Below are 54,408 nucleotides of genomic sequence, written 5' to 3' on the forward strand. Positions count from 1 at the left end.
CTACCGCCAGCTCGAGCCGACCCCCGACAGACTTGACGAACCATAGGAGCGTCCCTCCTGGGTCCGACCCGCGTTCACCTGCCCGGGATGAGGCGGCGGGACGTCCCGCACGACGAGCATCGGGGCCGTCGGCGGCCGATCGGGCCGCCCCGGGAGCGAGGAGACGGCGGTGTCGGGACGCTTCGAGATCCGGGTCAGCGGGCGGCTGTCGGACCGGGCACGGGCCGCGTTCGCGGACATGGCCGTCGTCGAGGTGCCCGCGGAGACCGTCCTGTCGGGCTGGTCCGACGACGCCGACGAGGTGCACGGGATCCTCGACCGGATCCAGGAGCTGGGGCTCGAGCTGGTGTCGTTGCGGCAGGTCCGGGAGCCGGGCGACGCGTGACGCGCCGCCCGGCCCCGGGGGCCACGCCGTCGTTCAGGCCTTGAGCGGCTCCTGCTCGTCCACGTCGGTGAACACCTCGCGCAGCGCCGCCTCCTGGTCGCTGGAGAGGTTGGTGTGCAGCAGCTCGGCGTGGCTGCCGCGGAACGCCTCGGACACCTTGTCCGTCACCGCGTTCGCGGTCAGCGCGAACAGCGCCGAGCTCCCCGGCGTCACCTTCGAGCGCACCTCGTCGATGAACTCGTCGTCGATCCCGACGTCGGACATCGAGCCGGCCAGCGCACCGGTCGCCGCGCCGATCGCCATGCCGAGCAGCGGGACGAAGAAGATCAACCCGAACAGCAGGCCCCAGAAGCTGCCGCCGAGGGCGCCGCCGCCCGCGAGGTTGTGCAGCTGGCGGGTCTTCGGCCGCTTGCGGTCGGCGGGCCACGTGACCACGGCCGCGTCCAGGACCTGGATCAGCTCCTGCTTCTGGAGCTGCTCGAGCGTTGCGAGGGCCTGGTCCGCGCCCTCGGGGGTCGGGAACTTCCATGCCGTCAGGGTCGCCATCGGTCATCCTCCTCGGTGCCACGGACCGCCCTCCGGCACCGGGGCGATCGGCGCACCCGGCGCGGAGGGCTCGTCCCGACACTCGCCGAGGCCCTCGTCGGCGACCTCATCCGCGCGGGGTGACGCGGCCGGCGGAGGGGCCGGGCGGGCGGGTGGGCGGCTCATGGCGACGAAGTGGCCCACGAGCGCGCCGCCCAGCATCACGACGCCGAAGGCCACGAACCACGACAGGAGCACGAAGACGATCCCCAGCGGCCCGTACTGCCGGTAGTGCGACGTGATCGCCGGCGACAGCACGACGGTCGCGGCGAGCCGGAGCCCCACGAGCCCGAGGCCGATGAACACCGCCCCCGGCAGCAGGCGCACCCACGGCACACGTCCGGCCAGCAGGAGGTACTGCGTCCACCACGCCCACGCCACGGTGAGCGGCGTGCCCACGACGAGGAGCGTGACGAGCCACGCGCCTCCGTACAGGACGGGGTCCACGAGGGCGGCGGTGGCGATGATCGCCAGGAAGCCCAGCAGCCAGACCAGGGGGCGCCACAGCGCGCGGACACTCCCGCGGGGCAGGTCCCACACGAGCTCGTACCCCCGCTGGAGCGCCAACGGCCAGCGCACGGTGAGCACCACCGTCAGGACCAGCCCGATGCCGGTCGTGGCCCCGGAGACGGTCGTCGTGGTGGGGAAGAGCTGCTGCAGGTCGTGGGCGGCCTGCGGGGTCAGCCCGAGCCGGCGGACGAACCCGGACACCGGGGAGTCCGGCCCACCGAGCGGCATCACCGCGGCGAGCGTGACCAGCGCCGGGACCACGAGCATGAGCGCGAGGGCGGCCAGGAGCAGCGCCTGCTTGGTGAGCTGCACGTCCACGATCCGCCGCGTCAGCCGCCCGGCCGACGACGCCTCGTAGCGCGTGCGCGTGTCCCGCAGCCGGTCGCGCCACGGCGGCGGTACCCCGGACGCGGGGCCCGGCCCCGTCGGCGTGGTCATCGCCGTCCGACGCTAGGGAGCGGACGGTGGCCGGTGCTCACCCCGCGCGGGTGAGCCACGGCGCCGCGCGGGTTCCTACCGTCCTCGGCCATGTCGACCTCCATCGAGGCGCCCGACGCCGCGGCCCGCGCCGGGATGCCCCGCGCGCTGATGCTGCTGGTCGGGGCGGCCGCCATCGTGATCGTCGTCGCCGGCCTGCAGGTCGGCGCCTGGTTGATCGCCCCGATCCTGCTGGCGCTGGTGGTGGTGATCGCGGTCAGCCCGATCCAGGGGTGGATGCGCCGGCGCGGGCTGCCCGGGTGGTCGACGGTGCTCGCCCTGTTCCTGGTGATCTTCGGGGTCATCCTCGGGCTGGTGTGGGTGCTGCTGGCCTCGGTCGGGCAGCTCATCGCCCTGGTGCCGCAGTACTCCGGCCGCATCAGCCAGATCACGTCCTCGCTGTCGGCGACGCTGACCCGGCTCGGCTTCGACCCGGCCCAGGCCCGGGCGACCGCGTCGTCGGCCGACACGAGCCAGATCCTGGGCGCCATCGGGGGCGTGCTCTCCGGGCTGAGCGGCGCCGTCACCAGCGTGGTGTTCATCCTGGCCCTGCTGCTGTTCCTCATCGCGGAGGCGAGCGGGGCCTCGCGTCGCCTGGACGCCATCGGCGCCGATCGTCCGCACATGGTCTCCGCGCTCCAGGGCTTCGCGGGGGGCACGCGCCGCTACCTCGTCGTCACCGCGATCTTCGGGCTGATCGTCGCGGTCCTCGACACGGTGGCGCTCGCGATCATGGGCATCCCGCTGGTGGTGCTCTGGGGGCTGCTGTCGTTCATCACGAACTTCATCCCCAACATCGGCTTCATCATCGGCGTCATCCCCCCGGCGTTCGTCGCGCTGCTCGTGGGCGGCTGGCAGCTCGCGCTCGCGGTGGTGGTCGTCTACATCATTCTCAACGCGGTCGTGCAGTCGCTGATCCAACCGCACTTCACCGGCGACGCCGTCGGGCTCTCCACGACCATCACGTTCGTGGCGCTGCTGTTCTGGGCCTGGATCCTCGGCCCGCTCGGGGCCCTGCTGGCCATCCCGGCCACGCTGCTGATCAAGGCGATCCTCGTCGACTGCGACCCGAGCGCGCGCTGGGTCGAAGCGCTGATCGGCGCGAACAGCCCGCCCGGCAAGGAGGCCAAGGACAGCAAGCGGGGCAGGCACGCGGAGGATGCGGACGCCGACCGTGCCTCCACCGACGGCCCCGACACCCCCGATGCCCCCGACACGCCGGGCGACGTGCCGGCGGCCCCGACGCCGCCCCGGGCCACGCCGGTGACCTGAGCCGGGTCCGGGAGGGCACACTGCTCTCGTGACCGATCCCGACCGGACCACCGGCGACGACCGCGACGCCGGCGACGACCTCGCGTTCGAGCAGCTCGACGAGGCCGAGTCCCTCGACGACCCCGACCTCGCCGACCCCCTCGACGAGGGCGTCTCCCCCAACGAGCAGCCGTGGGGCACCGACGCCTGGGGCACCACGCCCGAGGAGGAGCGCGACGGCGAGCCGCTGGCGGGGCGCCTGCGCCGCGAGGACCCCGAGCGCACCGACCGCGACCGGGGCGACGACATCGGCGACGCGAGCGACACCGACGGCGAGCCGTGGGACGACGAGGTCGGCGAGGACCGCTCCGGGCGGCTGCTCCTGCGCGAGGACGGCGAGGACTTCTTCGCCGACGACGTCGGCGTCGACGGCGCCGGGGCGAGCGCCGAGGAGGCAGCCATCCACCTGGTCGACGACGACCGCTGACGCCGCGGCTCCGGTGACAGGTCCGGTGACAGGTCCGGCGACCGCCCCCGCGGCGTCCCCGTCCGCGCGCGAGGTCGCGCTCTCCGTCGCCCGGTCGGTGCTGGCCGTGGTGCTGCTGGTGCTCGTCTACCTCGCGCTGCCGCTGCAGACCGCCGACGGCGACGGCGCGTGGCTGCTGTTCGTCGTGGGGCTCCCGGCACTCGTCGCCGTGGTCGTCTGGCAGCTGCGCGCGATCGTCGAGGCGCGCCACCCCGCGCTGCGCGCCCTCGAGGCGTTCGCCGTGGCGATCCCCCTGTACCTCCTGCTGTTCGCCGCGGTCTACGTGCTGCTCTCGGCGGCGTCCCCCGCCACGTTCACCACACCCCTCACCCGCGTCGACGCGCTGTACTTCACGATGACGGTGTTCGCGACCGTCGGCTTCGGCGACATCACCCCGCTCAGCCAGACCGGCCGGGTGCTGGTGACGCTGCAGATGGTGGGCAACCTGCTCGTCCTGGGCCTGCTCGTGCGCTCGTTCCTCGAGGCGGTGCGGCGCGGGCAGCGCCGGCGTCAGGAGCCCTGAGCCCCGGCGAGCTCGGAGAGCGCCACGGCGGCGAGCCCGCGGCGCGCGGTGCGCGCGAGCAGCCCGTCGACGGTGCCGGCGACGCCAGTGCGCTGCGGGCCCTCGTGCAGGACGACGACGACGCCGCGGCGCACGACCGGGTCGAGCCACCGCGCCGTGGTGGCCGTCCCGGCCCCGGCGCCGCTGACGGCCACCGCGGTGCCCAGGACGCAGCGCAGGCCCTCCTCCTCGGCGATCGCGAGGTGGCGGTGCGTCGGCCACCCGGAGCCGGGCCGGAACCACCGCACCGGGCCGTGGGCGGTGAGCACCCGCTGGGTGGCGCGCAGGTTCTCCCGGAACGACGCGGGCGCCAGCCGCCACGTCGGCTCGTCGCGCCAGGTGTGGTTGCCGATCTCGTGACCCTCGGCGGCGATGCGCGCCACGAGGTCGGGGTACGTCGTGGCGCGCTCGCCGAGCAGGAAGAACGTCGCGTGCGCCCCGTGCCGGGCCAGGACGTCGAGCAGTGCGGGCGTCGTCGCCGGGTGGGGGCCGTCGTCGAGGCTCAGCACGAACCGCGGCTCCCGGGTCGGGACGGTGAAGACCACCCGGCCCCGCAGGACGGGGGCGATCGCCGCGAGGAGGGGGGTCAGCACCGACCTGAGTCTGCCCCGTCTGGCCCGTCTGCCGGTCAGGTGTCGTGACGCGCGCCGGCCCGCGTGCGTGCGGGGTCGACCTCGCGCTGCGGGTAGCGCCGCAGGTACTCCCCCTCGAGCTCGCGGGTGCGGCGGTCGTGGGCCGCGAGGGCGTCGTCGCTGCCGTGGCGGAAGGTGACGTGGCGGGTCTCGTGGAGGTGCTCCAGCTCGGTGAGCAGGGACTCCTCGTCGAGCTCCCGGGGGTCCCGCCCCGGCGCGCTGCCGTTGTCTGCGGTCATGGGCCCGGGCGTACCCGGCGGCACCGCCCCGCACCCGTGCGAGCCCGCCCCTGAACGGGCACCCCGCCCGTCATGGGTCACCCCGAGGCCGCCATCGACGTCCCCGTCGCCCCCGACTCCGTGTGGGCTGTCCTGGAGGACGGCTGGCTCTACCCGCTGTGGGTCGTCGGCGCCAGCCACATGCGCGACGTGGACGACGCGTGGCCCGCGGTCGGGTCGCGCCTGCACCACAGTGTGGGGCCGTGGCCGCTGCAGGTCAGCGACTCCACGGAGGTGCTCGACGTCGAGCCCGGCCGGATGCTGACGCTGCGGGCGCGGGCGTGGCCGTTCGGCACGGCCAAGGTGGTCATCACGCTCGAGACGACACCGTCGGGATGTCGCGTCCGGCTGGCGGAGGAGGTCGAGCACGGCCTCGGCTGGTTCGTGCCGGAGCTGGTCCAGGCGCCGTTCGTCGAGGCCCGGAACTCCGAGGCCCTGAGCCGGCTGGCCGACATCGCGACCGAGCGGGGCTGACGGGGGCGGCTGCTAGCTTCGCGGCCATGGCCGACGTGCACGACGTCCGCCGGCTCGCGCTCGGTCTGGACGGCGTCGAGGAGCGCGACTGCGACGGCTTCGACTTCCGCGTGGGCGGCCGGGGCTTCGTCTGGTCCTACCCCGACCGCAGCGGCGGCCGCCGGGTCCTGCGCACCGACGTCGCCGTGCTCTTCGTCGGCGACGAGGCCGAGCGCCAGGCCCTGCTGCGCGGCGAGCCCGACCTGTTCTTCTCGACGCCGTCCTACGAGGGCCTCCCCCTCGTGCTGCTGCGCCTGGAGGCCGTCGACGTCGCGCGCCTGGACGAGCTGATCACCGACGCCTGGCGGATGCGCACGGAGCAGGACGCCTGAGGCCTCATTCGCCGGTGAACGTGGCCTTCCCGTGGCCCTGCTCGACGAACGACGCCATCGCTCCCTGGAGGTCGGCGGTGGCGAACAGGGCGCCCGCGGCCTGCGGCGTCACCTCGTGCGCGGCCTCGAGCCCGCCCTCGGCGAGGTGGCGCAGGATCTCCTTGGTGGCCGCGTGCGCCCGGGTCGGGCCGGCGGCGAGCTGCGCCGCGAGCTCGCGGGCCGCGGCGTCGAACCCGTCCTCGGGGATCAGCCGGTCGACGACGCCCCAGCGCTCGAGCTCGTCGGCGCCGAAGCGGCCCGCGGTCATGACGAGCAGCCGCGCCCGCCCCGCCCCGGCGCGCTCGGCGAGGCGCTGGGTGCCACCCATCGCCGGGGTCAGGCCGACCGTGGCCTCGATCAGCCCGAACGAGGCCCGCGGCGTGGCGACGATGAGGTCGCACGCGAGCGCCACCTCGAACGCCCAGGTCAGCGTCAGCCCGTGCGCGGCGAAGACCGTCGGGAACGGCAGGTGGTGGATCCGCCGGCCGAGGTCGACGAGCTCGGCGAAGTACGCGGTGCCGGCCGCGGCGTCGCCGGCCTGCGCCATGGGGTGGAAGACCTGCTTGACGTCGACGCCGCCGCTGACGACCTTGCCCTCCGCGCGCACCAGCGCCCCACGGGGCCGGGCGCCCTCCAGCTCGGCGACGGCCGCGCGCAGCGCCTCGTGCAGCGCCTCGTCGTAGAGGTTGAGCGGCGGGTGGTCGATGGTCACCACGGCCAGGCCGGCGTCGTCCACGTCGACGGTCACGGGGGACGGTGTCACGGGAGTCGCGGTCATGACCGAGAACCTGCCCTACACCGGGCGCCCGAGCAGCGCGAGGAGCACGTCGCGGGGCTCCGCGCTGCGCGGCGTCACCGGCGGGGACCACAGCCCGGCCCCGGTGAGCATGATCGGGTCGCTCTGGACGTAGGCGAGCGCGCGGTCGACACCGACCGGGTCGAGCTCCTCGTCCTGCCCGGCGCCGCGCGCGAGGTCCCACTCGTGGACGGTGAGGTCGAGCAGCATCTGCTCGGCGTACTCCTCGACCGGGATCCACCCGAACGACGTGTGCACCAGGGCGGCGTGCGTGTCGGTCGCCGGCCACGCCGGCCGGGAGCGGGCGAGGGCGCGCTCCCAGGCGCCGCGCGGGTCGCCCTGGAGCAGGTCGCCCTCGTAGCGGTCGCCGACCACGTCCATCGTGGTGCCCACCAGGACGTGCGGCGCCCAGAGGTGCTCGAGGCAGAGGTGCGCGACGAGGTCGCCGACGCTCCACTCGGTGCACGGGGTCGGGGCGGCCCAGGTGGCGGCGTCCACGGCGCGGACCCGGGCGGTGACGCGGTCCACGGCGCCGGGGACCAGTGCGCGGGCGTCGGCGGTGTCGGTCACGGACGCCGACCCTGCTCCACGCCGACGGCCACGTCGAGCCCGCGGCGTCAGCCCCGGGGGGACGCGACGACCACGCTGACGGGTGCCGCGGTCGCGATCGTCCGCTCGAGACGCAGCCCGGCCCGGTCGAGGAGGGTCGCGTACTCCCGTTCCGTGCGCTCCCGGCCCCCGACCAGCGCGAGCATCATGATGTCCAGCAGCTTGCCGACGTGCGGTTCGTCCCCCTCGGGCAGCACCACCTCGAGGACGAGCAGCCGCCCGGCCGGGTCCATGGCCGCGCGCACGGTCCGCAGGATCGCGACGGCGTCGTCGTCCTCCCAGTCGTGCAGCACGCTGGAGAGGACGTAGCAGTCGGCGCCGGCGGGGACCGCGGTGAAGAAGTCCCCACCGACCGCCTCCGCGCGGTGCCCGACGACGTCGGCGGCGCCCGCGACCACCTCCGGCCGGTCGAACACGACGGCCTCGACGGCCGGGTAGCGCTCCGCGACCGCCGCGACCAGGTGCCCCTGACCCCCGCCGACGTCGACCAGGCGCCGGACCCCGGCGAGGTCGTACACCGCCAGCACCGCGGCGCCGATCTGGCGGGCGCGGTCGCCCATGGCGCGGTCGAACGCCGCGGCGCGGCGCGGGTGGGCGGCGAGGTACGACCACCAGTCGGTGCCGTGGTGGGTGGCGAACGACGGCTTCCCGGTGCGCAGGGTGCCGCCCAGCCCGGCCACGGTGTGCAGGTACTCCCCCGACCCCCAATTGCGGGCGTGGTCGCGCATCGAGCCCGGCACCTCGGAGCGCAGCGTCGCGGCCAGGTCGGTGAGCGCGAAGGTCCGCGGGGCCACCTCGCTGAACACGCCGCCCGCGGCCAGCGCGCGCAGGACCCGGTAGAGCACGTCCGGGTCCGCGTCGCTCGCGGCAGCCAGCTCGGCGACGTGCCGCGGACCGTCGGCGCACCCGTCGGCGATGCCGAACTCGGCGACGAGGGCGACGAGGCGACCGATCAGGGAGCCGTAGAGCAGGCTCATCATGCGCATCGAGGCCGGTTCGGTCGTCGCCTCCGCCACCGGTTCCGCCGTCATCACCGGATGGTGGCGCCACAGCGGTGGCGAGGACGAGCGCGGCGGGGGCCGCGAGAACGTCACGATTCGGCGAGCGACCTCGGCGGACGGCGCACGGGGTGCTGGGACGCGGGGACCAGCTCGTTCGTCGGCAGGTGCACGGTCAGGCGCACCGTGGTCCCGTCGCGGGGGTCGCTGTGGACCTGGACGAGGTCGCAGAGCTGGTGGGCGAGCCGCAGGCCGTAGCCGCGGCCCTCGGCGGGGCCGACGCGGTGGCGTCCCACCAGCGGGTCGGCGATCCAGCCGCTGTCCTGAACCTCGCAGACCACCGCGGCCGGCTCCGCCCCCTCCCAGCCGGGCGCGCCCGCGTGCCGGGTCCACAGCGCGAGGAGCCCGGGACGGCCGGTGTGCACGACGGTGTTCACCGCCACCTCGTAGGCCGCCAGCGCGAGGTCGGCCGCGCGGTCCTCGTCGAGGCCGGCCCGCAGGGCGTGCTCGGCGACGGCGGTCCGCACCGCCCACGGCCCGGTGGGCGCGCTGAACACTAGCGTCTCGCCGAGCTCGGTCGGCTCGGCCAGCGGCCCGGCGACGCCCTGGGCGAACTCGGTGGGGTCGACGTAGCGCCCGCTCGCGGCGGTGTGCCCGTGCTCGACGAGGACGGGGTGCGTCCGCTCCGCGTCGGCGATGACGGCCGGGGCGAGCGCGGTGGTGTCGTACGGGCAGAGCACCGTCACCGGGCGGTCCGCGAGCGCGACGTTGATGAGGGCCTCGTGCTGGACCGCGGCGGCGTACTCCTGCGGGGTGCGCCCGGCCCAGATCGGCTCGCCGATGATGCGCACGCGCCCCTGGGCGGCGTGCTCGTCGGCGAACGCCCGCAGGACCCCGGCGATGATGCGGCCGGGGTTGCGGCCGGCCTGCGTCATGTCGTGCAGGACGACCCGCGACGCGAGCGGTCCCAGCGCGTCGCGCACGAGGGCGAGGCGGCTCGGCGGCGCCGCCATCATCACCGGCTCGTCGCACTCGAGACCCTCGCGCAGGAACGGGACCGTGCCCGCGACGTAGGCCTCGTCGTCGGCGTAGAACAGCGCCGGGTGCACGAGCGTGTCGCCGCCGCCGTCGTGCGACGGGGCGTGTGCGTGTCCGGCATCCACTGCGGCGACTCCGTGTGTCGGCGTCCTGGCGGCGCCATCATGCCTGGTCCGGGGGCTGAGCACCGCCCTCACCCGCGGGTTCTCACCGCCCGCGGGTGAGGTGCGCAACGGGCTGGTGCGCTCGCCCGATGACCTTCCCCCGGCTGCCGCGTCAGCGGCGTCCCTTGCTCTGCCAGTAGCCCGGGCCGGGGGTGTCGATGGTGTGGCGCCGGCTCTTCGCGTTCCACGACCAGCGCCCGGCGCCCAGCCCCCAGCTCACGCCGTCCGGGCCGGCGTGCAGGCGCAGCGGCCCGAACCGGAACGTGCGACGCATGTGGTGTCGCGGATGGACGTGGGGCAGCAGACGGAATCCCATGGGGAGCCTCCTTCGTCGTCTCGACAACGAATGCCCCGGGTGTCCGGGTTCCCGAACGGGGCCATCCGGACGAACCGGACGCACTCCCTCAGCGCGGGCCGAGCAGCGGCGCGACGTCGAACCGGCCCGGGACCAGCGCGAACTGCGTCATGAGGTCGGCGACCCGCTGGAGGCGCGTCGCGTCGAGCGACTGCGGGTAGGAGCCGAGGTTGATCAGCGAGGCGGTGGCGCGGTCGATCCGTACGTAGGTCGGCAGCACCTGCTCGACGTTGCCCCGGTCGACCGCCGCCTGCTGGCCACGCGCCATCGCGCGCTGGAACGCCGCGACCGTCCGGGGGTTCCGGTCCGCGAACGCCTCCGTCGTGCCGTAGCCGCCCAGCGGGATGTCGGCGGTCGGCCCGGAGGCGGTGTCGAGGAGCGGCACCGCGCCCAGGTTGCGACCCGCCGCTGTGATGAACGGCTCGACCATCGCCGCCGCGTCGACCCGGCCGGTGGCGAGCGCCGTCGCCATGTCGGGGAACGGCACCTCGACGAACTGCACGGTGTTCGGATCCACCCCGTTCGTCTGCAGCGCCGAGCGCGCATTCAGTTCGACGATGTTGCGGAACGTGTTCACCGCGACCCGCCGTCCCGCGAGATCACGGGGAGAACGCACCGTGCCGTCGGGGCGGGTGACGAGCGCGAAGGTGTTCGGTCCGGCCTGGTAGCCGTCCGAGATCAGACGGAATCGGCCCGCCCCCTGCTGCTGCGCGAGGAAGAACGAGACGTAGTTCCCGAAGGTGACGTCGAGGCCGCCCCCGACGATCTCCGGGATCGACGCCGCCCCGCCCTGCGCGACCACCGGCTCGACGATCAGACCCTCGTCGCGGAAGAATCCCCGCTCCTGGGCCAGGTAGAACGACGCCGTGTCGACGATCGTCAACACCCCGACCCGCAACGTCGCCCGTTCCGGCGCCCCGGCAGACTCCTGATCACCCGGCCCCGCTCCCCCGCACGCGGACAGGGCGAGCACGCACAGAATCGTCAGCAATCGGACGGCGATCGGGCGGGCGCGGCCGCTCCGAGAATTGTTGCTCCGCATGCGCACAATGACCCCCATTCGGGCGGCAACGCACTCGGTCAGTTCGACGCGCGGTCATGCATCCGTGTGAGGAACCGTCGCGATCGGGTGTCATGCCGGCCACGGGGAAGCTACCGTGGCGGGCGCCATCGTCACAGGTGGTCGTCGGACCGAATGCGATTCCGGCGAGCGCGGCGGCTCCGGAGAACTCGAGCGCGCGCCGTGGGGATGTGCCTGGCGATGGGGGGTCGTCCGTGGCCGAGCGCAACGTGTCCGCGACGGGGACCCGCCGGTCCGCCCGGTGGGCTCCGGTGCGCTGGCGCGTCCGCACGAAGGTCGTCGCCGTGGTGGCGGTGCCGATCGTGCTGGCCCTGGTCCTGGCCGGACTGACCATCCGGACCCAGCTCGCGCAGCGGAGTGCGCTGGAGCAGGTCGCGACGGGCACGCGGTTGAGCGCCACGGTCGCGGGTCTCGTCGATCGGCTCCAGGTCGAGCGGACCGCCACGGCCGCCTACGTCGCGGCCGGCCGCGGGCCGGACCGGTCACTCCTCGACACCGTCGCGGAGGACGTCGACCGCGCGGTGGCGGACCTGCGTGCCGAGGGCGACGCGGTGGCCGACCTCGACGCCGGCGTGCGGGACCGCTACGCCGGGGCGCTCACGCGTCTCGACGCCCTGCCTGCCCTGAGGACGACGGCGGTCGCGACCCGCTACCCCGCGACGAGCGTCGTCGTCGGCTACACGGGCATCGTCGAGCCGATGCTCGCCCTCTCCCGTGACATCGCCGGCGCGGTGGGCGAGCCCTCGGTCGTGCGCCCCGCCACCAGCCTGGCCGCGCTCGGCCGGGCCAAGGAGCAGGCCGAGGTCCAGCACGCGCTGCTGCTCGTCGGGGCGACGACCGGGGCCCTGCCCGTCGGCGCCGGTGACGCCCTGCGCGGGGCGATCGCCGAACAGGAGGCCGCGACCGCCGAGTTCGAGGCGGGCGCGACCCCGGCGCAGGTCCAGCTGTTCGACGACACCGTCGCCGGGCCGGAGATCGACCAGCGGGTCCGCATCCTGCAGACCGCGCTGATCCGCGACGCCGACCGACAGGCGCTCGCGGTCGACCCGGTCGCCTGGGACCGCGCGGCGGGGACCACCCGGGAGGCGCTGCGCACCCTGGAGAACGTGCTGTTCGGCGAGCTCCGGGCCACGGCCGACGAGCTCGTCTCGCAGGCCGGCACCACGGCCGCCGTGGTGATCGTCCTGGTGGTCCTCGCCGTGCTCGCCGCGGTCGCGCTGGCCGTGCTCGTCGCCCGATCACTGATCACCCCGCTGCAGCGCCTGCGCTCGTCCGCGCTCGACGTCGCCGACAGACGGCTCCCCGACGCGGTCCGTGTCCTCGACGACGAGGGGGTGCGCGAGGGGGGCACGCCGGAGGACACCGTCGAGCCGGTGCCGATCGACACCGAGGAGGAGGTCGGCGAGGTCGCCCGCGCGTTCGACCGCGTGCACCGCGAGGCCGTGCGGCTCGCCGGGGAGCAGGCTCGGCTGCGGACCAACCTCAACGCCCTGTTCGTCAACCTCTCCCGCCGCTCCCAGGGCCTCGTCGAGCGCCAGATCCTGCTCATCGACACGCTGGAGAACCGGGAGGAGGACCCCGACGTCCTCGCCGACCTCTTCGCGCTCGATCACCTCGCCACCCGCATGCGCCGCAACGGCGAGAACCTGCTCGTGCTCGGCGGCGCGACGCCGTCACGGGGGACCGCCGAACCGCTGCTGCTGGTCGACGTGATCCGGGCCGCGGTCGGCGAGGTCGAGCAGTACCAGCGCATCGAGGTGGGCAAGGTGCCCGGCCTGCGCGTCCGGGGGGCTCCGGCCGACGACCTCGCGCACCTGCTCGCCGAGCTGCTCGACAACGCCACGGCCTTCTCCCCGCCCGACCGACCGGTCACCGTCAGCGCCTCCCGCGCGCCCGACGGTGGCGCGATCGTCGAGGTGGCCGATCAGGGCCTCGGCCTGGACAGCGAGGATCTCGCCGACGCGAACGCCCGCCTCGAGCAGCCCGTGCTCCTCGACGCCTCCGTGCCGCGGCAGATGGGCCTGTTCGTGGTCGGCGCGCTGGCCCGCCGCCACGGGATCACCGCCCGCCTGCTGCCCGGCGACGGCACCACCGCGAGCGTCCACGTCCCCGCGGCGCTGCTCGTCGCCCCCGAGCCGGCCGAGCAGACCGAGCCCCCCGAGCCCGCCGGCCCGGCGCTCGCCGGCCGTGCCCCCGCCCCCGACGCCCCCGACGCCCCCGACGCCCCCGACGCCCCGGACGCCCCGGACGCCCGGGACGACCCGGACACCCCGGACGACCCGCTGACCGAGGACGTCCCCCTCCCGCCCGCCGCGAGCAGCGACGAGCCGATCTTCGAGGCGATGTGCTCGGCCTGGTTCGTCGACGCCCACGCAGGCAGCGCTCCGGACCACGACGGCACAGCCGGCGACACGGCCGGCGACCCGGCCGAGCTGTGGCGCTCGGCCGGCGACGAGGGCTGGAACGCCGTCGCCGCGCGCGCCGCGGAGCCCGCACCCACCGAGCACACCGAGGCCGGCCTGCCCCGGCGCCGCCGAGGTGCCGGGCTCGTGCCCGGGGCCGCCGCCGGGACGGCCGCTCCGACGGCATCGGAGGCCGGGCCGGACGACGTCCCCACGCCGCGACGCACCGTCGACGCCGACGTGCTGCGGGAGCGCATGAGCCGGCTCCAGCAGGGCACGAGCCGGGGCCGTGACGAGGTCGACACCGACGGGTCCGAGGTGCCGGAGGTGCCGGCGGCGCGCGCCGGGGGCAGCGACGACGGCTCCGTCGTCACCAGCTCGGCGGGCCCGACCGGCGGGGACGCGGAGGGATCGCCATGAGCGCCACGGAGACGTTCGACAGGTTCGGCTGGCTGATCGACGACTTCGTCGCCCGGGTGCCCGGCGTCGCGCACGCCGTCGTCATCTCGGCCGACGGTCTCCTGCTGACGCACTCGAGCCACCTGCCCGACGAGCGGGCCGACCAGTTGGCCGCCGTCGCCGCCGGGCTCGTGAGCCTGGCGGACGGCGCATCCCGGTGCTTCGACGCCGGGGGCGTCGTCCAGACGGTCGTGGAGATGGAGCAGGGCCTGGTCCTGACCATGGCGATCCGTGACGGGTCGTGCCTCGTCGTCCTGGCCACGGCGGGCTGCGACCGCGGGCTCGTGGGCTACGAGATGACCCTCATGGCCGCGCGCGTCGGGAAGGCCCTCACCCCCGAGGTGCGCCAGGAGCTGCGCACCGCGCGGGCGACATGACCGCCGGCGCCGGGTCGGGGCGCCGCGCTCCCCGGGTCCGCCCGTACACGATCACCCGTGGCCGCACGCGGACCCACGCGGAGCTGGCCCTGGAGACGCTGGTGCACACCGCGACCGGGCTCGACGTCCACGCGGCGGAGCTCACCCGGGAGCAGCGCGCGATCTGCCGGCTGTGCGTCGACCCCGTCTCGGTCGCGGAGGTCTCGGCGCGGGCCGACCTCCCGCTCGGCGTCGCGCGGGTCGTGCTCGACGACATGGCCCGGGACGGCCTCGTCGTGCTCCACGAGGCGTCGACCGACAGGCCGAGCCTCGCGCTGATGGAGAGGGTGCTCCATGGGCTCCAGCGGCTCTGAGACCACGGGGCGACGGCGTCATCCCGCCCGCGCCCCGGCCGGTCGCGCGCCCGACACCGGTCCCCACCCGCCGACCACCGACGGAGACCGTCGTGCACGTCGAACGCGCCGAGCTCGAGCTCGAGACCCTGATCGCCCGCCTGGACCGCCGGGAGCTCGATCCCCCCGCCGACCCGCCCTCCGGCGGCTGGGACCGGGCCCGACAGCAACGCTTCGTCGACACGGTCCTGCGCCAGTGGTGTGTACCGGAGATCCACGTCGCCGACGGGGGCGACCGGGACGTCGTGCTCGACGGTGGCCAGCGGCTGCTCGCCCTGGCGCTGTTCTTCCACGACGAGCTCCCCTGCGCGGGCGAGCAGGCGCCACGCCGGGACGAGGTCGCGCGCCTGGACGGGCTCTGCTTCAGTGACCTGCCCGGCGACGTCCGCCGGCGCGTGCGCCGCTTCCGCATCCCGGTGGTGCTGCTCTCGGACTACGAGCCCGCGGAGCTCCGGGAGCTGCTCGACCGCCTGCACCCGACGGACGAGCCGGCCGTCCCGGTGCCGTCGCCGCGGGCACCCGAGCCCCCGCCGGACACCCGGCCGTCCGGCAGCCACCGCGCGCCCGCCTCCCCCGAGCCGATCTACGACCAGGTGTCGGCCTGGTTCGCCGACCTCTCCGAGTACCGGGACGTGTCCTCCTGGCGGGCTGACGGCGCGCCGGGGTGGACCTCGCCGGCCGACGAGGGCCGGGCCGCCGCCGAGGTCGTCGCGCAGGTCGCCGACGGCCCCGATCCCGACGTCCTCGCGGGCACCACGCCGGCGGGGCTCCCCCGACGCGAGCCGCGAGCCCTGCTCGTGCCGGGCGCGGTGCCGCCGCCCCCGGCCGCGCCGTCCACGTTCGGGGAGAGCCGGGGTACGGCCGCGGCGGTGGGCGAACGCCTCGCGAGCTACCGGGACGGCGTCGCGGAGGGCGGCGACGGTGCGCGCCCGACCGGGGCCGATGACCCACACCCGTTGTTCGACGACGGCGCCGGGTCCGCGGTCCCCTCCTCGAGGCCCTGACGCGCGGCCCGGTGGCGCAGCAGCATCCGCCGCCCGACCAGCACCCCGAGACCGGCCACGAGCATCGCGACCGCCGCGACCACCCAGGCCGTCGCGAACGACGCCCCCGTCGCGAGCAGGCCGAACCCGACCGGCCCGAGACACCCGCCCGCGTACACCCCGACCTGCACGATCGCGGTCGCGGCGGCGGGCGCGGCCGGGTTGAGGCGCACCACGGCGAACTGCAGCAGCCCGGGCCACGACCAGCCGAGCCCGAACCCCAGCACCGTGCCGACGACCAGCGCGAGCGAGCCCGGCAGCGCGAGCAGCAGGACGCCCGCCGCCCCGAGGACCAGGCACCCGGCGACCACCGCGACGTGCCCGCCCCGGCGGCGGTCGGCGAGCCAGCCGTGCAGCATGCGCATGACCACCGCGACGACGCTGCCCAGCGTCAGCACCAGGCCGGCGAGCCCCGGTGCGACGCCGCCGTCGACGGCCGAGGCGACGAGGAAGATGCCGAGGCCCGTGCAGCTCGCCGCACCGAGGCCGGCCGCGATCCCGATGACCGCGAGCGCGCCGGTGGCCCGGTCGGCGGTCCGGTCGGCGGAGCGCTCCTCGGGCCCCGACCCGTGCGGCGCCACGGCCAGGGCCGCGAGCGCCAGGCCCGCCCCGATCACGTACGCCCAGCGCCAGCCGACCGTCAGCCCGAGCGCCGGCACCGCGAGGCCGGCGAGCAGGGTCGCCAGCGGGACGGAGGCCTGCTTGACCCCGAACGACAGCCCGAGGCGCGCCGTGGGCATCGCGCGGGCGAGGGTGAGGTTGGTGCTGAGCTGGCCCATGACGTTGGTCCAGGCCCCGAGCAGCACGAGCGCGACGACGGCCGCGAAGCTGCGGGCGAACCCGGCCGTGGCCAGCATCGCGACCGCGGCGCCGACCAGTCCGATCCGGCTGGTCCGCCGCGACCCGAGGCGCTCGACGAGCTTGCCGACCGGCAGCGACACCAGCGCCGACACCCCGAAGTAGGCGGACACGACGAGGCCCAGCGCGGCCGGGTCGAAGCCCAGCTCCGCGCCGATCTGCACCGACAGCGCGCCCAGCAGGAACACCGGCAGCACCGTGGCGGTGGTGATCGCGACGGCCCCGGTCCCGGTCCGCAGCGCCGACTGCTCGCTCATCGTGAGCAATGCTAACCGACATCCGGTCACGAACGGGACGCGCGCTCCTCGAGGTAGCGCTGCTCGGCGCGGTTGAGCGCGGCGCGGGCGGCCCGCCGGTAGTGCTCCCGGGCCCCGGCGCGGTCCCCGAGGCGCTCGAGCAGGTGGGCGCGCACGGCGTCGGGACGGTGGCTGCGCCTCAGGCGGGGGTCGTCGGCGACGGTGTCGAGGACGGCGAGCCCCGCCGCCGGCCCCTGCGCCATGCCGACGGCGACCGCACGGTTCAGCGTCACCACCGGGTTGTCCGAGCGCCGTTCGAGCAGGCCGTAGAGGACGACGATCTGCGCCCAGTCGGTGTCGGCGTCGCTCGCCGCCTCGGCGTGCACGGCCGCGATCGCGGCCTGGAGCTGGTAGGGCCCGAGCGGGCCGGCGGCGAGCGTCGTCTCGAGCAGCGCGGTCGCCTCGGCGATGGCCGCGTGGTCCCAGCGCGCGCGGTCCTGCTCGGCGAGCCCGACCATGCGCCCGTCCGGCCCGACCCGCGCGTCGCGGCGGGCGTCGGTGAGCAGCATCAGCGCGAGCAATCCCGCCACCTCGCCGTCCCCGGGCAGCAGCCGGTGCAGCCGCCGCACGAGCCGGATCGCCTCGGCGGTGAGGTCGACGCGGGTCAGCGACGGCCCCGCGGTGGCCGTGTAGCCCTCGTCGAAGACGAGGTAGAGCACGTGCAGAGCGCTGGCGAGGCGCTCCTCGCGATCGGCGGGCGGGGCGTCGAAGCCGGCGTCGGCGATCGTCGCCTTCGCGCGGCTGATGCGCTGGGCCATCGTCGCCTCGGGCACGAGGAACGCCCGCGCGATCTCGCTGGTGCGCAGGCCGCCGACCGCGCGCAGGGTCAGCGCGATCCGGCTGGGCTCGGAGAGTGCGGGGTGGGCGCAGAGCAGCAGCAGCTCGAGGGTGTCGTCGGCCGGGTCGCCGTCGGGGCCCGGCGGCGCCGGCTCGTCGGCGCGCTCCCGCGCCGCCAGCGCGTCCTCCCGGCGGCGGCGCGACGACTCGCTGCGCTGCAGGTCGGTGAGCCGCCGGCCGGCCACCGTCACGAGCCACGCGACGGGCTCGTCGGGGACCCCGTCGCGCAGCCAGCCGGCGGCCGCCGCGAGCAGCGCCTCCTGGACCGCGTCCTCGCACAGCGCGAACTGCCCGTGCCGGCGGACCAGCGCGCCGAGGACCTGCGGCGCCGCGGAGCGCAGCAGGTCCTCGACCGCGCGGTCGGTGCTCACGGGGTGTCCGGCTCCCCCAGCCCGTAGCCGGCCGTGAAGATCACCGGGCGGACCTCGACGGGGAGCCGGTCGGTGCCGGGGATCATCGCCGCGAGCTCGTGCGCGCGCTCGGGGCCGTCGCAGTCGACGACGTAGAAGCCGCCCATGTACTCCTTGGCCTCGAGGAACGGGCCGTCGGTCACCGTCACCGCCCCGGGACGGCCCCGCACCACCGCGCTCTGGGACGGGTCGGCGAGCGCGTGGGTGCCGACCATCTCCCCCGACGCGGTGATCGTGTCCATGAACCCCTGCTGGCCGGACGCGATCTCGTTCCGCTCGTCGTCGGACAGCGACTCCCACACCTCGGGGTTCATCTGGATGATCAGCAGGTACTTCACGGGTCCTCCTCGGTCGCCGGCCCCGCGTCCCGGGGCCGTCCGGCAGCACGTCGGAGCCGGGCGCGCGCCTCTCGACATCCTCGCGGTGTGACGACGGTCACGGGACGACGACGTCGAGCCGGGCGGCGCGGCTCCGACCGGTGGACATGACCTCCACGGAGACCGTCCGACGCCCGGCCCGACACCCTGCGCGGCGCTCGCCCTGGTGGGGCCTCGCCGTGCTCGCCCTGCCCACGCTGCTCGCCGCGGTGGACATCAACGTCCTCTTCCTCGCCCTGCCCCACCTCACGCGCGACCTGGGCGCCTCCGCGGTGGCACAGCTCTGGATCACCGACGTCTACGGCTTCCTCGTCGCCGGCCTCGTCATCACGATGGGCACGCTCGGCGACCGGATCGGGCACCGGCGCCTGCTGTTCGCCGGCGCCGCGGTGTTCGCGCTGACCTCGATCGCCGCCGCGTACGCGCCCAGCGCCGAGGCCCTCGTCGGCCTGCGGGCCGTGCTCGGCGTGGCCGGCGCGACGCTCATGCCCGCCACGCTCGCGCTGATCACCGCCCTGTTCCCCGACGAGCGACGCCGGGGCGTGGCCATCGCGATCTGGGCGACCTGCCAGTTCGCGGGCGCCGCCCTCGGCCCGGTCGTCGGCGGCCTGCTCCTGGGCCACTCCTGGTGGGGCAGCGTGTTCCTGCTGGCGGTGCCCGTGATGGTCCTGCTGCTGCTCGCCGGGCCGTTCGTGCTCCCCGGCGGGACCGGCGACGGCACGGGCCGTCTCGACCTCGCGAGCGTCGCGCTCTCCCTGCTCGCGGTGCTCCCCGCCGTGTGGGGCGTCAAGGTCGCGGCGACCGGGTCCGCGCCCCTCGGGGCCGGCCTCGCGGCGACCGCGGCCGGCGTCGCGGTCGGCGTGGTGTTCGTCCGCCGCCAGCTCCGTCTCGAGCGCCCGCTGCTCGACCTGGCGCTGTTCCGCCGGCCGCGGGTGACGGTCGTGCTGGGCGCGCTCGTCGGCGCGGGGATCGCGATGGCGGGTACCGGGATGCTCGTCACCCAGTACCTGCAGGTGGTGCTCGGCCTCTCCCCCGTCGCCGCCGCGCTGTGGTTCGCGCCGATGGGGCTGGGCGTGGCCGCCGGGACGCTGGTGACGCCGGTGCTCGTGCGGCGGGTGCGCCCGCACGTCGCGGTGTCGGGCGGGCTCGCGCTCGCGGCCCTCGGCGCCCTGCTCCTCGTCGTCACCCCGGCCGCGGGCGGCGTGCCCGTCGCCGTGCCGGCGGTGACCGTCCTCGCGCTCGGCACCGGACCGCTGTTCGCGCAGGGCATCGGCAGCATCGTCGGCGCCGTGCCCGCCGCCCGGGCCGGCGCGGCCGCCTCGCTCGCGGAGACGGGGAACTACCTCGGGGGCGCGCTCGGGCTCGCGCTGCTCGGCACCCTGGCCGCGGCGTCGTACCGCGGGGCGATGGACGGGGTGATCGGCGCGGGCGGTGCCGCTCGCGAGACGGTCAGCGGCGCGGCGGCCGAGGCCGCGGGCCTGCCCACGGCGGCCGCCGACGAGCTGCTGCGCGCCGCGCACGAGGCCTTCACCGGCAGCCTGCACCTCGTCGGCGTCGTCGCCGCGGCGCTCTTCGTCGTCCTGGCCGTGGCGACCTCCCGGGTCCGGCTCTCGTGAGGTCGGCTCCCGCGGGGTCCCCGGACGGGCGCGGTCGGCGTCAGACCGCCGCGGTCCCGATCAGCCCCTTGCGGGTCACGAGCGCGGCGAGCTCCTGTTCGGTGAGGTCGTCGGTGCCCTCGGGGCGGCGCGGCAGCACCAGGTAGCGCGACTCGGCGCTCGCGTCCCACACCGTGATCCGCGTCGACGCCGGCAGCTCCAGGCCGAGCTCGCGCAGCACGCCGCGCGGGTCACGCACCACCCGCGAGCGGTACGCCTCGCTCTTGTACCAGCTCGGCGAGGGGCCGAGGAGCGCGATCGGGTAGCAGGAGCACAGCGTGCACACGACGACGTGGTGCTCGTCGGCGTCGTTGGCGACGACGATCAGCTTCTGCTCCTGCAGCGCCCCGCCCATCGAGAACCCGAGCTCGCCGATCGCCGCGTTGCCGTCGGCGAGGAGCCGGGCGCGGAAGTACGGGTCGACCCAGGCCCGCGCGACGACCGCCGCGCCGTTCGCCGGCGAGCCGCCGGCGGCGAAGGCGTCGAGGCGCTCGTCGATCTCGCCCGGCGCCAGCCAGCCGCGCTCCTCCAGCAGGGCCTCGAGGTGCCTTACCTGCGCCGCGAGCGGCGCGTCGTCGTGGGTGGTGCTCACCGGCTGTTCCTCTCCTCGGTGGGTTCGGGGTGGCCCGCGGGGTCGGGTTCGAGGTAGTCCTCCCAGAGCTCCACGACCACCGCGTGGTCGCCCTCGCCGAACAGGTCGCGGGCGGCGAAGCGCACGTGGTGGACCGCCCGCGGGTCCGAGGGCAGACCACGGGCGCGCTCGTCGGCGAGCGGGTGGTGCCCGGCCGTCGAGACGATGACCCCGCGCGCCCCGCGGGCGTAGCGGGGCAGGCGGGTGTGGCCCGGCGGGTCGGGGATCCGGGTGCGCACGCGGTCGCCCGGGGCGAACCGGTCGGGGCGGTCAGGCACCGGCCAGCTCCCCCGGGGTCGCGACGCCCTTCTCCCCGAGGAGCGTGGTGATCGCCCGCAGCCACTTCTCGTAGTACGAGGCGGCGAGGTACTGGTCGGGCGGGATGCGCTCGATCGCGTCGCGGAACTCGTCGAGGTTGTAGACACCCCGGCGGATCATCGCGGCGTTGAGCGCGACGACGTGCGCCTCCCAGTCGGCGTGGAACGCGGGCTCGTCCGGCTCCTCGACGATCGGCGGGAACCCGACCATCCCGCCCACGTCGTTGATGCGGCTCACGGGAGCGTTCCTACCGCCCCGACACGGGACGCGGCCAGAGCACGGACCGGCCCGGTCGTCGCCGACCCGGCCTTGATCACCGTCTCGGTGACGGAGCCCCGCACATCTGCGGTGGTTCGTCACCGAGATCGCGATCACCGAGCCGCCGGGCCTTGACGAGGCCTCCCGCCGGGACCTACCTCTGGACCGACCACGGGGCGAGGAGCGCGCATGACCAGCGTGACGGCGGCGGGGGAGATCACCGGCCGGGGCATGACCCTCAGCGACATCCTGGCCCGCTGGGCCCGGGTCACGCCCGACGCGGAGGTCCTCGTCGACGCCGGCACCGGGGTGCGGCGCACCTACGCGCAGTCCGACGACCGGATCACGCGCCTGGCGAACACCCTGGTCGGCGAGGGCGTCGAGCCGGGCGACCGGGTCGCGGTCCTGGGCCTCAACAGCGCCGACCTGCTCGAGTCCTACCTCGCGGTGCTGCGCGCCGGGGCGATCTGCGTGCCGGTGAACTTCCGGCTCGTCGCCGGCGAGGTCGCCTACGCGCTGCGCGACTCGGGCGCCGTGGTCGCGATCGCCGACGTCGCCACCGCGGGCCTGACTCGCGAGGCCCGCGCCGACGCCCCCGACGTCCGCCGGACGATCACCATCGGCGAGGACCTCGACGACGTCCTTGCCGCCGCCGACCCCACCTACCGCGAGCTCGCCGTCCCCGACGAGGCGACCGCCTTCATCATGTACACCTCGGGGACCACCGGCGCCCCGAAGGGCGCGATGCTCACCCACCGCAACCTCTACCTGCACGCCTTCTCGACCACCATGCACCTCGGCGGACCCGGCGGCCCGGGCGTCTGGCTCTCGGGCACCCCGCTGTTCCACATCGCGGGCGTCGCGGGCTTCCTGCCGACGCTGTTCGCGGGCGGCACCACCGTCATCCCGCCCTCCACCGGCTTCGACCCCGACGCCGTGCTCGACGTCCTCGAGCGCGAGCGGGTCACGGCGTGCTTCTTCGTCCCGGCGCAGTGGGCAGCGCTGTGCGAGCGGGTCGCCGCGCAGGACCGCGACCTCTCGGCGCTGCGCAAGGCGTCGTGGGGCGCGGCGCCGGCCTCGACCGCCCTGCTCCGGACCATGATCGCGACCTTCCCCGACGCCGACATCGTCACCTCGTTCGGCCAGACCGAGTGCAGCCCGGTCACCACGACGCTGCGCGGCGAGGACGCCGTGCGGAAGATCGGCTCGGTCGGCACCCCGATGATCAACGTCGAGTGCCGGGTCGTGGACGACGAGATGCGCGACGTCGCGCCGGGCGAGGTCGGCGAGATCGTCTACCGGGGACCGCTGGTGATGTCGGGCTACTGGAACAAGCCCGAGCAGACCGCCGAGGCGTTCCGCGGCGGCTGGTTCCACTCGGGCGACCTGGTCCGCCAGGACCCCGACGGCTACTACTACGTGGTCGACCGCAAGAAGGACATGATCATCTCGGGCGGCGAGAACATCTACTGCGCCGAGGTCGAGAACGTCCTCGCCGGCCACCCGCAGATCGCCGACGTCGCCCTCATCGGCGTCGCCGACGAGAAGTGGGGCGAGACCCCGCTCGCGGTGATCGTGCCGACGAAGCCCGACGACCCGCCCACCCCGGAGTCGATCGACGAGCACTGCCGCACCCAGCTCGCGCGCTACAAGCGGCCCCGGCGCGTCGCGGTGGTCGACGCCCTGCCGCGCAACGCCACCGGCAAGGTCCAGAAGACGGTGCTGCGCGAGCAGGAGCTGGCGGGCGCGCTGGCGTCGGAGACCGTGCCCTAGCCGGTCAGTGGCTGGTCAGTCGGCCTTCGGCGTCGACTCGCCGACCAGCCAGCGGGCGACGTCGACGAGCTTGATGTTCGTGTCCTGCGAGCTGCGCACGAGGCGCTGGAACGCCTCGTCGTCGCGCAGGCCGAAGCGCTCCATGAGGATGCCCTTGGCGGTGCCGATGACGTCGCGCGAGCTCACGGCCCGGTCGAGCTGCGCGGCGCGCTGGGCACCGCGCAGCGCGAGGCCGGCCTGGTTCGCGAACAGGGCGCCGAGGATGCGGTCGTCCTCGTCGAAGGCGTGGGTGCGGCGGCTGAAGAGGTTCAGCGACGCCGCGCGCTTGTTCTCGCTGTAGAGCTGGAACGACAGGGAGCTGTGGACGCCGAGGTCGAGGGCGCGGCGCACGAAGTTCGGCCAGCGGTCGGTCTCCTCGGCGAAGTCCTGGACGAGGACGATCTCCTCGTCGTAGATCGACTCCACGCACGGGCCCTCGCCGGTGTCGGCCTGCACCTGGTCGAGCTCGTTGACCACCTCGTCGGTGGTGGCCGGCGAGACGATCTTCCCGCGGCCCTCGAGCAGCAGGACGCCGGCGAGGTCGGTGGCCGGCGAGGTGTCCACGGCGGCGGCGAGGATCATGGCCAGGGTGTCCTCGACCGTCGTCGCGGAGCCGAACTGCCGCCCGGAGGTCAGGAGGTCACGCAGGCGCGCGTCGTCCTCGGCGAACACCGTCGGGGTCACCCGCCCTCTCGTCGGCCTCGGCAGAGGCCTCGGGTGGGACCTCCACGGATCGGCCGACCTTAACGTCCCACGGGGCCGGGCGCCGACGGCGGCCCGGCTCAGACCGGCGCCCAGGTGGGGTCGCGCAGGAGCCCGACCGCGACGTCGACGTCCGCGGTGAGCGGGCGGTCCTCGGTGCGCGGGTCGAGGACCTCCTCGGCCCGGGCCAGCGCCTCCTCCACGGGGACGGGCCCGCCGGTCGCCGCGCTCGCCGTCGGCAGCCCCGCGCGGCGCCGCAGGCGCAGGGCCCGCACCGCCGCGACGAGCTCGCAGGCCAGCACACGGGTGTAGGCCGTCGCCACGTCGGCGGTGGCGCGCGCCGCCTGGGTCGAGAAGCTCGCGTGGTCCTCCAGCCCCCGGGACACCACGGCGCTCCCCAGCGTCACCGGCAGCGCCGCCTGCCGGAGCGCCGCGAGGGCGTCGTGGCTCGTGTACTCGAGGATCATCACCCCGGAGCTGCCGGGCGGGCCGTCGGCGAGGAACGCCCGCAGGCCCGTCTGCTCGGGCTCGACGAGGTCGCCGAGGCGGGCCGCGGACAGCTCGGCGACGCCGTGGACGCACGCCCGCACCTGGTCGAGCGCGCCCGCCACGTAGGCGGTGTGGAAGTGCGCGTGGTGGTAGGCGTCGTCCTCGGCGACGGCGATCATGGGGTTCTCCGCCCCGGCGTTGACCTCGACGTCGAGCACGCGGTGCAGCGTGTCCAGCGCGTCGATGGCCGGCCCGTTGACCTGCGGGAACGCGCGCAGACCGAACGGGTCCTGGATGCGGCGGCCGCGCGGCGGGGTGCGCTCCATGCCGAGCAGGTGGCGCATCCGCTGGGCGCAGCGCACCTGGCCGGGGTGCGGGCGCGCCCGGTGCACCGGGTCGGCGTAGGCCTCGGGGCTGCCGTCCAGGGCGAGATAGGACAGCGCCGCGACGGCGTGGCTCGACGCGATCACGACGTCGAGCGTGCCCGCCGCGAGCGAGGCCTCGGCGAGGGTGACCGCGTTGCTCGACACGAAGGCCAGGGCGTCGCCGGCGTCGACCGCCACCGGGCGGTGCTGCGGCGGGGCCGTCTCCCACGCGCCCTCCCCCGCCAGCGCCAGCGCGATCTCGGCCAGCGGGGCGAGGTCGCCGGTCCCGATGGCGCCGAGGCGGTGCACGACGGGCCGCGCGTCGGCCGCCACCGCGTCGCCCAGCGCGCGCACGAGTGCCGACGACACCCCGGAGCGGCCCGCGAGGAGCTGGTTGAGCCGGACGATCAGCGCCGCCCGCACGAGCTCGGCGTCGAGCCGGTCGCCCGCCCCGCCGGAGTGGCTGCGCAACAGGCGCAGGCCGTGCCCGGCGGACTGCTCCGCGTCGTCGGCGACGGCGATCTCGTCGCGGTTGGCGCCCACGCCGGTGGTGCGCCCGTAGACGGCCCGGCGGGTGCTGAGGTCCGCCCCGAGCCGAGCGGCGCGCTCCACGCGGACGAGCGCGCCCCGGTCGAGGTGCAGGTCGACCGGCCCCGGGGTCCGCGCGACCGCCGCCACCGTGCGGGCGGTCAGCGACGCGCCCCCGAGCCACAGCGGCGGGCGCCCCTCGAGGGGGAGGACGCCGGGGAGGGCGGGGCTGTCGGTGCTCACGGGCGGACCTCCTCGAGCAAGGGGGCACTGGTGGGGACGCGGCGCCCGGCGCGCCACACCGCCGCGGTCAGCGGAACGCCGGGGCGCTGGGCGAGGTGCACGGCGGTCGGCGCGTCGAGCACGTGCAGGTCGGCGCGGGCGCCCACCCGCAGGTGGCCGACGTCGTCGCGGCGGAGGGCCCGGGCGCCGCCGAGGGTCGCCGCGCGGACGGCCTCGGGCACCGACAGCCCACCCTGCAGCACGGCGAGGGCCACGCAGAGCGCCATGGACGTGGTGTAGCAGCTGCCGGGGTTGGCATTGCTGGCGAGCGCGACGGTCGCGCCGGCGTCGACGAGGCGGCGGGCCGGTGCCGGGGGCTGGCCGGTCGCGAGGTCGCAGGCGGGCAGGAGGGTCGCCACGGTGCCGGAGCCGGCGAGGGCGTCGACGTCCTCGTCGGTCAGGTGCGTGGCGTGGTCGACCGACGCCGCGCCGGCCGCCACCGCGACGGCGACCCCCGGGCCGGGGCCGAGCTGGTTGCCGTGCACGCGCCCGCCGAGCCCGCGCGCCGCACCCGCGGCGAGGACCCGCGCGGCGGCGTCGCCGTCGAACGCGCCGTCCTCGCAGAAGACGTCGATCCACCGGACGTGGGCGGCGACGGCGTCGAGCATCGGGCCGCAGACGAGGTCGAGGTAGGCGCCGGTCGTCGTCCCGGTGGGCGTGAGGTGGGCGCCGAGGAAGGTGACCTCGTCGACGACCTCGGCCGCGATCCGGGCGGCGCGCGCCTCGTCGGCGACCGTGAGCCCGTACCCGGTCTTGGTCTCCAGGCAGGTGGTGCCCTGGCGGGCGGCCTCGGCGACGTGGCGGCGCAGGCGTTCGGCGAGGTCGGCGTCGGACGCGGCGCGGGTCGCGTCGACGGTCACCTGGATCCCCGACGCGGTGTAGGGCTCGCCGGCGACCCGCCGCGCGAACTCCTCGCCCCGGTCGCCGGCGAAGACGAGGTGGGTGTGGCTGTCCACCCAGCCGGGCAGCACCGCGCGCCCGCCGACGTCGACGGCGGTGTCGCCGCTCGGGGCGTCGCGCGCCCGTCCCGTCCAGGCGACCCGGTCGCCGTCGAGCACCACGGCGAAGGGGCCGTCGACGGGTTCCTCGTCGTCGTGGGTGGAGAGCTCGCCGATGCCGGTGATCACGACGCTCACGCGGGCACCGCCGCGATCGCGGCCGCCAGGTCGGCGGCGGGGCGTTCGACGAGCTGGTGGACGCCGTCGCGGACGATCGGCCGGCCGCCGACGCGGACCTCGCGGACGTCGGCGGCCGACGCCGCGAGGAGCACGCCGTCGGGCCGGGCGCCCGCGGTGCGGATCGTCCCCGTGTCCACGGTGACGAGGTCGGCCGGCGCGCCGACCGCGATCGCTCCCCCGTCCGCCCCGGCGCGCAGGAGGGCGTCGGGGGTGAAGCGCTCCCGGACGCCGTGGGCCAGGCGCTCGTGCATCTCCAGGGCGCGCATCTCCTCGAGGGGGTCGATCACCGCGTGGCTGTCGCTGCCCAGGCACAGCGGCACGCCGGCGGCGGCGAGCGCGCCCGCGGGCCCGATGCCGTCGCCCAGGTCGCGCTCGGTGGTCGGGCAGAGGCAGGCGCGGGTGCCGGTGCGGGCGAGGCGGGCGACGTCGTCGCCGGTCAGGTGGGTGGCGTGCACGGCGGTGGTCGCCGGCCCGAGGACGCCGGCGTCGTCGAGCAGGGCGGTCGGCGTGCGACCGTGGGCGGCGAGGCACGCGGCGTTCTCGGCGGGCTGCTCGGAGAGGTGGACGTGCAGGGGCCGCTCCCCCGCCCACGCCGCGACGGTCGGGAGGGCCTCCCGCGGCACGGCCCGCACCGAGTGCACCGCCGCGCCGACGCGCACGCGATCACCGTCGTCGAGCGTCGCGACCAGCGACGCGCGTTCCGCCCACGCGTCGACGTCGGCGTCGGCGAAGCGCCGCTGCACCCCCTCGGGCGGGCGGTCGAACCCTGCGGCGAGGTAGCAGGTGTCGAGCAGGGTGATCCGCAGCCCGGCGGCCTGCGCGGCCTCGACGAGGGCGCGGTCCACGGCGACCGGGTCGGCGTAGGGGTGCCCGCCCGGGGCGTGGTGCAGGTAGTGGAACTCGGTCACCGCGGTGTGGCCCGCGAGCGCCATCTCGGCGTAGACGGCGGTCGCGAGCCGGCGGTAGCCGTCGGGGTCGAGCGCCGCGGCCACGCGGTACATGCCCTCGCGCCAGCTCCAGAACGAGTCCGCGGCGCGTGCGGGACGTCCCCGCAGGGCGCGGTGGAAGGCGTGCGAGTGCCGGTTGACCAGGCCGGGGAGGGTGAGGCCCGGGACCGGCGTCCCGGTCCGCGGCGCCCCGGGCACGACGCCGACGATCCGGCCGTCGTCGATCTCCAGCGCCACCGCGTCCACGGGGCCGCCCGGCAGCCAGGCCCGCTCGCACCACAGGATCAGCGGCACAGCTCCTCCAGGACGTCGGCCAACGCCCGCACGCCCGCGGCGGCGTCGGCGTCGTCGGCGTGCTCGTCGGGCGCGTGGCTGACGCCGGTGGGGTTGCGGACGTGGAGCATCCCGGCGGGGACGTGCGCGGCGAGGACCCCGGCGTCGTGGCCGGCGGCGGTGGCGAGACGTCCCGCACCGGTGACCGCGGCGAGCGTGTCGGCGAGCCCCTCGTCGAGCGTCACCGCGTCCGACACCGACTCCGCGCGGAGCTCGACGGTGCACCCCTCGTCCGCCGCGGCGGCGTACGCGGCGGCGGCGACGTCGTCCACGAGCGTCTGCGGCAGGGGGCCGCGGGCGTCGAGCCAGAGGTCGACCCGCGAGGCGACGACGTTGGTGCCGCCGGGCACGGCGTGCAGGCGCCCGACCGTCGCGCGGGCCTCGTCGCCGTGGTGCGCCATGGCGGCGCGGGCGGCGAGGACCGTGGCGGCGGCCGGGAGCATCGGGTCGCGGCGGTCGTCGAGGCGGGTGGTGCCGGCGTGGTCGGCGCGCCCGAGGAACGACAGCCGCCAGCGGCCGTGGGCGACGATCGTCGAGCCCACGGCCAGTGCCTCGCCGCGCGGGGCGAGCGCGCGGCCCTGCTCGACGTGCAGCTCGACGAAGCGGCCGATCCGCGCGAGGCGCGCCGGCTCGGGGCCGAGGCGCGCCGGGTCGTGGCCCTGGTGCGCGAGGGCCTCGGCGAGGGTCACGCCGTCGGGGTCGCGGAGCTCGCGGGCCTGGTCGGGGTCGAGCGCGCCGGTGAGCAGCCGCGATCCCAGGCACGGGACGCCGAAGCGCCCGCCCTCCTCCTCGGCGAACACGACGACCGCCAGCGGCCGGGCCGGGACGACCCCGCGGGCCCGGAGCTCGTCCACGGCCGCCAGCGCCGCGACCACGCCGAGCGGTCCGTCGACGGCGCCGCCGCCGGGGACCGAGTCGAGGTGGCTGCCGGTCACGACGGCGTCCCCGGCCGCGGGGTCGCCCCACCACGCCCAGAGGTTGAGGTTCGCGTCGGTCTCGACCGCGAGGCCCCGTCGCCCGGCCTGCTCGGTGAACCACGCCCGCAGCGCCGCCTCCGCGTCGTCGCCGAGGTGGCGGGACCAGCCGCCGCGTCGCGGGTCGCGACCGACGTCGGCGATGTCGTCGAGGAGCATCACGGCTGCGTCTCCCGCAGCGTCTCCCGCAAAGGGATCCGCACGCCGCGCTCGTCGGCGACCTCGAGCGCGCGGGCGTAGCCGGCGTCGGCGTGGCGGATCACGCCGGTGCCGGGGTCGTTCGTGAGCACGCGGGTGATCTTGTCGCGGGCCAGCGCCGACCCGTCGGCGACGCACACCTGCCCCGCGTGGATCGAGCGCCCGATGCCGACCCCGCCGCCGTGGTGCAGCGACACCCAGCTCGCCCCCGAGGCGGTGTTGAGCAGGGCGTTGAGCAGCGGCCAGTCGGCGATGGCGTCGGACCCGTCCGCCATCGCCTCGGTCTCCCGGTGCGGCGAGGCGACGCTGCCGGCGTCGAGGTGGTCGCGGCCGATGACGACCGGCGCGGCGAGCTCCCCGGAGGCCACCATGTCGTTGAACCGTTCCCCCGCCCGGTGCCGCTCGCCGTACCCGAGCCAGCAGATCCGCGCCGGCAGCCCCTGGTGGCGCACCTTCTCCCCCGCCAGGCGCATCCACCGCGCGAGGGGCTCGTCGTCACCGAAGAGGTCGAGCACCGCGCGGTCGGTGGCCGCGATGTCGGCGGGGTCGCCCGAGAGCGCCGCCCAGCGGAACGGACCGCGGCCCTCGCAGAACAGCGGGCGGATGTAGGCGGGCACGAAGCCCGGGATGTCGAACGCGCGCTCGACGCCGGCGAGGCGGGCCTCGGCGCGGATCGAGTTGCCGTAGTCGAACACCTCGGCGCCCTCGTCGAGGAAGCCCAGCATCGCCTCGACGTGCGCACCCATCGACGCGCGGGCGCGGTCGGTGAACTCCTCGGGCTTGGCCCGGGCGTACTCGGCCCAGTCGGCGAGGTCGACGCCGATCGGCAGGTAGGACAGGGGGTCGTGGGCCGAGGTCTGGTCGGTGACGACGTCGACCGGCGCCCCGGCCCGGCGGATCGCGGGCAGCAGCTGGGCGGCGTTGCCGACGACGCCGACGGACACGGCTTCTCCGGCGCCGCGCGCCGCGTCGACCCGGCGCAGCGCGGCGTCGAGGTCGTCGGCGACCTCGTCGAGGTAGCCGGTGGCGACCCGGCGGTGCGCGCGGGCCGGGTCGGCCTCGACGACGAGGGCGGTGCCGCCGTTCATCGTCACCGCGAGCGGCTGCGCGCCGCCCATGCCGCCGAGGCCGGCGGTGAGCGTGAGGGTGCCGGCGAGCGAGCCGCCCCGCGGGCGGGCGACGGCGGCGAACGTCTCGTAGGTGCCCTGCAGGATGCCCTGGCTGCCGATGTAGATCCACGAGCCGGCGGTCATCTGCCCGTACATCGTCAGGCCCAGGTGCTCGAGGCGGCGGAACTCCGGCCACGTGGCCCAGTCGCCGACGAGGTTCGAGGTGGCGAGCAGCACCCGCGGCGCCCACTCGTGGGTGGTGAACACGCCGACGGGGCGCCCGGACTGGACGAGCAGGGTCTCGTCGGGGGCGAGGTCGACCAGGCAGCGGCGGATCGCGGCGAGGCTCGCGTGGTCGCGGGCCGCCTTCCCGGTGCCGCCGTAGACCACGAGGTCCTCGGGCCGCTCGGCGACCTCGGGGTCGAGGTTGTTGTCGAGCATCCGCAGGGCGCCCTCGGCGCCCCACGTGCGTGCCGTCCTGGTCCGTCCCCGCGCTGCTGGCATGGGTGACAGTGCAGCGCTCCCGCCCGGTCCCGCACAGACCCTCTGGCGACCTGCTGTCTCGGATACGAGACTCGGGGCCGTGGCCGGTGTCCCGGGGTTGCGCCGCGGGCTCGCGATCCTGCGCCTGCTCGCGGCCGGCGAGCCACTGACCGCAGCGACGCTGTCCGCGCGCCTCGGTCTACCCCGCTCGACGACCTACCACCTGCTCACCGAGCTCGAGGCCGCCGGCGTCGTCGCGCACCTGCCCGACACCGCGCGCTGGGCCGTCGGGATCGGCGCGTTCGAGATCGGGACGGCGTACCTGCGCCACCACCCGCTCGACGAGGTGGCCGGCCCGGCACTGCGGCGGCTCGCCCACCGGATCGGCCACGACGTGCACCTCGGGGTGCTCGACGGCCGCGAGCTGCTCTACCTGCTCCGGGAACGCCCGCCGCACCCGCAGACCCTCGTCACCGCCGTCGGCGTCCGACTCCCGGCGCACCTCACCGCGTCCGGGCGGGCCGTCCTCGCCGGGCTCGCGCCCGCGCAGCGCCGGGCCCTGCTCGCGGGCGCCGGGCCCCTCGCGCGGCGCACCGACCGCGGCCCGACCTCGCTGCGCGCGCTGTCCGCGGTGCTCGCCGCGGAGGCCCGGCGGGGCTGGTCGGTCGAGGACGGCGAGGTCAGCCGCGGCTACGCCTCGGTCGCCCGGGCGATCCACGGCGCCGACGGGGAGGCGGTCGCGGCGATCAGCGTGACGTTCCCGCACCTCTGCGACCCGGTGTGCGGCGCCGACTTCGGCGACCTCGCGGCGGTCGTCGGGCGGACCGCCGTCGAGGTCACCCGCCGGCTGGGTGGCGTGCCGGGGGCGGGCGTCAGGCCGCCTGCACCACCTGGGGGCGGTAGCTCTCGATGATGTCCATGAACTCGCGGTGCTCGGCGTCCGGGACGCCGAGGAAGCTCAGGGTCGCCGCGATCTCCATCGACACCGCGTCGAAGCCCTTCTGGTCGATGCGCAGCTCGTCGTGGGCCCTGACCATGTCCTCGCCGAAGTAGCACTGGGGCCCGCCCGCGGCCTCGATCGACCAGGCCGTCACGAGGAACTTGTAGCCCGGCGCGTTGGCGGGGTTCCCGTGGTGGGCGTGGACCGCCTCGTTGGCGTTGACCGCGGCGTTGGCGAAGAGCCGGTCGACGAGGACGTCGACCGCGCCGGCGATGCCGTAGACGCCGCCGAGGCGCTCGTACAGGGACTGCTCGGCCATGAGGACTCCCTCGCGTCGTCGCCGCCGGTGACGTGGTGGGTGGGCGGCGTGATCGCGTTCACTCTGCTGGGCTCCACGCGTCCCGGTCAATGGCGCACAACCGAATCAGCCGGGCGCGACCCAGCCCTTGACGAACGCGAAGTGCTCGTCGAAACGCAGGACCGGCTCGTCGCGGTAGGCGTGCCGGAACTGGGCGATGCCCTCGCGGAGCTCGTCCTCCGAGAACTCCCCCAGCACCGAGAGGTACCGCGCCTCGAGCAGCCGGACGTAGCGCTGGCGGTCGATGGTGGTGTGGAAGGTCCGGTAGCTGACGCTGGTGCGCAGCCCCGAGGCGCGGAGCGTCTCGACGATCTCCGACGTCTCGGGCTGGAGCTGCGCGAAGCGCTCGTGGGCCTCGCGGAACAGCGGGTGGTCGATCGTCCGCGGCAGCATGACGACGAGCATCCGACCGTGCCGTGACAGCAGCCCGGCGAGCCCGTCGAGGGTCGTGCGCCGGTCGCCGACGTGGTGGATCGACTCCTTCATGACGACGGCGTCGAGGCGGTCACCGTCGGGCAGCGGGACCACCCCGGTCGCCAGGTCCTCGGCCCCCGCGACGAGGGGCTGCAGGTCGGACTGCCTCGGGAGGCGCTCGAGCATGGCCGGCACGGGGTCGACGCACAGGATCGGCCGGGTCGGCCGGACGGTCTCCGCGATGCGGCGCGTGTAGAGGCCGGTGCCGCAGCCGACGTCGGCGATGGCGTCCGAGGACGTCAGCCGCAAGGAGTCGGTGATCGCGTCGGCGAAGCGCCGCACGTAGTCGGGGTCGTAGGACCAGTGCTCGTCGTAGTCGGCGGCGACGCGCTCGTAGTGCTCGGCGGTCCGGTCGGTCATGGCGGCCTCCCCGCGTGCGCTGTGACGGCGGTCTCGTCGTCGCGTCAGGGTGGCACGCCTGCGCCGGACGGAGCAGGGGTGGTCGAGATCGGATTCGTGGGCCCGGACCCGTGTGTCGACCACCCGATCGAGTGGCGTGGAGATCTACCTTCGACGCGGCGCGACCGCAGGGCGCCGACGACCGCGGTCGCCGTGCCGCGCTGGGGGGCGTCCGTGACACAGCCGCGTGATGACAGAGGGCGGTACACCTACAAGGTCGGCGTCGGTTCGGTCCTCGCCGCCGGCGTCATCGGGATCGCCGCGGCGGTCAGCGTCGGGGCCGAGGGGGCGGGCGCCGGCTCGACCGCCAGCACCGTTCTCCGAGGGAACGCCCCGAGCGTGTCCGCTCCCGCCCGGGCCGCCCGCGGCCAGCAGCGCTCGGCCCGCATCCAGCGCCAGCTCATCCGGAGCGGGCTGCGGCCGTCGCTCCAGGCCGAGGCCGACTCGGGATCGTGTGCCGCGGACGCGCGTGGGCAGGTGCGCGAGTTCCTCGCGACCCACCCGTGCGAGGCGGTCTACCGCGGGCTCGTCGAGGTGCACCGAGGCCCCGTGGCGGCCGTGGTCGCCGTCGCCTGGATCGAGATGGTCGAGCTCGACGACGCGACGGAGCTCAAGGCGCTGGTGGACCGGCCCGGCACGGGGAACGTCGATCAGCTCTCGCCTTCGGAGGGCACGCAGGTCATCGAGCTCGCGGAGCCTGCGTACGCCTCGCGCCAGGACGGCCGCCTGGTCACGACGGTCGAGGTCCAGCCGGCGACGGCCCCCGTCCCCCGGCGGGTCCTCGAGGAGATCGCCGAGGAGGCCGCGGACGGGGCGATCCGGCCCGATTGACCGACGCCCGCGTCGCCGTCACCGGCTCTCCGCGATCTCCGATGCGGTGCCGCCGTCGGTGGGGTGACGCGTCGCGGAGCGGCCGAGCGGGTGGTGTCGGCACGATCTCTCCCCGCCGAGGGCTCCTCGTCTGGTGCCGGGGCGCCGGACGTGCCAGCGTTCCGGTCATGGACATCGGCCCCGTCCGCCGCCGCCTCACCGCCGAACCCATCAGCTCGCCCGTGCCGGGCGACGCCGTCGAGGTCGACGGGTCCGACGCCGGCGTCAGCACCACCGCCGTCAGCACCACCGCCGTCGGCACCACCGCCGTCAGCACCCCCGTCCCCGACGACGCCGCGCCCCAGCCCGCCCGGTGACGACACCGGTCGACCCCCGCCGCCCCGGGCCCGCCGAGGTCCTGGGCGTCCCGGACCTGCCCGCACCGATCCTCGGGTGGCGGACCTGGCGCGTGGGTCGCCGGGCACAGCGTCGCGCCGACCTCATCGCACCCCTGGCCGGCGTCGTGTGGCCCGCGCGCCGGCCGATGATCGCGCACTGCGGATCGGCGGGGCACTCGCCGCCCGGGGACCGCTGCCGCTGCGGTCTCTACGCCGTGGCGGACCCCGGCACGCTGGAGTGGGGGCCGTCCGACGTCGAGGTGCTCGGGGTCGTGGCGCTGTGGGGGCAGGTGGTCGAGGGGACGCGCGGCTGGCGGGCGTCGCACGGCTACCCGCGCGTGATCGTCGCCGGCCCCGGCGTGCCCACCGAGCAGCGGGCCGCGCTGGCCCGTCGCTACGGGGTGCCGGTGCACGGCGCGGACCTGCCGGCCAAGGCCCTCGCCACGCAGCTCTCCGGCGACCGGGAGGTCGCGGACCGCCTCCGCCACCGCCCGGTGGAGGAGACCGAGGCCCTGCTCGCCGAGCGCATGCCCGAGTGGACGCGGCGCTGGCAGGCCCGGCAGGCCTGCACCGCGCCGCGTCCCGGGGCCTTCGGCCGGCTCTGGCGACGGCGCTGACGAGCTACGAGGGCTGCAGGGTCCGCGGCGCGGGCGGTGCCTCGACGGGCTCGTCCGGGGTCTCGAGCACGGTCCACATCGTGAGCTGTTCGTGACCTTCGGCAGGCCCCCGTCGAGCCTCGATCCGGCCGCCACTGTCGGGGGTCACCTCTAGCGTCGTCCCCGTGAGCATCGACCACGACCTCCGGCCCGGCCTCGCCGCCGAGCTGGACGCGCTCGCCCCGGGCGCGGAGCTGGTCGCTGCTCTCGAGCGCCTCTCGCCGGCCGCGCTGACGGGCGAGGACCTCGCGGCCTACCTGCGCGCCTGCCAGCGCGCGACCAGCCGCGGCGCCGCCCGCCTGCTCGACGCGATGCACCACCTGGGCCGCGCGCAGGCCGACCGCGTCGACCGCCGCTCGGGGCTCGACGAGTTCTCCGGCGACGAGGTCGCGGCGGTGCTCGGCTGGGGCCGCACCATGACCAGCCGGAAGCTCGACCTCGCCGACGACCTGCAGGATCGCCTGCCCGACCTCGGTGACGCGCTGTGGCACGGGATCATCGACGAGCACAAGGCCACCCGCTTCAGCGAGGGCACGCGCGACCTCGCCGACGACCACGCTCGCCACGTCTGCCAGGTGCTCCTGCCCGAGGCCGCCGAGCTCCCGCCCGCCGAGCTCGTCCGGCGCATCGATCAGGTCGCGACGGCGCTGGACCCCGAGTGGGCCGCCCGGCGCGCCGCACGGGCGGAGAAGAACGCCCGGGTGATCCTGACCCCGAACCCCACCGGCACCGCGACGTTCTCGGTTTGCGATGTCGCCGCCCCCAGCGGGCTCGCCATGCGCGACCGGTGCGACGCCCTGGCCGCCGCGGTGCGCCACCTCGGGGTGCTGACGCCCATCGACGCCCTGCGAGCGCAGGTCGCCGAGCGGCTCCTCGACGGTTCGGTGGCGGGCCTCGACGACCGCGAGGTCGCCCTGCTCCTCGCCGCCGAGTACCACGACCGCAGCCGCCCCGACCCCGCGCCGACCAGCGACGACGCCGCCTCGAGCCACGGCGCCGACCAGGGCTCCGAGGGCTCCGAGGGCCCCGACGGCCCCAACGGCCCCGGCAACGGGCCGGACGACGGGCCGGACGACGGGCCGGACGACGGGCCGGACGACGGGCTGGACGACGACCCGGACGACCCGGACGACCCGGACGACCCGGACGACCCGGACGACGGCCCGGACGACGGCCCGGACGACGGCCCGGACGACCCGGACGACGAGGGGCGGGGCCGGGGCGACCGGGGTCCCGACGACGGGCCCGACGCCCCCGACGACGAGCCGGGCGGTCCGGCCGCCGAGGACGCCGGGCACGGGTCGGACAGCGACGCGCACGAGTCGGGCGGCGCACCTTCACCCACGGACCACGCGACCGAGCAGGGCGTCCTCGCCCCACCCGAGCTGCCCGAGCCGTCCTCCCCGCCGACGATCGAGGGGGCGGACCCGGGTGCCGGACGTCCGCGGTGCGGCACGTCCGAGCTCCGGCTGCGGCTCACCACCGCGCTGAGCCTCGACGATCTCCCCGCCACCGTCCCCGGCTACGGCAACCTCCTCGCCCACCACGCCCGGACCATGCTCACCGCCTACCGAGGCGGCGAGTGGCGCATCGTCCTCACCGACGACGAGGGCCGCCTCCAGCACGTCCTCCTCGCCCGACGACGACCAGGGCGACCACCACCATCACCACGACCGACCGAGCCCCCGGAGCCACCGGACCGGGGGCGGGTCGAGCCGTGCACCGCGATCGTCGAGCTCCAGGTCCCGACGACGCTGGTGGCCGCGCTCGATCCGCGCGCCCACCCCGCCTGGTCGGGCCTGATCGCCGAGGTCCAGCGGCGCCTCGACGAGCTCGGGGCGCACCCCGAGGCGCGCTCGCCCGCGCGCCCCCACGAGACCCTCGCCGACCACCGGCGCCGGCGCCCCCGCGTCGAGATCGACCGGTGGGTACGGATCCGCGACCGGCACTGCGTGGCGCCCTGCTGCCGCCGCACCGCCCGCGGGGCCGACCTCGACCACACCCGCGACTGGGCCCTCCACGGCATCACGTCGCACACGAACCTCGGGGTCCTCGACCGGCACCACCACCGCGCCAAGCACCTCGCCGGCTGGCAGGTCGCCCAACCGTCGCCCGGGCTGTTCACCTTCCGCACCCGCGCCGGCGTCCGCCACACCACGCGCCCGAAGAAGATCATCGAGCCGCTCCCCCGGCCGCGCCCGGCGGCTCGGCCCCGGCCGCTCCCCCACGACGGCCCGGTCGTCGACCCCGACCTCGAGGGCGACGCCACCGGCATCGCCGACAACGAGGACGACGCCTGGCGCCGGCGCTTCCTTCGCCGTACCGGGATGGCGGCCAACGCCGCCGCAGCCCCGCCCTCCCGGCGGCCGGACGATGACCCGCCGCCTTTCTGAGCAGACCCGGGTCCGAAGATCCCTTCACAGCCTGCAACGTCTCGATGTCGCTCAGCGATCTTCTCCTCACCTGGATCTCGATGCCAGGCGGTGCTGCTGCTCGCGCAGCGGTGTCGGGTGTCCGCACGAAGGAGACGACTGGGTGTCGAAGGCTTTCCGGGCTCCACCGAACTGGCCGACGCCTCCGGCAGGTTGGACGCCACCGCCCGGCTGGCAACCCGACCCCTCGTGGGGGCCCGCCCCACACGGTTGGATGTTCTGGGTCGATGAGCCCTCCCCGGACACCGCGGATCGAGGGCGCGACGAGGCAGCCCGGGTAGGACCCGGTGAGCCACGATCGACGAGATCCACCTCGACCCCACCCGGCGGGCCGGCCCTCGAGGCAAGCCGGTCGCCGCGCGGCGACAGCCCTGCGGCGGTGCCGGTCTTCGGCGCCAGGAAGCACGCTCGCGAGCTGGCGTCGACGCTGGCGGACGTCCAGCAGGAGAACGATCTCCTGCGCGACCAGCTCAGCAGGATGGGCGCTCTCGACGTCGTCGAGCTCCGCAAGGAGGCAGCCCGCGCGGAGCAGGAGATGGCACTGCGTCGACGCGAGATCGACGGGGAGCTCGCCGCCCTCCGGAGATCTCTTGCCTCCGTTGCCGAGGAGTTGGAGCGAGCACGGCAGGGCGTCGTGGAGACCCGGGAGTCAGCCCTGCTCCAGGAGGTCGGGGTCTACCAGTATCAGCACCCGCTCGACAGCGCGGTCGCGTACAAGGCCGAGATTGGACGCATCAAGGATTCGATCAAGGCGATGAACCTCAAGGACGGGGGCGCCGTCTCCGGAGCCACGAACTGGACCGTGAACGGATCGCTGAGCCAGGGGCGCGCCATGGTCCGCGAGACCTCGAAGCTCATGCTGCGCGCCTACAACGCCGAGGCGGACAACCTGGTTCGGTCGATGAAGCCGTACAAGTTGGACTCGTCGCGGGAACGCCTGAACAAGGTCGTCGCCACGGTCGAGAAACTCGGCAAGACCATGAACATCAGCATCACGGCGAGCTATCACCGTCTGCGCCTCATGGAGTTGGAGCTGACGGCCGACCACCTCGAGAAGGTGGCGCAGGAGAAGGAGCGGGAGCGCGAAGAGAAGGCGCGGCTCCGGGAGGAGCGCAAGGCGCAGGAAGAGATCGAGCGGGAGCGGACGAGGCTCGAGAAGGAGCGCCAGCACTACGAGAACGCGCTGGCGAAGGTGGAGGCGAGCGGCGACGACGAGGCCGTGGCACGGCTGCGCCTCGAGCTCGCCGAGATCGAGACCGCCATCGAGCAGGTGGACTACCGGGCAGCGAACATCCGCGCAGGCTACGTCTACGTCATCAGCAACATCGGCTCCTTCGGGCCGGACGTGGTGAAGATCGGGATGACCCGGCGCCTCGAACCGATGGACCGGGTCCGAGAGTTGGGCGACGCTTCGGTCCCCTTCCGGTTCGACGTGCACGTCCTCCAGTTCTCGAAGGACGCTGTCGGGATCGAGAATCGCCTGCACACGCACTTCGCCGCGCAGCGCGTGAACCAGGTGAACCAACGACGCGAGTTCTTCTACGCCACCCCGGCGGAGGTTCGCGACCAGCTCCTCCGGCTCGCCGGTGACCTCATCACCTTCGAGGAGACGCCAGAGGCCCTTGAGTACCGCCAGAGCTCCCACCTCACGGGGCGCGTCACCACACCGAGCGCCGTCTCGGCCTGACCACGAGGCCGGTCAGGAGGTTCCCTCCCCCAGCCGCGCCCGCAGGTGCAGGAACAACGGCACCCGCTGCCAGCGGCGGTCGGCGTCGTCCCGCACCGCTTCGTCGGGCACCGCCGGCTCGCGCAGGGCCTCGACCAGCAGGCCGTTGCGCTCGAACGCCCGGGTGTAGTCCTGCAGCGGGTGGTGGAGCGAGTGGAAGGTCATCCCCAGCCCGGCGCGCTCGATCGAGTCCGCGTAGCGCCGCCCGCCCAGGTACGACCCCTCGACCACGTACTCGCTCCCGGCCGCCCGCGACCGGAAGGTCCCCGCCGAGTTCAGCGGGTGCACCACCGCCACGCACAGCACCCCGCCCGGCACCAGCACCCGGGCGACCTCGTCCACCGCCCCGTCGAGGTCGTCGACGTCGTGCAGCGACATGAACGCCACCACCAGGTCGGCGACCCCGTCGCCCAGCGGCAGCGCCGCCGCGTCGGCGTTCAGCACCGGCCCCGAGGGGTCGGCCCCGTGCGCCGCCGCCACCAGCCGCGGGGACCCGTCGACGCCCACCACCCGGTGCCCGGCCGACCGCAGGTACCGCGTCAGCCGCCCCTCGCCGCAGCCCAGGTCGACGGTCAGCCGACCCGGCCCCGGCAGGATCGGCAGGAACGCGTCGCGGTGCCACCGCTCGTAGGTGTCGTGGCCCGGCCGCCGGGCCCAGGCGATCCACCGGTCGGCCTGCTCGTCCCACGCGCGGCGGAGGTCGTCCACGCCCGGAGTCTCAGCCATCGAAGAGGTCGCCCGCGAGGTACTTGAGCCCCGTGTCCACGGCGACCGTCACCACCGTGCCCCCCGGCCCGACCTCCCCCGCCAGCTCCAGCGCGCCCGCGATGTTCAGCGCCGACGACGTCCCGACGAACAGCCCCTCCTCCCGGGCCAGCCGCCGGGCCAGCTCCCGCGCCCCGTCCTCGTCCAGGGCCCGCGCGTCGTCGAACGCCGACGGCACCAGCAGCGGCGGCACGATCCCGGTCGCCGTGCCCTCCACCCGGTGCGCCCCGCCCCTCCCGGCCGTCAAGGTGGGCGAGCTCGCCGGCTCCAACGCCACCACCCGCGTCGGCCCCGCCCCGTGCAGCACCCCCGCCACCCCGGCGAGCATCCCGCCCGTGCCGACGGCCGCGCAGAAGACGTCCACCGCCGGCGCCTGCGCGAGGATCTCCCGACCCAGCTCCGCGTAGCCGACGAGGGCGTCGGCGTTGTGGAACTGATCGGTCCAGAAGGCGTCGTGCTCGGCGACGATCCGGTCGACCTCGGCCCGCATCCGCACGAACAGGTCGGGCGTGATCCGCCCCTCGCGGCTCGGCACCACCGTCAGGTCGGCGCCGAAGGCCCGCATCGTGCGCAGCTTCTCGGGGGAGAACGCGTCGGAGGAGACGACCGACAGCGGGTGCCCCAGGACCGCGCACACGAAGGCCAGCGACGACCCCGTGCTCCCGCCCGTGAACTCCACGACCCGCCGCCCCGGCCGCAGCTCCCCCCGCGCCCGCGCGCCCGCCACGATCGCCGTCGCCATCCGGTCCTTGTAACTGCCCGTCGGGTTCGCGCCCTCGAGCTTGACCAGCACGTCCGCGGCTCCCGCGGGCACCACCCGGTGCAGCCGGACCATCGGGGTGTCGCCGACCGCGTCCAGCACCGACGGCGCCACCCCCGCGTGTCCGGTCACGCCCGACAGCATGCTCCGGGACCGGGCGATCCTGCGACGATGAGCCCATGGGCACCGACCGGCTCGCCGCGCTCCCACCCGTGCGCGAGGTCCCGGCCGAGCGGGTGCGGGAGGCGCTGGTCGGCACCCCGACCGTCGTGGTGCTCGACGACGACCCCACCGGCACCCAGACCGTCCGCGACCTCCCCGTCCTCACCCGCTGGACCGCCGACGACGTCGCCTGGGCCCTCGACCGGGACACCCCGGCCTTCTTCGTCCTCACCAACACCCGCAGCCTCGGCCCCGCCGACGCCGCCGCGCGCACCCGCGAGGTCGTCCGCACCTGCCTCGCGGTCGCCGGCCGCCGCGGCACCGACGTCGTCTTCGCCAGCCGCAGCGACTCCACGCTGCGCGGGCACTTCCCGCTCGAGACCGACGTCATCGCCCGGGAGGCCGGCGCGCCGGACGCTGTGATCCTCGCGCCCGCCTTCCCCGACGCCGGGCGCGTCACCCTCGACGGCATCCACTGGCTGCGCGACGGCGACGGGCTCACCCCGGTCGCCGACAGCGAGTTCGCCGGCGACGCCACCTTCGGCTACCGCTCCTCGCGCCTCGCCGCCTGGGTCGCGGAGAAGAGCGGCGGCGCCATCCCGGCCGCCGACGTCGCCGAGGTCGGCATCGAGGAGCTCCGCAGCGGCACGATCACCCTGCCGCGGGCGCGGGTGATCGTCCTCGACGCCGTCGTCGACGACGACCTGCGCGCCGCCGTCCTCGCCCTCCTCGCCGCCGAGCGCGCCGGCGCCCGCCACGTCTACCGCGTCGGGCCGTCGTTCGTCCGCGCCCGCGCCGGCCAGGACGCGCAGCCGCCGCTCGACGACGCCGAGCTCGCGCAGGCGGTCGGCCGCGGCACGTCCCCCCACGGCCTGCTCGTCGCCGGCTCCCACGTCGGGCGGACGAGCCGCCAGCTCGAGCGCCTCGCCGCCCGCCGCGACCTCGCGCACGTCGAGCTCGACGTCGCGGCCGTGCTCGACGGCGTGCCCCTCGAGGGCGTGGTCACGGAGGTCCTCGACGGACTGCGGCAGCGCACCACCCTCCTGAGCACCTCCCGCACCCTGGTCACCGGCCGCGACGAGGCCGAGAGCCTGGACATCGCCCGCCGGGTCAGCGCCGCGCTGACCACGGTGGCCGGCCGGGTCGTCGGCGAGAGCGCGCCCGCCTACGTCCTCGCCAAGGGCGGCATCACCTCGTCGGACGTCGCCACCGAGTCCCTGCGCGCCGACCGCGCCTGGGTGCGCGGCTCGATGCTCCCGGGGATCGTGTCGCTCTGGGCGCCGACGAGCGGGCCGCCCCTGGTCGTGTTCCCCGGCAACGTCGGTGACGACGAGGCCCTCGCCGACGTCGTCGACCGCCTCGAGGAGGCCGCATGCGCGTGATCGTCACCGGTGGGTCGGGGTTCCTCGGGACGCTGCTGTGCCGCCGGCTGCTCGCCGGCCCGGTCGGGATCGGCGGCGCGGCGCCCGCCGATGTCGAGCGGCTGGTCGTCGTCGACCTCGTCCCGCCCGCCGACGACGTCGCCGCCGACCCGCGCGTCGAGCACGTGCAGGGCGAGCTCAGCCGCACCCTCGGCGAGGAGGCCGACGCCGTCTTCCACCTCGCGGGCGTGGTCAGCGGCGCCGCCGAGGCCGACTTCGACGCCGGCATGCACACCAACCTCGACGGCACCCGCGCCGTTCTCGAGTACGCCCGCGGCCACGCGACGCCGCCGGTGCTGGTGTTCACCAGCTCGCTCGCGGTGTTCGGCAGCGACCCGGCGATCGGGCCGGTCGGCACCGTCGACGACGACACGCTCCCGCGCCCGCAGTCGAGCTACGGGATCCAGAAGTTCATCGGCGAGCAGCTCGTCGCCGACTACACCCGCAAGGGCTTCGTGCGGGGCCGCTCGGTGCGGCTGATGACCGTCTCGGTGCGCCCCGGCCGTCCCAACGCCGCGGCGTCGAGCTTCCTGTCGGGCATCGTCCGGGAGCCGCTCGCGGGCGAGCGCGCCGTCTGCCCCGCGCCCCCCGACATGGCCGTCGCGCTGTCGTCACCGCCGCGCACCCTCGACGGCATCCTGCGCGCCGCCGAGGTCGACGACGCCACCTGGGGCAGCCGCACCGCGATGAACCTCCCCGCGCTGACGACCACCCCGCGGGAGATGCTCGCCGCCCTCGACCGCGTCGCCGGGCCCGGCACCAGCGACCTCGTCGACTGGGTCGAGGACCCGGCGGTCGTCGCGGTCGTCGGCAGCTGGCCCGACCGCTTCGAGACCCCCCGCGCCCGCGCCCTCGGGCTCACCGCCGACGCCTCCTACGACGACGTCGTCCGCGCCTACCTCCAGGGCTGACCTGCGGGATCAGCACGGACGACGTCGCCGGGGACGGGGAGCCCGTCTCAGGCGCGCGCGATCGGCACGCCCTGGCCCGGATCGATCGTCGTGGGCCCGTCCTTGCCGGGCTTGACGTCGAAGTCGAAGATCCCGGTCGGGAGGTAGACCGTCGAGCAGGAGTTCGGGATGTCGACGACACCCGACAGTCGGCCCTCGATCGGGGCCGCGCCCAGGATCATGTAGGCCTGGATCGGCGAGTAGCCGAAGGTCGTCAGGTAGTCGATCGCGTGCAGGCAGGCCCGCTGGTACGACAGGTGCGAGTCGAGGTAGCGCTGCTCGCCGTCGAGGGTCACCGACGTCCCGGAGAAGGCGATCCACTCGCTGTACTGCGGGTCGGTGTTGCCCGGGACGAAGATCGCGTTCTCGGAGACCCCGTAGGTCTGCATCCCGCCCTTGATCAGGTCGACGTGCAGGTCGATGAACCCGCCCATCTCGATGGCGCCGCAGAACGTGATCTCGCCGTCGCCCTGGGAGAAGTGCAGGTCGCCCATCGACAGGTTCGCGCCGTCGACGAACACCGGGTAGAAGACGCGGCTGCCCTTGGTGAAGTTCTTGATGTCCTGGTTGCCGCCGTTCTCGCGCGGCGGCGCGGTGCGGGCGGCCTCGTGGCGGGCCCGCTCGAAGTCGTCGCCCGTCAGCGACCCGAGGATCGCCGCTTCGGGCTGGGGCGGCAGGGCCAGCGGCGGCACCCGCTGCGGGTCCGTGTCGATGAGGGCCTGCTCGCGGGCGTTCCACTTGCCCAGCAGGTCGTGCGACGGCGCCGTCCCCATGAGGCCCGGGTGGACGATGCCGGTGAACTCGACGTGCGGGACGTGGCGCGAGGTGGCCTTGCCGCCGCGGAAGTCCCAGATGACCTTGTAGGCGTCCGGGAAGTGGTCGGTGAGGAAGCCGCCGCCGTTGGTCTTGGCGAAGACGCCGGTGTAGCCCCAGCCCTGGCCGGCCAGCGGGCCGGAGTCCTCCTGCGGGATCGGGCCGACGTCGAGGATGTCGACGATCAGCAGGTCGCCGGGCTGCGCGCCCTCGACCGCGATCGGGCCGGAGAGCACGTGCACGTTGTTGAGCGGGGCGTGGAGGATGTCGTCGGCCGAGTCGTCGTTGACGATCGCGCCGTCGAACCACTCCCGGCAGTCGACCCGGAACACGTCGCCGGGCTTGACGTGCACCTGCGCGGGCACGTCCGGATGCCACCGGTTGTGGCCGACGATCTGCTGCTCGGTGAACTTCTTGCTGCTGTCGAGCGGGAAGACCTTCTTCGGCATCGCTCTCTCCTCGGGACGCGGGGGTTCAGGCGGGGACGTGCTCGCCGGCGGGGGCGGGCGTGGGCGGTGCGGACCGCTGCCGGCGCGCCCACGGGACGAGGGCGGCGTAGACGACGACCCCGAAGATCGCGAGGCCGATGGCCAGCGGGACGCCGATCTCGGCGTAGACGCCGGTCAGGAGCAGGAGCGCGGGGATCCAGGCGGTCACCCACCCCTGGATGGCGCAGACCGCGCCGGTGTAGCGCCCGATCCCGTCGCGCCGGCGGCCCAGCAGCACGAAGAAGAGCGACCACAGGAACGCCCAGTGCAGCCAGATGACGCCGAAGGCCGGGTCGGCGAAGCGGGTGAAGTTCAGGACGGAGAAGACGAGCGCGGTGATCGCGACGAACAGGCAGAAGTAGCCGAGCCCGGTGCCGTCGAGGTCCCAGGTGAGGTTCACCGCGACGTAGAGGTAGGTGAACGAGAACAGGAACAGGCCGGACGCCGCCAGGACGACGTCGGCGTCACCGTCCGCCGTGAAGATCAGGTACAGCGGCGTGATGATCTGCAGCCCGCCGACGAAGAAGTTCATCGGTGCGGCCGAACGGGCGTCGATCCACCCCAGCAGCATGACGCCGTTGATGAACAGCACGGCGCCGACGAAGAGCAGGCCGACGCTAGCCACGGGAGGGCGCCGGTGGAGGTCGCAGCACGGGGACGTCCTTCCTGTCGTGGATCCGCCCGGGTGCGGGCAGGTGGCGTCGACGGCCCCGGGACGACCAGGGCGGGCGAGGTGCGGTCAGGGGCGCGGCAGCGCCGCGGTGCGGGGGTCGAGGGGGCGGGACGGCCCGACGGGCCGGGGCGGCGGCGCGCTGACGACGGCGGGCTCGGTGCGCGAGGCCTCGGCGCGGTCGATCGCCGCGACCTTCCCGCGGTCGGCGAGCGCGAGCCGCGGCGCCGTGATCATCTTGGCGGCGTCGGCGCCGCAGGTCGGGCACGGGACGACCGCGGGCGCGGCGCCCATCGGCCGCATCACGTCCACCGGACCGTCCGCACCGCAGCGGTAGGCGTAGAGCGGCATCGCCGCACCCCCCTTCGTCGAGGCCTCGGCGGTGAGGCGATGTCCTTCGCAGGAATTTGTTTCCTAGGAAACTAGCGACGCCCCGGTCGGGCGTCAACACTCAGAGCTGCTGCACGACGTCCCAGGTCAGGCCGTCGGCGACGGCGAGGAAGACCCGCTGGCGCAGGTGCCGGTCGCGGAGCTCGACCGTGCCGCGCGGGCTCTCGTACGCCAGGCCGTCGGCCACCGACATCATGGCCGGCACCTGCGTCGACCCGGCCCGGCGCATCAGCTCGGTGAGCAGCCGGACGCCCTCGTAGCAGGACTCGCCGAGGCTGTTGAGCACCGGCGCGTCGTCGCCGAACTCGCGGAAGTAGGTGGCGGCGAACTCCAGCCCGGAGCTCGTCGCGAGGTCCTCGAAGTAGCCCGCCGAGGTCATGAGCCCGCGGGTGCTCTCCGACCCGGAGGCGAGCAGGACGTTCTCCTCGATGAGTGAGCTGAACCGCAGGATGTCCCGGTCGAGGCCCGCCGCGGCGAAGGCCCGGTTGAAGGCGACGGCGTCGTCGCCGATGAGGAGCATCAGCACCGCGTCGCAGCCGCTGGCCTCGACGCGGCCGAGCACCCCCGAGAAGTCGGAGGTGCCGAGCGGCACGAACATCTCGTCGCAGACGGTGCCGCCGATCCGGCGCAGGTAGCGCGCCGCGGTCGTCGCCGAGCGCCGTGGCCAGACGTAGTCGTCGCCGACGATCGTCCAGCGCTGGACGCCGGCCGTCCCCGCGAACCAGTCGAGCGTCGGCCCGAGCTGGAGATCCGGGGTCTCGCCGGTGAGGAACAGGCCCGGCCGGTCCTCGCCGCCCTCGTAGAGCGCGGTGTAGGCGTACGGGACGCGGCCGTGGATGCGCGGGGCGACCGCCTCGCGGACCGCCGAGATGTGCCAGCCCGTGACGGCCTGGACCGCGCCGGCGCTGACCAGCGCGTCGACCTCGATCGCCACCTCCTCCGGGCTGCGGCCCCCGTCGACCGGCACGAGGTTCAGCTCCCGGCCGAGCACCCCGCCGTCGGCGTTGATCTCCTGTACGGCGAGCGCGGCACAGCTCTCGCACGACGGCCCGAAGATCCCGGCGGGGCCCTGCAACGGGATCACGAGGGCCATGTCCAGCACGTCGCGTCCGCGCGCGCGGGACAGCGACTCGGCCATGAGGAGACGCTAGCGACCGAGACCGCGGGCGGAGCTGCTCCGATCGGACGAGCCGCGCACGCCTCCCCGGCGGGACCGGTTCCGCGGCTACGATCGCACCGTGTCGACCAGCGCGGGACGGGCCACCGACGAGGGCGACGACGCCCTCCGGTTGCTCTCGCTCGTCGAGCGCACCCTCACCGGGCGGCTCGAGGAGGCGCTGCGCGGCTGCGGCTCGAGCCTCGACCAGTGGCGGATCCTCAGCCTGCTCGCCGAGCGGGGCGGCTGCCCCATGAACGTGGTCGCCGACCACGTGCTCCTGCTGGCACCCAAGCTCAGCAAGCTGGTCGACCGCATGGTGTCGGCGAACCTCGTCCTGCGCCGCCGCGACCACGAGGATCGCCGGCGCGTGCTCATCGTCGTCTCCCCCCGCGGCCGGCAGGCCCTGGCGGAGTGGGACGCGGCGACCGCCGACGTCCGGGGCCAGTTCCGGGAGGTCCTGGGCGCGGACGCCGAGCACTTCGACGCGCTGCTGCGGCGCCTGCAGCAGGGCCTGACCCCGGCCCGCGTCGGCGAGCTCGAGGCGCCCGTCCAGGCCTGACGGTCAGCAGCTCGCGGCGTACCGGTCGCCGTCGGGGACGGCCGTGGCGATGACGGCGTCCAGCCCCTCCCGGGCGGCGGCGAGCTCGTCGATCATGGCGGTGATCCGGTCGCGCTCGCGGTGCAGGTCGTCGAGCAGCTCCGGGCAGCTCGCCACGAGCCGCGGGCCGTCGGCGCCCATGCAGGGCAGGAGCTCGGCGATGGTGGCCGTCGAGAGTCCGGCGGCGAGCAGGGTGCGCACGTGGTGGACGACGTCGACGTCCGCCTCGGCGTACTCCCGGTAGCCCGACGCCGCCCGCCGCGGGCGCAGGAGGCCCTGCTCCTCGTAGTAGCGCAGGAGCCGGGGTGCCACCCCGACCCGGCGCGCCAGCTCCCCGATCCGCACGCCGCCGACCTCCGGGCTTGACCTTCACACCGGTGTCAGACTTTAGCGTCCCGGGTCATGGAGCACGACGTCGTCACCGTCCTGGGCCTCGGCGCGATGGGCACCGCCCTCGCCCGCGCCCTCCTCGTCGCCGGACACCCCGTCACCGTCTGGAACCGCACGCCCGCCCGCGCCGACGCGCTGGTCGGCGAGGGCGCCCGCCCGGCGCCCGACCCCGCGAGCGCCGTCGCCGCGAGCCCGCTCACCATCGTCTGCCTGCTCGACCACGCCGCCGTGCGCACCGTCCTCGACGGGGTCGACCTCGCCGGCACCACGCTGGTCAACCTCACCTCGGGGACGCCCGAGCACGCCCGCGCCACCGCCGCGTGGCTCGCCGAGCGGGGCGCCGAGGTGCTGGCCGGGACGATCATGGTGCCGACCCCGCTCGTCGGCCCCGAGGAGGGCCTGGTCCTCTACAGCGGGTCGGCCGCGGTGCACGAGCGGCACCGCACGACGCTCGAGGCGCTCGGGCGCACCGAGCTCCTCGGCGACGACCCCGGGCGCGCCGCCCTGTTCGACCTCGGGATGCTCGACGTCTTCTTCGCCGGCCTCGCGTCGTTCCTGCACGCCGCGGCCGTGGTGGGCCGCGACGGCGTCCCGGCCGGCGAGTTCGTGCGCTACGCCGAGGAGGTCGTCGCGATCCTGCCCGCCACCTTCCGCGGGCTGGCGAAGGACGTCGACGCCGGGACCCACCCCGGCGACGAGGACAACCTCGTCATGGACGCCGCCGCCCTCGCCCACATCGTCGCGACGAGCCGGGCGCGGGGCGTCGACCCGGCGCTGCCGGAGCTGGTCCACGGGCTGGCGCGCCGCGCGATCGACCGCGGCCACGGCGGCGACGGGTTCTCGCGGGTGGTCGACGAGCTCAGGTCGCCGCGTCGTCCGGGTGCCGCGGCCGGCCCCGCAGGCGCCGCCGCACGTTGACCACCAGCTGCGTCGTCGCGAGCAGGGCCAGCAGCGCCCACAGCGACGCGGCGACGGTCACCACGAGCCCGGCGACCGACGGCACGATGCCCGCGACCGCGAGCGCGACGCCGCCGAGGACCAGCCGGCTGGGCCGCTCGGCGACGGTCACGACGCCGATCTCAGCCATGCCCGCCGCGCTCGCGCTCGACCGGATCGACTCGTCGAGCACGGTGAGGACCGCGGCCGCGGCGCACACCGGTCCGGGCGCGCCGAGCAGCCACAGGGCGGTGACCATGCCGACGTCGCCGACGCGGTCGACGATCTGGTCGAGCACCCGGCCCCACGCCGTGGCGGCGCCGGTGAGCTCGGCGACCGCCCCGTCCACGCCGTCGAGCAGCGCCACGACCACGACGAGCCCGGCCGCGAGCAGCGCCCACCGCCCGCCGAGGGCGGCGACGCCGGCGATCGCGACCGCCCCGATCCCGCCCACGCCCGTCACCCACGACGGGGGCACCCCGCGGCGGGCGAGCGGCGCGGCGAGGACGTGGGACACCCGCAGCCACAGGCGTGCCGGCCGGGAGCCGGCCACGTCGTAGTCCCCGTGCGCCCGCGACCAGCGCGCGACGTAGTCCTCGTGGTCGTCCACGTCCACCCGAACCCCCCGGCCGACGGTCGACAGGTCCGAACAGCCTACTGGCGATCAGCCCTCGGACCGGGCGGTCGCCACGAAGCAGTAGCGGTTGACGCTGAAGAGGTAGTCGGTCCCCCGCGAGCGCAGGTCGTCCGTCCAGCGCGCCGCGTCCTCCGCGGTGAGGCCGTGGCGCCCGGTCACGTACTCGGCGATGGTGACCATCGTGTGCGCGCTGTAGGTGTCCTCGGCGAGGACCGGGTTGAACAGCGGCACGAGCACCCGCTCGGCGACGTCGAACCCCGCGCGCTCGAGCAGGCCGGGCAGGACCCGGGGCAGGTACGGGTCGACGAGGTGGTCGTCCCACGCCGTCATGACGCGTCGGTGCAGGTCACGGTCGGCGGCGTGCCAGACGACGGAGTCCCAGTCGGTGTCGAGGACGACGACGCGCCCGCCCGGTCGCAGCACCCGGTGCACCTCGCGCAGCGCGCCCGCGACGTCGGCCACGTACTCGTAGACCTGCGTCGACACGACCGCGTCGAAGGACCCGTCGGCGTAGGGCAGGGCCTCGGCGCCGCCCTCGTCGATGCCGACCCAGGGCAGGTCCGCGCCGTGCTCCGCGGCGACGGCGTTCATCGCCGTGCTGGGGTCGACACCGCGTACCGAGCCCTCGGCGCCGACGGCCTCGGCGATCGACCGGACCAGGTAGCCCGGCCCCGACCCGACGTCGAGGACGTCCTCGCCGGGCAGCGGACGGAGCAGCGCCAGCACCCGCTCGCGCTGCCGGACGACGTCGGGCGTCGCGTAGACGGCCTGGATGCGGCGGGCGGCTTCCTCGCCGAAGGGCAGCATGGCGATCAGGGTCCCGCGACGCGGGGCCCAGGACAACGACGTCGCTGCGCGGCCGCGCTGTCGGGGGTCGGTGCCACCATCGGCGCATGGCGAGGTGGCGCGAGGTCGAGGCAGCGGTACCGGAGTTCGCGGCGCGGGTGCGGGCGTTGTTCGACGCCCACCGGCACAAGACCCTCGCGACGCTGCGCGCCGACGGGTCGCCGCGGATCTCGGGCATCGAGACCGTGTTCGACGACGGGGAGCTGGCGTTCGGCTCCATGCCCGGCGCACGCAAGGGCGCGGACCTGCGCCGCGACCCCCGCTTCGCCCTGCACAGCGCCACCGTCGACCCCGTCGAGGGCGAGGAGGCGCGGTGGCCGGGCGAGGCCAAGATCGCGGGGCGGGCGGTCGCGGCGGGCGCGGTCACCGGGGAGGCCGAGGGCGACCTCTTCCACGCCGACGTCACCGAGGTCGTCCACACCCACCTCGACCCCGCGGCGACGCTGCTCGTCGTCGAGTGGTGGACCCCGGCGGCCGGGCTGCGCCGCGCGGAGCGGGCGTGACCCGTCAGGCCGCCCGGAAGTCCGAAGGCCGCTCCGGCGACGCCGCGGCCAGCGCCCGGCGCACGCCGTCGGCGTCGAGGTCCGCGCCGTAGACCGGCGTGCCCGGCTGCTGGCGCCAGGACTCCTCGAGCGGTCCGGCGTCCACCGGGTCGAAGCCGAGCTCGTCCACCAGCGCCATCACGGTGTCCTTGGCCGGGCCGTTCGCGCCGGCGACCGGCAGCGCGATGCGTCCGGCGGCGCCGCGCGGCGCGCCGCGCTCCAGCAGGTGCTTCCAGTGGATGCCGTTGAAGGCCTTGTACACCGGTGTCCCGAGCTGCTCGGCGACCCAGACGCTCTCCGGGGTCCCGTCCTCCAGGGCGTCGATCCGCCCGTCGCGCTGCCGCGGGTAGTAGTTGTTCGTCTCGATGACCGGGGCGCCCTCCTTCGCCCCCGCGACGACGCCCGGCCCCAGGTCGGGGGTGCTCTTCTGCAGGACGCTGACGACCACGACGTCCGCGTCCGCCGCCGCGTCGCGGGCCCACACCGGCGTCGCGCCGGTCTCCGCCGCCAGCTCCGCGAGCGTCTCCGGGGCGCGGGAGTTGGCCACGCGGACCTCGTGCCCCAGCGCCGTGAGCCGCCGCGTCAGCGTGGCGCCGATCAAGCCCGTCCCGATGATCCCGATCCTCATGAGCGGAGCAACCCCGGGGTGGTCGGCGGTGTTCCGGCGTGCCGCACCGCCTCCCGCCCGGACGGCGGTACACTGGAGGAGAACCGCGGCACGCCGCGCGGGAACCCTTCCTGCTGCGGCCGCTCGACGTGGACCGATCGGTGTCCGCGACGGCGTTCTGCCGGTCCCGCCGCGGTTCGCACTCGCTCGTGCGCGGGGCCCGTCCGCCCCGCCGGCGACACCGACAGACGCTGCACGCAGCCCGGCACCACCGCCGGGCGTCCCGGAGGAGGTCCATGGCTCGTCGAGGCCAGCCGCAGAACAGTGCTCGCCGTGGTGGCGCCCCCGGGCCCCGCCGGCGGGGCGGGCGGCGGCGCGAGGACGTCACGGCGGTGCTCACGCGCGCCGTGCAGGAGGTCCGCTCCGCGCTGGGCAACGGCCGGGTGACGTCGTCGACCCGGACGAAGTTCCAGGCCGTCGCCCTGGCGCTGCGCGACGAGCGCGCCCGGGTGCGGGCGGACGAGGAGCTCACCGACGCCCGCCGCAACGACCGCCTCAAGCGCCTCGACGACATCGCGACCGATCTCGCGAAGACCGCCGTCCGGCACCCGGCGCTCCTGGCGCTGCTCAGCGAGGACGCGGTCGTCTCCGACGACGCCCGCTCGCTGGAGCGCGACATGCTGCGCCGCGCGGGCGTCGAGCCCCCCGCGGAGCCGGAGCCCGAGGTGGAGGAGCCCGAGGCCGAGCCCGCCAAGCCGGGCGTCGTGCCGCAGTCGGTGGTCTCGCGTCGGCTCGCGAACCCGTTCCTCGAGCCCGACTTCTCCGCCGCCCGCCCGGCCGCGGCGCGCCCCACCCCGCTGAGCGGCTGGGAGCTGCTCGACCCGCTGCTGCGCTCCTTCGAGCGCGCGAGCGACGGGGCCTCGACGAGCATGGCGCTGCCCGGACCCGGGAACGTGCGGGTGCCCGGCGGCCGTGAGCTCATGCCGCACCAGGCGAAGCTGGTCGCCGCCGCCTCCGACGGCCACCGGACCTTCCTGCTCGCCGACGAGCCCGGTCTCGGCAAGACCGCCCAGGCGCTGCTGGCCGCCGAGGCGGCGAAGGCCTATCCCCTGCTCGTCGTCGTGCCCAACGTCGTCAAGACCAACTGGGTCCGCGAGGCCGGGCTCTGGTCGACGCGGCGCACCGCCACCGCGGTCCAGGGCAACGGCGAGTCGGTCGACGGCTTCGCGGACATCGTGGTCGTCAACTACGAGGTCCTCGACCGGCACATGGGCTGGCTGCGCGACTTCGGGTTCCGCGGGATGGTCGTCGACGAGGCCCACTTCATCAAGAACAAGACCTCGCAGCGCTCCCAGCACGTCCTGGCGCTCGCCGAGCGCATCCGGGCCTTCACCGCCCGCCCGTTGCTCATGGCGCTGACCGGCACCCCGCTGATCAACGACATCGAGGACTTCCTCGCCATCTGGGAGTTCCTCGGCTGGATCGACGAGAAGAAGCCGCTCGCCGAGCTCATGGACGCGCTGACGGCGACCGGGCTGACCCCGGCCGACCCGGGCTTCTCCTCCGCGGCCCGCCAGGCCGTCGTGGACCGCGGGATCGTCCGGCGCCGCAAGGTCGACGTGGCCGCCGACATCCCGGCGCGCCGCATCGCCGACCTGCCCGTCGAGCTCGACGGCCCGACCGGCCGGTCCATCCGGGCCGCGGAGCGCGACCTCGCCCGACGCATGGTGGCGCGGTACCGCGACGCCCTCGCCGCGCGGGGGTCCGACCCCGCCGAGGGGATCGACCACGAGCTCGTCGCGCGCGTCGCCACCTGGGAGCAGAAGGACGCCGCCAACTCCCCCAACGGCGACAACGTGTTCTCGATGATGCGGCGCATCGGCCGGGCCAAGGCCACGCTCGCCGCCGACTACGCCGTCCAGCTCGCGCGCAGCGCCGGCAAGGTCGTCTTCTTCGCCAAGCACATCGACGTCATGGACGCCGCCGAGGAGACGTTCGCGCAGGCCGGCGTGCGGTTCTCGTCGATCCGCGGCGACCAGACGCCCGGCGTGCGGCAGCGCAACATCGACGCGTTCGTCGAGGACCCGGGCGTGTCCGTCGCGGTGTGCTCGCTGACCGCGGCCGGGGTCGGCATCAACCTGCAGGTCGCGTCGAACATCGTGCTCGCGGAGCTGCCGTGGACCGCGGCGGAGCAGACGCAGGCCATCGACCGCAGCCACCGCATCGGCCAGACGGAGCCGGTCACGGCGTGGCGGATCCTCGCCGCGCAGACGATCGACGCGCGGATCGCGGACCTCATCGACGACAAGGCGGGCCTCGCCGCCGCGGCGCTCGACGGGTCCGACGAGGAGGTCGGCTCGTCCACCGACGCGCAGCACGCGACCCTGGTCGCGCTGCTGACGGAGGCGCTCCAGGCCGGCGATTAGGGTGGCCGCCGTGCCGATGACCGCCAAGTACGCGACCACCTGCGGGGTCTGCGCCGCGCCCGTCACGCCCGGCGAGGAGATCGCGCGGTCCGGGGAGCGGTGGGCGCACGCGGGGTGCGCGTCGACGGCGGGGAACGGCTCCTCCGCGACGGCCGGCGCCACGTCCGCCGCCAAGCCTGCCGCGAAGGCCACCGCCAAGACCACGAAGCCCGCGCGCCCCGACATGCCCGCCGCCGAGGGGGCCCTCGAGGTGTGGACCGACGGCGCGTGCTCCGGCAACCCGGGCCCGGGCGGCTGGGCCTGGGCCACCCGCGACGGCCGCCAGGCCAGCGGCGGCGAGCCCGGCACCACCAACCAGCGCATGGAGATCCGCGCCGCCCTGGAGGCGGTGCGCGCGCTGGACGGCCCGCTGGTCGTGGTGAGCGACTCCACCTACGTCGTGAACTGCTTCCGCGACGGCTGGTGGAAGGGCTGGCTCGCCCGCGGCTGGGTGACCAGCGCGAAGAAGCCCGTGGTCAGCCGCGACCTCTGGGAGCCCTTGATCACGCTCGTCAACGAGCGCGGCGACGTCTCCTTCCGCTGGACCAAGGGCCACTCCGGCGACGAGATGAACGACCTCGTCGACCGCCTCGCGGTGGAGCAGTCCAAGGCCGTCGCGAGCTGACGCGGCGGGCCCCGCACGGCACCGGGTGGGGGTCGCGGCGCCCGAGGTAGGGGTGTCCACCCGATGCCGGGTCGATCGCGGCGTCCCTACCGTCGGGGGGCCCACCGACCTGCCCGACCCGCCTGACCACGGAGCCCGCGATGACGA

At 75.5% G+C, this 54,408-nt stretch carries 60 protein-coding genes (1 of these 60 only partly in view); 26 read left to right on the top strand and 34 right to left on the bottom strand.

Annotation, left to right across the window (positions count from 1 at the left end; all coding sequences use genetic code 11):
* Positions 1-169 precede the first annotated feature (169 nt).
* On the top strand, positions 170-385 hold the full coding sequence (locus tag PH190_RS24485; RefSeq protein WP_274234148.1) for a hypothetical protein: 216 nt from the start codon (positions 170-172) through the stop codon (positions 383-385).
* Positions 386-418: 33 nt separating this feature from the next.
* On the opposite strand, the gene PH190_RS24490 is transcribed toward PH190_RS24485, so the two are convergent.
* Together PH190_RS24490 and PH190_RS24495 are read right to left on the bottom strand one after the other, a co-directional pair.
* Positions 419-931: a DUF1269 domain-containing protein gene (locus PH190_RS24490; protein WP_274234149.1), complete on the bottom strand. Its 513-nt coding sequence runs from the start codon at positions 929-931 to the stop codon at positions 419-421.
* Positions 932-934: 3 nt separating this feature from the next.
* Complete coding sequence (locus PH190_RS24495; protein WP_274234150.1) at positions 935-1,918, bottom strand: YihY/virulence factor BrkB family protein; 984 nt, start codon at positions 1,916-1,918, stop codon at positions 935-937.
* A 90-nt stretch (positions 1,919-2,008) separates the two neighbouring features.
* Here PH190_RS24495 and PH190_RS24500 point away from each other — a divergent pair, with 90 nt between their 5' ends.
* The 3 genes from PH190_RS24500 to PH190_RS24510 are packed head-to-tail and all read left to right on the top strand — an operon-like array spanning position 2,009 to position 4,257.
* The gene (locus PH190_RS24500) at positions 2,009-3,229 is read left to right on the top strand and encodes an AI-2E family transporter (protein WP_274234151.1); all 1,221 of its coding nucleotides are present in this window, start codon (positions 2,009-2,011) and stop codon (positions 3,227-3,229) included.
* A gap of 28 nt (positions 3,230-3,257) precedes the next feature.
* Complete coding sequence (locus PH190_RS24505) at positions 3,258-3,695, top strand: DUF5709 domain-containing protein (RefSeq protein WP_274234152.1); 438 nt, start codon at positions 3,258-3,260, stop codon at positions 3,693-3,695.
* A 25-nt stretch (positions 3,696-3,720) separates the two neighbouring features.
* Complete coding sequence (locus PH190_RS24510) at positions 3,721-4,257, top strand: potassium channel family protein (protein WP_274234153.1); 537 nt, start codon at positions 3,721-3,723, stop codon at positions 4,255-4,257.
* Here the strand turns inward: PH190_RS24510 and PH190_RS24515 are convergent.
* Both PH190_RS24515 and PH190_RS24520 read right to left on the bottom strand, forming a co-directional pair.
* On the bottom strand, positions 4,245-4,889 hold the full coding sequence (locus tag PH190_RS24515; RefSeq protein ID WP_274234154.1) for a polysaccharide deacetylase family protein: 645 nt from the start codon (positions 4,887-4,889) through the stop codon (positions 4,245-4,247). The two genes, PH190_RS24510 and PH190_RS24515, sit on opposite strands and share 13 nt — an antisense overlap.
* Positions 4,890-4,924: 35 nt before the next feature.
* Positions 4,925-5,167 (bottom strand): DUF6158 family protein, encoded by a 243-nt coding sequence (locus PH190_RS24520; RefSeq protein WP_274234155.1) that lies wholly within the window; start codon positions 5,165-5,167, stop codon positions 4,925-4,927.
* A gap of 72 nt (positions 5,168-5,239) precedes the next feature.
* Between PH190_RS24520 and PH190_RS24525 the strand changes: the two genes are divergently transcribed.
* Together PH190_RS24525 and PH190_RS24530 are read left to right on the top strand one after the other, a co-directional pair.
* A complete protein-coding gene (locus tag PH190_RS24525) occupies positions 5,240-5,680 on the top strand; it encodes an SRPBCC family protein (RefSeq protein ID WP_274234156.1) in 441 nt (146 codons plus the stop codon).
* Between the two features lie 26 nt (positions 5,681-5,706).
* A complete protein-coding gene (locus tag PH190_RS24530; protein ID WP_274234157.1) occupies positions 5,707-6,051 on the top strand; it encodes an MmcQ/YjbR family DNA-binding protein in 345 nt (114 codons plus the stop codon).
* A 4-nt stretch (positions 6,052-6,055) separates the two neighbouring features.
* Here the strand turns inward: PH190_RS24530 and PH190_RS24535 are convergent, their stop codons facing one another.
* The 6 genes from PH190_RS24535 to PH190_RS24560 form a co-directional block, all read right to left on the bottom strand.
* Positions 6,056-6,868: an enoyl-CoA hydratase/isomerase family protein gene (locus tag PH190_RS24535; RefSeq protein WP_274234158.1), complete on the bottom strand. Its 813-nt coding sequence runs from the start codon at positions 6,866-6,868 to the stop codon at positions 6,056-6,058.
* A gap of 15 nt (positions 6,869-6,883) precedes the next feature.
* A complete protein-coding gene (locus PH190_RS24540) occupies positions 6,884-7,456 on the bottom strand; it encodes a TIGR03086 family metal-binding protein (protein WP_274234159.1) in 573 nt (190 codons plus the stop codon).
* A 47-nt stretch (positions 7,457-7,503) separates the two neighbouring features.
* On the bottom strand, positions 7,504-8,526 hold the full coding sequence (locus PH190_RS24545; protein ID WP_274234160.1) for a methyltransferase: 1,023 nt from the start codon (positions 8,524-8,526) through the stop codon (positions 7,504-7,506).
* Between the two features lie 59 nt (positions 8,527-8,585).
* Positions 8,586-9,656 (bottom strand): anti-sigma factor RsbA family regulatory protein, encoded by a 1,071-nt coding sequence (locus PH190_RS24550; protein WP_274234161.1) that lies wholly within the window; start codon positions 9,654-9,656, stop codon positions 8,586-8,588.
* 151 nt (positions 9,657-9,807) lie between these two features.
* On the bottom strand, positions 9,808-10,011 hold the full coding sequence (locus tag PH190_RS24555; protein ID WP_274234162.1) for a DUF4236 domain-containing protein: 204 nt from the start codon (positions 10,009-10,011) through the stop codon (positions 9,808-9,810).
* 88 nt (positions 10,012-10,099) lie between these two features.
* Positions 10,100-11,110, bottom strand: a complete 1,011-nt coding sequence (locus tag PH190_RS24560) for an ABC transporter substrate-binding protein (protein WP_420791708.1) — start codon at positions 11,108-11,110, stop codon at positions 10,100-10,102.
* A gap of 215 nt (positions 11,111-11,325) precedes the next feature.
* Here PH190_RS24560 and PH190_RS24565 point away from each other — a divergent pair, with 215 nt between their 5' ends.
* The 4 genes from PH190_RS24565 (at position 11,326) to PH190_RS24580 (ending at position 15,765) form a co-directional block, all read left to right on the top strand.
* Entirely contained in the window at positions 11,326-13,953 is a 2,628-nt protein-coding gene (locus PH190_RS24565) for a sensor histidine kinase (RefSeq protein WP_274234163.1), read from the top strand.
* On the top strand, positions 13,950-14,369 hold the full coding sequence (locus PH190_RS24570) for a roadblock/LC7 domain-containing protein (protein WP_274234164.1): 420 nt from the start codon (positions 13,950-13,952) through the stop codon (positions 14,367-14,369). Before PH190_RS24565 ends, PH190_RS24570 begins: the two co-directional genes overlap by 4 nt.
* A complete protein-coding gene (locus PH190_RS24575) occupies positions 14,366-14,722 on the top strand; it encodes a DUF742 domain-containing protein (RefSeq protein ID WP_274234165.1) in 357 nt (118 codons plus the stop codon). Before PH190_RS24570 ends, PH190_RS24575 begins: the two co-directional genes overlap by 4 nt.
* A gap of 92 nt (positions 14,723-14,814) precedes the next feature.
* Positions 14,815-15,765 carry a DUF262 domain-containing protein gene (locus tag PH190_RS24580; protein ID WP_274234166.1) on the top strand — a complete coding sequence of 317 codons (951 nt, stop codon included), beginning with the start codon at positions 14,815-14,817 and terminating at the stop codon, positions 15,763-15,765.
* Here PH190_RS24580 and PH190_RS24585 read toward each other — a convergent pair.
* From PH190_RS24585 to PH190_RS24595, 3 genes are read right to left on the bottom strand one after another with little or no spacing between them, the layout of a single operon-like run.
* Positions 15,651-16,919 carry an MFS transporter gene (locus PH190_RS24585; protein WP_274234167.1) on the bottom strand — a complete coding sequence of 423 codons (1,269 nt, stop codon included), beginning with the start codon at positions 16,917-16,919 and terminating at the stop codon, positions 15,651-15,653. The two genes, PH190_RS24580 and PH190_RS24585, sit on opposite strands and share 115 nt — an antisense overlap.
* A 26-nt stretch (positions 16,920-16,945) precedes the next feature.
* The gene (locus PH190_RS24590; protein ID WP_274234168.1) at positions 16,946-18,166 is read right to left on the bottom strand and encodes an RNA polymerase sigma factor; all 1,221 of its coding nucleotides are present in this window, start codon (positions 18,164-18,166) and stop codon (positions 16,946-16,948) included.
* Positions 18,163-18,543, bottom strand: coding sequence for a YciI family protein (locus tag PH190_RS24595; protein WP_274234169.1), 381 nt, complete (start codon positions 18,541-18,543; stop codon positions 18,163-18,165). The genes PH190_RS24590 and PH190_RS24595 overlap by 4 nt, the downstream gene beginning before the upstream one ends.
* Before the next feature lie 146 nt (positions 18,544-18,689).
* On the opposite strand from PH190_RS24595, the gene PH190_RS24600 reads away from it, so the two are divergent.
* The gene (locus tag PH190_RS24600; protein WP_274234170.1) at positions 18,690-20,198 is read left to right on the top strand and encodes an MFS transporter; all 1,509 of its coding nucleotides are present in this window, start codon (positions 18,690-18,692) and stop codon (positions 20,196-20,198) included.
* 40 nt (positions 20,199-20,238) lie between these two features.
* Here the strand turns inward: PH190_RS24600 and PH190_RS24605 are convergent, their stop codons facing one another.
* The 3 genes from PH190_RS24605 to PH190_RS24615 are packed head-to-tail and all read right to left on the bottom strand — an operon-like array spanning position 20,239 to position 21,423.
* Positions 20,239-20,829: a nitrile hydratase subunit alpha gene (locus PH190_RS24605; protein ID WP_274234171.1), complete on the bottom strand. Its 591-nt coding sequence runs from the start codon at positions 20,827-20,829 to the stop codon at positions 20,239-20,241.
* The gene (locus tag PH190_RS24610) at positions 20,826-21,146 is read right to left on the bottom strand and encodes an SH3-like domain-containing protein (protein WP_274234172.1); all 321 of its coding nucleotides are present in this window, start codon (positions 21,144-21,146) and stop codon (positions 20,826-20,828) included. The genes PH190_RS24605 and PH190_RS24610 overlap by 4 nt, the downstream gene beginning before the upstream one ends.
* Positions 21,139-21,423: an SH3-like domain-containing protein gene (locus PH190_RS24615; protein ID WP_274234173.1), complete on the bottom strand. Its 285-nt coding sequence runs from the start codon at positions 21,421-21,423 to the stop codon at positions 21,139-21,141. Before PH190_RS24615 ends, PH190_RS24610 begins: the two co-directional genes overlap by 8 nt.
* 210 nt (positions 21,424-21,633) lie before the next feature.
* Here PH190_RS24615 and PH190_RS24620 point away from each other — a divergent pair, with 210 nt between their 5' ends.
* The gene (locus PH190_RS24620) at positions 21,634-23,217 is read left to right on the top strand and encodes a long-chain-fatty-acid--CoA ligase (RefSeq protein WP_274234174.1); all 1,584 of its coding nucleotides are present in this window, start codon (positions 21,634-21,636) and stop codon (positions 23,215-23,217) included.
* A 15-nt stretch (positions 23,218-23,232) separates the two neighbouring features.
* Here the strand turns inward: PH190_RS24620 and PH190_RS24625 are convergent, their stop codons facing one another.
* From PH190_RS24625 to hutU, 6 genes are all read right to left on the bottom strand, one after another.
* Complete coding sequence (locus PH190_RS24625; protein ID WP_274234175.1) at positions 23,233-23,940, bottom strand: GAF and ANTAR domain-containing protein; 708 nt, start codon at positions 23,938-23,940, stop codon at positions 23,233-23,235.
* Between the two features lie 98 nt (positions 23,941-24,038).
* The gene (locus PH190_RS24630; RefSeq protein WP_420791709.1) at positions 24,039-25,526 is read right to left on the bottom strand and encodes an aromatic amino acid ammonia-lyase; all 1,488 of its coding nucleotides are present in this window, start codon (positions 25,524-25,526) and stop codon (positions 24,039-24,041) included.
* Between the two features lie 53 nt (positions 25,527-25,579).
* A complete protein-coding gene (gene hutI, locus PH190_RS24635) occupies positions 25,580-26,758 on the bottom strand; it encodes an imidazolonepropionase (RefSeq protein ID WP_274234177.1) in 1,179 nt (392 codons plus the stop codon).
* Positions 26,755-28,035, bottom strand: coding sequence for a formimidoylglutamate deiminase (locus PH190_RS24640; RefSeq protein ID WP_274234253.1), 1,281 nt, complete (start codon positions 28,033-28,035; stop codon positions 26,755-26,757). Before PH190_RS24640 ends, hutI begins: the two co-directional genes overlap by 4 nt.
* On the bottom strand, positions 28,032-29,213 hold the full coding sequence (locus tag PH190_RS24645) for an allantoate amidohydrolase (protein WP_274234254.1): 1,182 nt from the start codon (positions 29,211-29,213) through the stop codon (positions 28,032-28,034). Before PH190_RS24645 ends, PH190_RS24640 begins: the two co-directional genes overlap by 4 nt.
* Positions 29,213-30,865: a urocanate hydratase gene (hutU, locus tag PH190_RS24650; RefSeq protein WP_274234178.1), complete on the bottom strand. Its 1,653-nt coding sequence runs from the start codon at positions 30,863-30,865 to the stop codon at positions 29,213-29,215. The genes PH190_RS24645 and hutU overlap by 1 nt, the downstream gene beginning before the upstream one ends.
* Positions 30,866-30,944: 79 nt before the next feature.
* Between hutU and PH190_RS24655 the strand changes: the two genes are divergently transcribed.
* Complete coding sequence (locus PH190_RS24655; RefSeq protein ID WP_274234179.1) at positions 30,945-31,757, top strand: IclR family transcriptional regulator; 813 nt, start codon at positions 30,945-30,947, stop codon at positions 31,755-31,757.
* Here PH190_RS24655 and PH190_RS24660 read toward each other — a convergent pair.
* Positions 31,717-32,103, bottom strand: a complete 387-nt coding sequence (locus PH190_RS24660; RefSeq protein ID WP_274234180.1) for a group I truncated hemoglobin — start codon at positions 32,101-32,103, stop codon at positions 31,717-31,719. The genes PH190_RS24655 and PH190_RS24660 overlap by 41 nt on opposite strands.
* Positions 32,104-32,208: 105 nt before the next feature.
* A complete protein-coding gene (locus tag PH190_RS24665) occupies positions 32,209-32,976 on the bottom strand; it encodes a class I SAM-dependent methyltransferase (RefSeq protein WP_274234181.1) in 768 nt (255 codons plus the stop codon).
* 378 nt (positions 32,977-33,354) lie between these two features.
* Here PH190_RS24665 and PH190_RS24670 point away from each other — a divergent pair, with 378 nt between their 5' ends.
* The 5 genes from PH190_RS24670 to PH190_RS24690 all read left to right on the top strand — a co-directional run bounded on the left by PH190_RS24670 (position 33,355) and on the right by PH190_RS24690 (position 38,998).
* A complete protein-coding gene (locus PH190_RS24670; RefSeq protein WP_274234182.1) occupies positions 33,355-33,846 on the top strand; it encodes a hypothetical protein in 492 nt (163 codons plus the stop codon).
* Between the two features lie 167 nt (positions 33,847-34,013).
* Positions 34,014-34,202 (top strand): hypothetical protein, encoded by a 189-nt coding sequence (locus tag PH190_RS24675; protein WP_274234183.1) that lies wholly within the window; start codon positions 34,014-34,016, stop codon positions 34,200-34,202.
* The gene (locus tag PH190_RS24680) at positions 34,199-34,840 is read left to right on the top strand and encodes a hypothetical protein (RefSeq protein ID WP_274234184.1); all 642 of its coding nucleotides are present in this window, start codon (positions 34,199-34,201) and stop codon (positions 34,838-34,840) included. Before PH190_RS24675 ends, PH190_RS24680 begins: the two co-directional genes overlap by 4 nt.
* 164 nt (positions 34,841-35,004) lie before the next feature.
* Positions 35,005-37,272 carry an HNH endonuclease signature motif containing protein gene (locus tag PH190_RS24685; RefSeq protein ID WP_274234185.1) on the top strand — a complete coding sequence of 756 codons (2,268 nt, stop codon included), beginning with the start codon at positions 35,005-35,007 and terminating at the stop codon, positions 37,270-37,272.
* A gap of 418 nt (positions 37,273-37,690) precedes the next feature.
* A complete protein-coding gene (locus PH190_RS24690) occupies positions 37,691-38,998 on the top strand; it encodes an SNIPE associated domain-containing protein (RefSeq protein WP_274234186.1) in 1,308 nt (435 codons plus the stop codon).
* Positions 38,999-39,010: 12 nt separating this feature from the next.
* Here the strand turns inward: PH190_RS24690 and PH190_RS24695 are convergent, their stop codons facing one another.
* Together PH190_RS24695 and PH190_RS24700 are read right to left on the bottom strand one after the other, a co-directional pair.
* A complete protein-coding gene (locus PH190_RS24695; protein ID WP_274234187.1) occupies positions 39,011-39,745 on the bottom strand; it encodes a class I SAM-dependent DNA methyltransferase in 735 nt (244 codons plus the stop codon).
* 10 nt (positions 39,746-39,755) lie between these two features.
* A complete protein-coding gene (locus PH190_RS24700) occupies positions 39,756-40,694 on the bottom strand; it encodes a PLP-dependent cysteine synthase family protein (RefSeq protein ID WP_274234188.1) in 939 nt (312 codons plus the stop codon).
* A gap of 47 nt (positions 40,695-40,741) precedes the next feature.
* Here PH190_RS24700 and PH190_RS24705 point away from each other — a divergent pair, with 47 nt between their 5' ends.
* Positions 40,742-42,106, top strand: a complete 1,365-nt coding sequence (locus tag PH190_RS24705) for a four-carbon acid sugar kinase family protein (RefSeq protein ID WP_274234189.1) — start codon at positions 40,742-40,744, stop codon at positions 42,104-42,106.
* Complete coding sequence (gene denD / locus PH190_RS24710) at positions 42,097-43,056, top strand: D-erythronate dehydrogenase (protein WP_274234190.1); 960 nt, start codon at positions 42,097-42,099, stop codon at positions 43,054-43,056. Before PH190_RS24705 ends, denD begins: the two co-directional genes overlap by 10 nt.
* 47 nt (positions 43,057-43,103) lie before the next feature.
* On the opposite strand, the gene fmdA is transcribed toward denD, so the two are convergent.
* From fmdA to PH190_RS24730, 4 genes are all read right to left on the bottom strand, one after another.
* Positions 43,104-44,357, bottom strand: coding sequence for a formamidase (fmdA, locus tag PH190_RS24715; RefSeq protein WP_274234191.1), 1,254 nt, complete (start codon positions 44,355-44,357; stop codon positions 43,104-43,106).
* A 25-nt stretch (positions 44,358-44,382) separates the two neighbouring features.
* Positions 44,383-45,021, bottom strand: a complete 639-nt coding sequence (locus PH190_RS24720; protein WP_274234192.1) for an AmiS/UreI family transporter — start codon at positions 45,019-45,021, stop codon at positions 44,383-44,385.
* A gap of 114 nt (positions 45,022-45,135) precedes the next feature.
* Positions 45,136-45,417, bottom strand: a complete 282-nt coding sequence (locus PH190_RS24725; protein WP_274234193.1) for an FmdB family zinc ribbon protein — start codon at positions 45,415-45,417, stop codon at positions 45,136-45,138.
* A gap of 100 nt (positions 45,418-45,517) precedes the next feature.
* Positions 45,518-46,594: a substrate-binding domain-containing protein gene (locus PH190_RS24730; RefSeq protein WP_274234194.1), complete on the bottom strand. Its 1,077-nt coding sequence runs from the start codon at positions 46,592-46,594 to the stop codon at positions 45,518-45,520.
* Between the two features lie 100 nt (positions 46,595-46,694).
* On the opposite strand from PH190_RS24730, the gene PH190_RS24735 reads away from it, so the two are divergent.
* Positions 46,695-47,174, top strand: a complete 480-nt coding sequence (locus PH190_RS24735; RefSeq protein WP_274234195.1) for a MarR family winged helix-turn-helix transcriptional regulator — start codon at positions 46,695-46,697, stop codon at positions 47,172-47,174.
* Positions 47,175-47,177: 3 nt separating this feature from the next.
* On the opposite strand, the gene PH190_RS24740 is transcribed toward PH190_RS24735, so the two are convergent.
* Complete coding sequence (locus PH190_RS24740; RefSeq protein WP_274234196.1) at positions 47,178-47,558, bottom strand: MerR family transcriptional regulator; 381 nt, start codon at positions 47,556-47,558, stop codon at positions 47,178-47,180.
* A gap of 57 nt (positions 47,559-47,615) precedes the next feature.
* On the opposite strand from PH190_RS24740, the gene PH190_RS24745 reads away from it, so the two are divergent.
* A complete protein-coding gene (locus PH190_RS24745) occupies positions 47,616-48,521 on the top strand; it encodes an NAD(P)-dependent oxidoreductase (protein ID WP_274234197.1) in 906 nt (301 codons plus the stop codon).
* Here the strand turns inward: PH190_RS24745 and PH190_RS24750 are convergent.
* Both PH190_RS24750 and PH190_RS24755 read right to left on the bottom strand, forming a co-directional pair.
* Positions 48,463-49,149 carry a CDP-alcohol phosphatidyltransferase family protein gene (locus PH190_RS24750; RefSeq protein ID WP_274234198.1) on the bottom strand — a complete coding sequence of 229 codons (687 nt, stop codon included), beginning with the start codon at positions 49,147-49,149 and terminating at the stop codon, positions 48,463-48,465. The two genes, PH190_RS24745 and PH190_RS24750, sit on opposite strands and share 59 nt — an antisense overlap.
* 54 nt (positions 49,150-49,203) lie before the next feature.
* Complete coding sequence (locus tag PH190_RS24755; RefSeq protein WP_274234199.1) at positions 49,204-49,983, bottom strand: methyltransferase domain-containing protein; 780 nt, start codon at positions 49,981-49,983, stop codon at positions 49,204-49,206.
* A gap of 86 nt (positions 49,984-50,069) precedes the next feature.
* Between PH190_RS24755 and PH190_RS24760 the strand changes: the two genes are divergently transcribed.
* A complete protein-coding gene (locus tag PH190_RS24760; RefSeq protein WP_274234200.1) occupies positions 50,070-50,525 on the top strand; it encodes a pyridoxamine 5'-phosphate oxidase family protein in 456 nt (151 codons plus the stop codon).
* 4 nt (positions 50,526-50,529) lie between these two features.
* Here PH190_RS24760 and PH190_RS24765 read toward each other — a convergent pair whose 3' ends face one another.
* A complete protein-coding gene (locus PH190_RS24765) occupies positions 50,530-51,192 on the bottom strand; it encodes an NADPH-dependent F420 reductase (RefSeq protein ID WP_274234201.1) in 663 nt (220 codons plus the stop codon).
* A gap of 275 nt (positions 51,193-51,467) precedes the next feature.
* On the opposite strand from PH190_RS24765, the gene PH190_RS24770 reads away from it, so the two are divergent.
* The 3 genes from PH190_RS24770 to PH190_RS24780 all read left to right on the top strand — a co-directional run.
* Entirely contained in the window at positions 51,468-53,597 is a 2,130-nt protein-coding gene (locus PH190_RS24770; RefSeq protein ID WP_274234202.1) for a DEAD/DEAH box helicase, read from the top strand.
* Between the two features lie 16 nt (positions 53,598-53,613).
* Positions 53,614-54,261, top strand: a complete 648-nt coding sequence (locus PH190_RS24775) for a ribonuclease H family protein (protein WP_274234255.1) — start codon at positions 53,614-53,616, stop codon at positions 54,259-54,261.
* 140 nt (positions 54,262-54,401) lie between these two features.
* A protein-coding gene (locus PH190_RS24780) for a hypothetical protein (protein ID WP_274234203.1) crosses the window boundary here: on the top strand, positions 54,402-54,408 show its 5' portion. The gene runs 374 nt beyond the window's last position; 7 of the gene's 381 nt are visible here — the first part of the coding sequence; the start codon lies at positions 54,402-54,404; its stop codon lies off the right edge, out of view.

The sequence above is a fragment of the Actinomycetospora straminea genome, from assembly GCF_028737255.1.
GTDB lineage: Bacteria > Actinomycetota > Actinomycetes > Mycobacteriales > Pseudonocardiaceae > Actinomycetospora > Actinomycetospora straminea.

What these genes read in the sequence shown, in the direction of transcription:
- PH190_RS24525 (WP_274234156.1), top strand. Translation starts at nt 5,240, where the DNA reads ATGGGTCACCCCGAGGCCGCCATCGACGTCCCCGTCGCCCCCGACTCC.
- PH190_RS24570 (WP_274234164.1), top strand. Translation starts at nt 13,950, where the DNA reads ATGAGCGCCACGGAGACGTTCGACAGGTTCGGCTGGCTGATCGACGAC.
- PH190_RS24730 (WP_274234194.1), bottom strand. Translation starts at nt 46,594, where the DNA reads ATGGCCGAGTCGCTGTCCCGCGCGCGCGGACGCGACGTGCTGGACATG.
- PH190_RS24660 (WP_274234180.1), bottom strand. Translation starts at nt 32,103, where the DNA reads ATGGCCGAGCAGTCCCTGTACGAGCGCCTCGGCGGCGTCTACGGCATC.
- PH190_RS24665 (WP_274234181.1), bottom strand. Translation starts at nt 32,976, where the DNA reads ATGACCGACCGGACCGCCGAGCACTACGAGCGCGTCGCCGCCGACTAC.
- PH190_RS24705 (WP_274234189.1), top strand. Translation starts at nt 40,742, where the DNA reads ATGGGCACCGACCGGCTCGCCGCGCTCCCACCCGTGCGCGAGGTCCCG.
- PH190_RS24725 (WP_274234193.1), bottom strand. Translation starts at nt 45,417, where the DNA reads ATGCCGCTCTACGCCTACCGCTGCGGTGCGGACGGTCCGGTGGACGTG.
- PH190_RS24760 (WP_274234200.1), top strand. Translation starts at nt 50,070, where the DNA reads ATGGCGAGGTGGCGCGAGGTCGAGGCAGCGGTACCGGAGTTCGCGGCG.
- PH190_RS24495 (WP_274234150.1), bottom strand. Translation starts at nt 1,918, where the DNA reads ATGACCACGCCGACGGGGCCGGGCCCCGCGTCCGGGGTACCGCCGCCG.
- hutU (WP_274234178.1), bottom strand. Translation starts at nt 30,865, where the DNA reads ATGCCAGCAGCGCGGGGACGGACCAGGACGGCACGCACGTGGGGCGCC.
- PH190_RS24755 (WP_274234199.1), bottom strand. Translation starts at nt 49,983, where the DNA reads ATGCTGCCCTTCGGCGAGGAAGCCGCCCGCCGCATCCAGGCCGTCTAC.
- PH190_RS24675 (WP_274234183.1), top strand. Translation starts at nt 34,014, where the DNA reads ATGGACATCGGCCCCGTCCGCCGCCGCCTCACCGCCGAACCCATCAGC.
- PH190_RS24770 (WP_274234202.1), top strand. Translation starts at nt 51,468, where the DNA reads ATGGCTCGTCGAGGCCAGCCGCAGAACAGTGCTCGCCGTGGTGGCGCC.
- fmdA (WP_274234191.1), bottom strand. Translation starts at nt 44,357, where the DNA reads ATGCCGAAGAAGGTCTTCCCGCTCGACAGCAGCAAGAAGTTCACCGAG.
- PH190_RS24620 (WP_274234174.1), top strand. Translation starts at nt 21,634, where the DNA reads ATGACCAGCGTGACGGCGGCGGGGGAGATCACCGGCCGGGGCATGACC.
- PH190_RS24530 (WP_274234157.1), top strand. Translation starts at nt 5,707, where the DNA reads ATGGCCGACGTGCACGACGTCCGCCGGCTCGCGCTCGGTCTGGACGGC.
- PH190_RS24490 (WP_274234149.1), bottom strand. Translation starts at nt 931, where the DNA reads ATGGCGACCCTGACGGCATGGAAGTTCCCGACCCCCGAGGGCGCGGAC.
- PH190_RS24560 (WP_420791708.1), bottom strand. Translation starts at nt 11,110, where the DNA reads ATGGGGGTCATTGTGCGCATGCGGAGCAACAATTCTCGGAGCGGCCGC.
- PH190_RS24775 (WP_274234255.1), top strand. Translation starts at nt 53,614, where the DNA reads ATGACCGCCAAGTACGCGACCACCTGCGGGGTCTGCGCCGCGCCCGTC.
- PH190_RS24545 (WP_274234160.1), bottom strand. Translation starts at nt 8,526, where the DNA reads ATGACGGCGGAACCGGTGGCGGAGGCGACGACCGAACCGGCCTCGATG.
- PH190_RS24585 (WP_274234167.1), bottom strand. Translation starts at nt 16,919, where the DNA reads ATGAGCGAGCAGTCGGCGCTGCGGACCGGGACCGGGGCCGTCGCGATC.
- PH190_RS24535 (WP_274234158.1), bottom strand. Translation starts at nt 6,868, where the DNA reads ATGACCGCGACTCCCGTGACACCGTCCCCCGTGACCGTCGACGTGGAC.
- PH190_RS24575 (WP_274234165.1), top strand. Translation starts at nt 14,366, where the DNA reads ATGACCGCCGGCGCCGGGTCGGGGCGCCGCGCTCCCCGGGTCCGCCCG.
- PH190_RS24555 (WP_274234162.1), bottom strand. Translation starts at nt 10,011, where the DNA reads ATGGGATTCCGTCTGCTGCCCCACGTCCATCCGCGACACCACATGCGT.
- PH190_RS24745 (WP_274234197.1), top strand. Translation starts at nt 47,616, where the DNA reads ATGGAGCACGACGTCGTCACCGTCCTGGGCCTCGGCGCGATGGGCACC.
- PH190_RS24765 (WP_274234201.1), bottom strand. Translation starts at nt 51,192, where the DNA reads ATGAGGATCGGGATCATCGGGACGGGCTTGATCGGCGCCACGCTGACG.
- PH190_RS24500 (WP_274234151.1), top strand. Translation starts at nt 2,009, where the DNA reads ATGTCGACCTCCATCGAGGCGCCCGACGCCGCGGCCCGCGCCGGGATG.
- PH190_RS24520 (WP_274234155.1), bottom strand. Translation starts at nt 5,167, where the DNA reads ATGACCGCAGACAACGGCAGCGCGCCGGGGCGGGACCCCCGGGAGCTC.
- denD (WP_274234190.1), top strand. Translation starts at nt 42,097, where the DNA reads ATGCGCGTGATCGTCACCGGTGGGTCGGGGTTCCTCGGGACGCTGCTG.
- PH190_RS24600 (WP_274234170.1), top strand. Translation starts at nt 18,690, where the DNA reads ATGACCTCCACGGAGACCGTCCGACGCCCGGCCCGACACCCTGCGCGG.
- PH190_RS24645 (WP_274234254.1), bottom strand. Translation starts at nt 29,213, where the DNA reads ATGCTCCTCGACGACATCGCCGACGTCGGTCGCGACCCGCGACGCGGC.